Source organism: Pseudooceanicola marinus (genome assembly GCF_020177265.1).
Lineage (GTDB): Bacteria > Pseudomonadota > Alphaproteobacteria > Rhodobacterales > Rhodobacteraceae > Pseudooceanicola > Pseudooceanicola marinus_A.
The window spans coordinates 55,123-109,969 of the sequence record NZ_JAIVMC010000011.1; the positions used below are offsets into that span (position 1 = coordinate 55,123).

The following is a 54,847-nucleotide window of genomic DNA, read 5'->3' on the forward strand; positions in this document are numbered from 1 at the left end:
GGGCGGCAGGCCGCGGGCGCCGGCATATTCGGAATTGCCGCTGCCCTCGAACATGTCGGCGGCATCATTGGCGCCGCCGGTGAACCCTGCGGTCACGTCCCCCTGCCCCTGCACCTGGGCGATGATCTGTTCGATCGGCCCGCCGGGCACGAACTGGGTCAGGGCGAAGTTGATGATCATGATGCCCAGCAGGGTCGGGATGACCAGCGCCAGGCGTCTTAGGATATAGGCCCCCATGTCGCGCTTACCTCAGCGCGCCTGCGGCTCTCAGCTCTTCCGCCCGGTCGGCGTTGTACCACCAGAAGTCGAGGTAGCCGAGGTCGTAGGGCGGAATATCGGGGTGTTCGTACATATCGTAATAGGCGACCCAGTGGCCGGACTTGTACCAGGTGGGCACCATCAGGAATTCATGCCGCAGCGCCCGGTCCAGGGCCATCAGCGAGGCGTCCTGCTCCTCCTGCGTCTCTGTGTCCAACGAGGCATAGATGATGTCGTCGATCAGCGGGCTAGCGATGCCCGCCGGGTTGAAGACCGAGAACTCGGCCTCGGCGGAACCATACATCTGCAGCAGGCCGGTGCCGGTGCCCAGACCGGCACGGTAGCCGCCGTAGAGCATGTCGTATTCGCGGTCGCGGCGACGATTGGTGTACTGGCTGGGATCGACCACCTCGAACTCGGGTTCGATCCCCAGGACCATCAGGTTCTGGGCATAGTTGTCGAGGATCGGCTGGATCGAGGGTGCCGAGGAGGAGGCGATCGGGAAGTCGAGGGTCAGCAGCTCGCCATCCGCATTGCGGCGCTTGCCGTCGTCGCCCACGGTCCAGCCGGCCTCATCCAGCAGCTCCATCGCGCGGCCGAGGTTGCCTCGGTCGTTCAGGCGGCTGGCGCGGCTTTCGTGCACGCCGCGCGCGGGTTCGGTGAACAGCTCCGGCGGGACCACGTCGCCGAGGCTTTCAAGGAAGGCCAGCTCGGCCCCCTCCGGCACACCTTCGGCCTGCAGGGGGGTATCCTGGAAATAGCTCTCACGATGCTTGAACAGGCCGTACTGCAGGCTCTCGTTCGTCCATTCAAAGTTGAAGGCCAGCGCGATCGCCTCGCGCACGCGGACATCGGCGAACTTCTCCTTGCCGAGGTTGAAGACGAAACCGGTGTTGTTCGGCGGCATGCCGTCGGGCAGCTCGTCCTTGACGACATGACCTGCCTGCACGGCCGGGAAATCGTACTGATTGGCCCACTGGCGCGAGGAGGTTTCCTCTCGGAAGGTGTATTCGCCCGCCTTGAAGGCCTCGAAGCCGGCGGAATCGTCGGCGAAATACTCCACCCGGATGGTGTCGAAGTTCCAGCGCCCCTGGTTGATCGGCAGGTCGGCGCCCCAGTAGTCGGGATTGCGCTTGTAGACGATGCGGCGATCCACGTCGTAGCTGTCCAGCATGTAGGGACCAGAGCCCGGCGAGGTCTCGAACCGCGGCTCATCCAGGCGGGCGCCGGTTTCCTCGAACCATTTCTGCGAGAACACGGTCACACCGCCCACCTGTTCGACCAGCGACCGGCGGGACACGTCGTCGGCGAAGGTGAATTTCACCGTGTGATCGTCCAGCGCCTCGGCCCCGGTGATGACCTTCTTCACCGCCGCCGCGTAGGAGGGCAGCCCCTGTTCCAGGAACAGGTTGTGGGAGAAGACAACGTCGTGGGCCGTGACCGGCGTGCCGTCCGAGAACTTCGCCTCGGGGCGCATGTGGAAGATCACCCAGGTCTTGTCGGCCGGGTATTCCAGGGTTTCGCACAGCAGGCAGTAGGCGCCGTTGTAGTCGTCGGCGGCATCGCCCAGAAGGCTTTCGTACATCATCGACGACAGCGCGCCGGCGCGGCCCTTCACGGTGTAGGGGTTCAGGCTGTCGAAGGTGCCCGAGGCCTCGATCGCGATCTCGCCACCCTTGGGCGCATCGGGATTTACGAAATCGAAATGCTCGAAATCGGCGGGGTATTTCAGGTCGCCGAAGAAGGAATAGCCGTGACTGGTGATGATCTCCGGTCCCTCGGCCTGGGTCTCGGCCGTGTCGTCCTGCGCGGCTGCCGGCCCGGCAAGGGCCACCAGGGCCGCCAGTCCCAGCCCCGACAGCAACAGCGTCGCCCGCCGGCTCGGCGACTGGGTCGCGGCAAGGGCCATGGCACGGGGTTCGGGACGATTCATGGGACGCTCCTCGACGATGTTTGCAGGATGGGCGGCAGGGCCGCGGACCGCACCGGCGGCCTCCTTTGAGGACCTAGGCTAATCGCCACGATTAACCATGTTCAAGACGAGAATGCGTGAGCAGAGGTTACCAGAACCTTACAGGCTCTTCTGTCCCCAAGAAAAAAGCCGCCCGCGCAATGCGCAGGCGGCCTTGATCCATGTCGCGGACCTTTGCCGAGGCGTGGGGCGTTACTCGCTCACGCTCTGCAGGTAGGCGATGACGTTAGCGCGGTCCTCGATGTCGTCGAGACCGGCGAAGGACATCTTGGTGCCCGAGGCGGTGTTCCGCGGATCTTCCAGGAAGGCCTGCAGGTTTTCCGGGGTCCAGACGTCGAAGTTTTCCTTCAACGCGCCGGAGTAGCTGAAGTCGGCAACAGCGCCGACCTCGCGGCCCACGACACCATCCAGGTGCGGGCCGGTGCCGTTGGAACCGTCGACCTTGTGGCAGGCGCGGCACTTGTTGAAGACACGCTCGCCGCGACCGGCATCGGCGGAAGCGAAGACCTCCTCGAAGGACATCTCGGGTTCGGGCTCTGCAGCCGCCCCTTCGTCCGCACCGGTGTCGATGACATAGCCGCGCGCGTGCTCCTCGCCACCGTGGCCTCCGGCGCTGGTGTCGTAAAGAACGTCCGCCGCCCAGTTGCCCAGCAGGAAGACCAGCAGCGTGCCGCAAAGGCCGCCAATGATCTTCGTTCCCGTCATCGTGTCAAACATGTGCGCTGCGCCCCTGATGAATCCGTAGCTAGTTGTTCGGCGCGTATCTATCCGCTTCCCCTCGCGCAAAGCAAGGTGTAGTTACCGCGACCAATCGCCCGATGCGGGCGTTTTGACGCAAACAACACGGAATTCCCCAGATGACTCGCCGAATTGCCTTCCAGGGAGAGCTGGGTGCCTATTCGCACCAGGCCTGCGTCCAAGCCTGCCCCGATCTGGAACCCCTCCCCTGCCGCACTTTCGAAGATGCGATTGCAGCGGTCAAGGAGGGCGCGGCGGAAAAGGCCATGCTGCCGGTGGACAATTCCACATTCGGCCGAGTTGCGGATATCCATTACCTTCTGCCGGGATCGGGATTGCATATCATCGGCGAGGCCTTCGTCCGGGTGCACATCAACCTGATGGGCCTGCCGGGCACGAAACTCGAAGACATCACCTCGGCCACCTCGCATTCGATGCTTCTGGGGCAGTGCCGCGCCTTCCTGGCCGACCACGGCATCCAGCGGATCACCGGCGCCGATACCGCCGGGTCGGCGCATCTGATCTCGCAGCAAAGCGACCGCTCGCGCGGGGCGCTGGCCAGTGAACTGGCCGCCGAGGTCTACGGCCTGGACGTGCTGGCCCACCACATCGAGGACCAGTCGAACAACACGACCCGGTTCCTGGAAATGTCGATGGAGCCGGACCATTCCCGGCGCGGCGGCGGCAAGATGATCACCACGCTGCTGTTCGAGGTGCGCAACATACCCGCCGCGCTGTACAAGGCCATGGGCGGCTTCGCCACCAACGGCGTGAACATGACCAAGCTGGAAAGCTACATGGTTGGCGGCAGCTTCACCGCGACGCAGTTCTATGCCGATATCGAAGGTCACCCCAACGATCCGCACGTCAAGCTGGCCCTGGACGAGTTGAACTACTTCTCCTCGCGCCTCGAAGTGCTGGGCGTCTACCCCGCCGATCCGCAGCGCGACTGAGCGGCGGCAGGTACGGCCCCGCGCCCTCAGCCGGGGCTGCGCGGCTTGCCCTCGATGGAAGCGGCGAACTCGGCCATCCGTTCGGCCACCCGCTTCTCGATCGTGCCACGCGCCAGCCGCAGCGACTGGATCAGCAGGCGGGCCGACAGGGTCTTGGGCTTGATCTCCGTCTCGATCCGGATCCGCGTGCGCGTGCGCGACAGGGCCACCAGATCGACCAGCACGCCGCCCTTCATCCCCTCCGAGCGCAGCTTCATCACCATGCGCTCCGGCGCGTCGAACTCGGTCACTTCCAGGCCGATGTCGCGCCGCTTGCCGCGCAGATCGAACCGCACGTCCCAGGCCGCGCCGGCGCCGGTGACAGCCGGGCGATCCTTGCGAGTCACCTCTGCCCCGCGTCGAATCGCCGAGCGTTCAAAGCTGCGGAAATCCGTCACGCGGTCGAACACATCCGCGATCGGCGCCTCGATGTCTTCTTTCGCAACGATCTTCATGGATTAGCCACCATAGAGGGGAAGAGAGCAAAGCCTGTCCTTCACAAAATTGAACATCACGTCAAGCCAGCCTGTCCGCAAGCCAATTGCGTAGGAGGAATTCCGCAATCGCGCCGCGTCGCGGCCGTCTGATCATCGGGTGGTCGCCGGCAAAGACCGTTGCCAGTTCTTCACGCGACAGCCACATGGCATCCTCCAACTCCACCGGATCGACGGTGATCGCCTCGCTCAGCGCCGTACCGCGACAGCCGAACATCAGCGAGTTGGGGAAGGGCCAGGGCTGGCAGCAGACGTAGCGGACCTCGCCCACCTCCACCGCGGTTTCCTCCAGCACCTCGCGGCGCACCGCGGCCTCGATCGTCTCGCCCGGCTCGACGAAGCCCGCGGGCACCGACCACATCCCCTCGGGCCAGCCATGGGACCGGCCCAGCAGAACGTTCTCGCCCCGGGCGATCAGCATGATGACCACCGGATCGGTGCGCGGGAAATGCTGCGCCTGGCAGGTCGGGCAGCGACGCTGCCAGCCAGCCTCGACGATCTGCGACGGCTGGCCGCAACGGGCGCAGAAGCGATGCGACTGATGCCAGGAGAAGAGCCCCCGGGCAGTGGCAGCCAGTTCCGCCTCCTCCTGGGTCAGGTCTGCCATGATGGCACGCAGGTCGCTGAACCCCTGTCCTTCGGCCAAGGCGGGGTGCTGCGGCAGCCCGCCCACGGTCCAGCCCAGCGGCGCGTCGCGGTGTTCCAGCTCCGGCGGCTGCCAGGCGGAGATGTCCTGGGCAAAGATCACCGCCCCGTCGGCGGACCGGCCCAGCAGGATCGGCGCGGCGTCCAGCGCCTCGGCCAGCACCGGATGATCCAGCGGCAGCCGTGCCAGCGCGCGGTCCGCCTCACCGCCCTCGATCAGGACATTGCCGCGCCAGTAGAGCAGGGTCCGCGCGCCCGGCTCCGTCATCAGTGCGTCCAGCTCCGCCGCATCCCCGCGCTGCTGCGCCAATCGGTCCAGCCCGGTGCCGCCGAAGGTCACCTCCTGATCCTGCCACATCATCCTGCCCGCCGTTCCTGTCTTGTCGTTCCTGTTTCTTGCCGCGGCAGACTGCCCCGCCCCCGGAGGAAGCTCAATGCCCCCCGCCGCGGGCGCGCACCGGCCTTCGCCCATTTGCCGCGCGCAAGGATCGGCGCGACTTCGCGTCACCCTGACAAAAGCCGCCCGCAGCGTTGTCCGTTATGCTAACGTCATGTGACGACGGCATTACCACGGTCACGTGCATTTCCGGAGCTTTCCATGACACTGAAACAATCCACCTCCCTGTCCCGCCGCAATTTCCTGGGCGGTACGCTCGCCGGGGCGACCCTGCTCAGCCTGCACCCCTTCTCCGCCCGCGCCGCCAGCGGCCAGGCGCACCTGCGGATCATGGAAACGACGGACCTGCACGTCCATGTCTTCCCCTACAACTACTACGCCGACCGCCCCGACGACACCGTGGGCCTGGCCCGCACCGCCGCCCATATGCAGGCGGTCCGGGACGAGGCGGTCAACACGCTTCTGGTCGACAACGGCGACATCATCCAGGGCAACCCGATGGGCGACTACATGGCCTATGAAAAGGGCCTGGCCGAGGGCGACGTGCACCCGATCATCGCCGCGATGAACACCCTGGGCTACGACGCCGCGACCCTGGGCAACCATGAATTCAACTACGGCCTGTCCTTCCTCGAAAAGGCCATCGCGGGCGCCGACTTCCCCTTCGTCTCGGCCAACGTGGTGAAGGAAATGGCCGCCAACCCCACGGGCGACACCACCTTCATCCCGCCCTACGTCATCCTCGATCGCCAGATCGAACTGGGCGACGGCACGGCCAAGCCGATCCGGATCGGTTTGATCGGGTTCGTGCCCCCACAGATCATGACCTGGGACCGCGCCCACCTGGAGGGCAATGTGCAGGCCCGCGACATCGTCGACACCGCCCGCGCCTACGTGCCCCAGATGAAGGAGGAGGGCGCCGACATCATCATCGCCCTGTCGCATTCCGGTATCGGCGCCGCCGATCATGAAGAGGGCATGGAAAACGCCTCCGTGCCGCTGGCCGGGATCGAGGGCATCGACGCGGTGATGACCGGGCACAGCCACCTCGTCTTCCCCTCGCCCACCTACGAGGGCTATGCGCTGGTGGACGTCGAGAAGGGCACCATCAACGACACCCCCGCCGTCATGGGCGGCTACTGGGGCAGCCACATGGGCCTGATCGATCTGCTGCTGGAGGCCGACGGCAACGGCTGGCGCGTCGTCGCGCATGAGGCCACCACCCGCCCGATCTACGAGCGCGGCGAGGATCGTTCGATCACCCCCACCGTCGAAAGCGTGCCGGCCGTGCTGGAAGCGGCGCAGACCGAACATGACGCCACCCTGGCCTATGTCCGCGCCGAAGTGGGCCAGACCTCGGCGCCGCTGCAATCCTACTTCGCCCTGGTGGCCGATGATCCCTCGATCCAGATCGTGACCAACGCCCAGACCTGGTACCTGGAACAGATGCTGGCCGGCACCGAATACGCCGCCCTGCCGCTCCTGTCGGCGGGCGCGCCCTTCAAGGCCGGCGGCCGTGGTGGACCGGAGTATTTCACCGAGGTCGAAACCGGCCCGATCGCGATCAAGAACGTGGCCGACCTCTATCTCTACCCGAACACCATCCGCGCGGTGAAGGTCACGGGCGCCCAGCTGCGCGGCTGGCTGGACCGCTCGGCAGGCATGTTCAACCAGGTGGAGCCGGGCGCGACCGACGCGGTGCTGCTGAACCCCGACTTCCCCAGCTACAACTTCGACGTGATCGACGGCGTGACCTACAAGATCGACCTGTCGAAGCCGATGATGTTCGACCGCGACGGTGAGAAGATCTCAGACGAAAGCCGCATCGTCGATCTGATGTACGACGGCCAGCCCGTCACCGACGATATGGAATTCGTGGTCGCCACCAACAACTACCGCGCCTCGGGCGGCGGGCATTTCCCGGGCAACGATGGCTCCACCATCATCTTCGAGGGGCCGGACACCAACCGCGACATCATCGTGCGCTACATCGTCGAACAGGGCACCGTGAACCCCTCTGCCGATGCCAACTGGACCTTCGCCCCGATGGAGGACACCACGGTGCTGTTCGAAACCGGCCCGGCGGCAGCGAAATATGCCGACAGCGTAGAGGGCGTGACCATCGAACCCGCCGGCGAGGGCGAGGGCGGCTTCGCGCTCTTCCGCATCACGCTCTGATCCGCGCGCCAGCCGGATCGAAGGGCCGCCCCCGGGCGGCCCTTTTCACGTGCCGGGGCAGGCTCAGATCGCGACCTGACCGGTCACCGTTGTGACAGCCCGGCCGCCGATGAAGATGCGGCCGCCCTCGAAATGCACCGCGATCTCGCCATCGCGCCCGACGCAGCGCCCCTGGGTCGCCAGGTAGCGGTCCCCCTCGCCCAACTCGCCCCTCCGCAGGCGCAGCGCGGCCACCGCGCCGTTGCCGCTACCGCAAACCGGATCCTCGCCGATGCCGTCGGCGGGCACGAAGGACCGCACCTCGATCCCGCCCTCCGGCTTGCGCCCGTAGACGGTGACACCGCCCGCGCCCGCCGCAACCTCGAACGTCGCCATGCGCGGCAGGTCCGGGGTCAGCGCCGTCACCGCCGCGGCCGTGCCAAGGTCGGCCACGATCCACAGCGGGCCGACATCGACCACAGCCGGCGCACTGCCCGGCGCGAGCGGCGCGCCTAGAAGATCGGCCAACTCGGCCGCCTCGGGCGTGGACAGGTCACGGAACTGCGGCTCCGGCAGGCGCAGGGTCAGCAGCTCGCCCGCCTGCTGTACCGGAATCAGCCCGGCGGCGCATTCCTGCACCACCAGCCCGTCCCGCGGGCTGATCACCCCCGCCTCGATCAGCGCATGGGCACTGCCGATGGTGGGATGGCCGGCGAAGGGCAGTTCGTTGCGCGGGGTGAAGATGCGCAACCGGTAGTCGGCGCCGGGGTCGGTGGGGGACAGGTGGAACGTCGTCTCCGACAGGTTGGTCCAGGCGGCAATGGCCTGCATCTCTGCCTCGCTCAACCCGTCAGCCTGCAGGACGACGGCAACGGGGTTGCCGCGAAAAGGCACGGCGGAAAAGGCATCGACGACACGATAGGGGCGCATGGGGCCTCCGTTTCTGGGTTTGGCATGGGGGCCGGGACAGGATCGCCCCGCGGATCTGGCGCGACCTTAGCAGCCTGACCGGACCGCGCCAGCCATTGGCTCCGCCGCGCCCTCCCCCACTTGCATTGCCCGCCGTCCTTTCCTATATGCGGGCTTGAGAGGTTGGCGCGGGCAGGCGCCTCGCCAACCCGGTCAGGTCCGGAAGGAAGCAGCCGTAACGAGTCCCGCTTGGGTCGTTGTCCAATCTCTCACCTGGTCACCTTTGCGCAGCAGAGGTGACAGTCACCCCTCCTCCCCAAGACCACCACGACGCCCCCGTGCGCTCGCAGATCGTCCGAAATTCCCCACGGGACGGCGGGCGGGGCGAAGCTCCCAGCGGGAGCGAGCGGCGCCAGACGTTCCGCATCACGCACGGGGCCGCGAGCCGGAGCTGCGCCATTCCGACCACAGCCGCCGAACAGCGCGCCTTGCGGTGGACGCCCCCGGCGGCCCCGTTTACTCTTGGGCGCAACCACCCGAATCCAAGGCTCCCGCCGATGCAAGACAGCGCCCCCGCCCCCAAGGGCCCCTACCAGGTCCTGGCGCGGAAATACCGCCCCGAGACCTTCGCCGACCTGGTCGGCCAGGACGCCATGGTGCGCACGCTGAAGAACGCCTTCGCGGCCGATCGCATCGCCCAGGCCTTCATCATGACCGGCATCCGCGGCACGGGGAAGACGACCACGGCGCGGATCATCGCCAAGGGCATGAACTGCATCGGGCCGGACGGACAGGGCGGGCCGACGACGGATCCCTGCGGCCAATGCGAACACTGCAAGGCCATCATGGAAGGCCGCCACGTCGACGTGATGGAGATGGACGCGGCCTCCAACACCTCGGTCAACGACATCCGCGAGATCATCGACAGCGTGAACTACCGGGCGGCCTCTGCCCGCTACAAGATCTACATCATCGATGAGGTCCACATGCTGTCGACCAGCGCCTTCAACGCGCTGCTGAAGACGCTGGAAGAGCCACCGGCGCATGTGAAATTCATCTTCGCCACCACCGAGATCCGCAAGGTGCCGGTGACGGTGCTGTCGCGCTGCCAGCGCTTCGATCTGCGCCGGATCGAGCCGGAGGTGATGATCGACCTGCTGCGCCGCATCGCCAGCCGCGAAGAGGCGGAGATCACTGATGAGGCCCTGGCCCTGATCACCCGCGCCGCCGAAGGCTCGGCCCGGGATGCGACCTCGCTGCTGGACCAGGCAATTTCCCACGGCGCGGGCGAGACCGGCGCCGATCAGGTGCGCGCCATGCTGGGCCTCGCGGACCGGGGCCGGGTGCTGGACCTTTACGAGATGATCATGCGTGGCGATGCCGCCGCCGCCCTGACCGAACTGTCGGCGCAATATGCCGACGGGGCCGATCCGCTGGCGGTGCTGCGTGACCTGGCGGAGATCACCCACTGGATTTCGGTGGTGAAGATCACCCCCGATGCGGCCGAGGATCCCACCATCGGCCCCGACGAACGCGCCCGCGGCCTGTCGCTGGCAGAGCGCCTGCCGATGCGGTCGATGACCCGCATGTGGCAGATGCTGCTGAAGGCCCTGGAAGAGGTGGCCGCGGCGCCGAACGCGATGATGGCCGCCGAGATGGCCGTGATCCGGCTGACCCATGTGTCCGAGCTGCCCTCGCCCGAGGAACTGGTGAAACGGCTGAAGGACGCCCCGCGCCCGCCCGAACCGCCCCAGGGCGGCCCCGGCGGCGGTGGTGGCGGCGGTGCCTATGCTCCGGCGGGTCCGGCCGGTGGCGGTGCCCCGGCCTATGGCGCGCCCGGCCCCTCCGGTGGCGGCGGCGGTGGCGCCCAGGGTCACACCATGCTTGCGCAGGAGGTCGAACAGGCGCTGGCGCGCTACCCGACCTTCGATCACGTGATCGAACTGATCCGCCAGAACCGTGACGTGCGCCTGCTGGTGGAGGTCGAGGGCGGCGTGCGCCTGATCTCCTACCGCCCCGGCCGGATCGAGTTCGCCCCCGCCCCCGGCGCCGCGGCCGACCTGGCATCGAAACTGGGCACGGCGCTGCAACGCTGGACCGGCAACCGCTGGGTCGTGACCATCGGCAATGAACCGGGCGACGACACGATCATCGAGAAGCGCGACGCCAAGCTGCGCGCGCTGAAGGAGGAGGCCACGGCCCATCCGCTGATGCAGGCCGTGCTGGCCGCCTTCCCCAAGGCCGAGGTCACCAAGATCATCAGCCGCGAGGAGATGGCCGCCAAGGCGGAGGCCGAAGCCCTGCCCGAAGTCGAGGACGAATGGGATCCTTTCGAGGACGAGTAGTGATCCCACCCGCAAGACGCACTAGATAGCATTGAAACGACGCGCCCACGCGGCGCCACATGAAGGAGAACGAGCATGTTCAAGGGCCTTGGCCAGATGGGCGACATGGCGAAGATGATGAAGACCGCCAAGGAGATGCAGACGAAGATGCAGCAGCTCCAGGACGACCTGGAGACGATGACCGTCACCGGCGAAAGCGGTGCGGGCCTGGTGAAGGCCACGGCCACCGCCAAGGGCGAGCTGAAGGCGCTGGACATCGACCCGTCGATCTTCGACCCGAACGAGAAGGAAGTGGTCGAGGACCTGATCCTGGCTGCGATCAAGGATGCCCAGGCGCGCGCCGCCGAAAAGCACCAGGAAGAGATGGGCAAGATCACCGAAGGTTTGGGCCTGCCGGCCGACTTCAAGATGCCCTTCTGATCGCCGATGTCCGCCGGCCGCGACATAGACGCGCTGATCGAGATGTTGGCGAAGCTGCCGGGGCTCGGCCCCCGGTCGGCCCGCCGCGCAGTGCTGCACCTTGTGCGCAAGCGCGAGCTGCTGCTGATGCCGCTGGCGGACCTGATGCACGAGGTGGCGGTGAACGTGCGCGAATGCACCCGCTGCGGCAATATCTCCGAGGGGCCGGTCTGCCCGATCTGCCTCGACCAGAAACGCGCCAATGGCGAGCTTTGCGTGGTCGAGGACGTGGCCGATCTCTGGGCGATGGAACGATCGGGCAATTTCAAGGGCCGCTACCACGTGCTCGGCGGCACCCTCTCGGCGCTGGATGCCGTGGGCCCGGAGGAGCTGCGCATCCCCGACCTGGTGCAGCGGGTCGAGGATGAAGGCGTCAGCGAGGTGATCCTGGCGCTCAACGCCACCATCGACGGCCAGACCACGGCGCATTACATCGCCGACCAGCTGGAGGGCACGGTGCGCCTGACCTCCCTGGCCCAGGGCGTGCCTATCGGCGGCGAGCTGGATTATCTCGACGACGGCACGATCACCGCCGCCCTGCGCGCCCGCAAGGAGCTGTGAGCGCGGCGGCGGGTTCGGCCTGGCGGCCGATGCCTTCGGCGAGAGTATTTTCGACAAGGTGAAGAGAGGGGGGCGCGCCCCAGGGGCGGCGGCACCGCGGCGTCAAAGTCCGTCAAACCTGTTGCGCCCGCCGGTGCCTCCTCGCGCCTCGGGCATCGTTCAGTGGATTCCTTCAGAGGTGAGGAGGCGGCAGGTGCCCCGACGCCGCCTCACGCCACGGCGGGTTCAGATGCCCAGTCGGGCAAGGCCTCTCCCGCCACCTGCAGCGCCCCGAGACGCCCCAGCTCGTCCGAGTTCTTCGCCCCGCGCCCGCCGCCGGCAAAGGCCGTGTGGATGCATGCCGAGAGGGCGGTGAAATGGGGGATGTTGCGCGGCGTGTAGGTCGTCACGCAGGCCGCTGAGGAAGTCGAGAGGATCTCCAGCGAGGGCATCCGCGCGCGCATCACCCCGTCGAGGTAGGCCACCTCTTCCGGGTCGCCGGGGGAGCGGAACCAGGCGCTCAGCTCTTCGGGCGAGGTCAGCGGCCGGTCGACCCGGTCGCCGCCCATCTTCAGGTAGAGCTTCCCGTCGGGATAGCGCACGGGCGGAAGCAGGTAGGGATCTTCGCCATTGGGCAACAGCGCGATCAGCGTGGGCATCCCCGCCAATCGCGCCGCCTCGGCCTCCGACACCTCGAAGAATACTACGGTGCGGGCGTAGACGCTGAAGGGCAGCGCCTCTCCCACCAGCGCGCGGGAAAAGCCGCCGGTGGCCAGCAGCGCCCGATCTGCCGTCAATTGTTCGCCCCCGGCCAGCGCCAGCGTGACGCCCTCCGCGCTTTCGTCCAGCGCCGTGACGTGATCGCGGACCAGCCGCGCCCCGCCCGCCTGTGCCAGGGTGATCTGGGCGCGCACCAGGGCGCGGGGGTCGATGACCCCGGCATTGACCCGCTCGTGCAGGCCCAGGGTGCCCGGGGCGAAATCGAACCAGGGGAAGCGATCTGCCAGTTCGGCATCGCGCAGGCTTTCACAGGGCACCGCATCGCGGTCGCGGGTCGCTTCCAGCCGGTTCATCTGCACCGAGCCTGCCGGGCCTGCCATCAGAGAACCGACCTCGGAGAAGAAGGGCACGCCCGAGGCCGTCTCGATCTCGCGGTAGCGGGCAATGGAGGCGCGTGACACCCGTGACCAGAAGAGCCAGGGATCGAGTTGCCGGGTGATGCGCCCGGCATCGTAGTGCGAGCCGAAGGGCCCCTGCCAGCTGGCCGGGTCTTCGGGTTCGGCGGGGCCGACCAGGGTCACCTGGTGGCCCATCCCGACCAGGTGGCGGGCGGCGGCGGCCCCGATCATTCCGGCCCCGATCACGGCGATATGCATGTCTGTCCTTCCCTGTCCTGTCCGGCCCGCGGCGCAGGATTGGCGGCGACGGAGCGACTTGCAAGACCCCGGACGAACCGGCCATCAAAAGCGCAGCAAAAAGCCCGCCGGAGCGGCGCTCCGGCGGGCTGAATGCAGGGGATAAAGGGGAGGATTACTTGTCGTCGTCCTCGTCGTCGTCATCGCTGCCGCCCGGCAGGTTGAAGAAGCTGTCGGCGTCGCGCAGATCGTCGTCCTTGCTGGTGTCCTCGTCGTCCTGATCGTCAGAGGTCAGCGAGAAGGTTTCCAGCCCCTCGATGGCGGTCGGGATACGCGGCTCGGCCTCCATCTCCAGGCTCTGCTCGGTCGACAACAGCTTGCGACGCTCATCATCGGTGATCGCCTCGCCGCGCTTGGCGCGTTCGGCGGCGGCCTTCTGCACCGCGGCGTCCAGTTCGGTCTGCTTGCAAAGCCCGAGCGCGACAGGGTCGATCGGCTGCATGTTGGCGATGTTCCAGTGGGTGCGTTCGCGGATCGACTGGATCGTCGGCTTGGTGGTGCCCACCAGTTTCGAAATCTGGCCGTCCGACAGTTCCGGGTGGAACTTCACCAGCCACAGGATCGAGTTCGGACGGTCCTGACGCTTCGACAGCGGAGTGTAGCGCGGGCCACGGCGCTTTTCCTCGCCCACGGCGGCGGCGTTAAACTTCAGCTTCAGCTTGTGCAGCGGATCGGCCTCGGCCTTGTCGATCTCTTCCTGGGTCAGCTGGTTGTTGGCGACCGGGTCGAAGCCCTTCACGCCCTGGGCCACTTCGCCGTCGGCGATGCCCTGGATCTCCAGCTCGTGCATGCCGGTGAAATCGGCGATCTGCTTGAAGCTCATCGTGGTGTTGTCCACCAGCCAGACGGCGGTGGCCTTGGCCATGATCGGTTTGCCCTGCATGTCTCAACTCCTGAACATCTGGCGTGGTGGAAACCTGCGGTCAGATATGTCTGTCCCGGGCCCTGGCCTTCGGGGCCGGGGCGCACCGCCGGGGCGATGCAGGTTTCCGTTGTCGGGGAACTCGGGCGCTATATAGTCGGGTCGGGCCGCAAATGGAAGAGTGATATGCGTCGCACCCTTGTCCTGTTGATGATCCTGCTCATGCCGTTGCGCGCTGTCGCCAGCGACCGACCCGGCGACTTCGACTACTACGTCATGGCGCTGAGCTGGTCGCCCGCCTTCTGCGAGGTGCAGGGCGATCCGGAGCAATGCGCGCCCGGCAAGCGCTTCGGCTGGATCCTGCACGGGCTGTGGCCGCAGCACGAACAGGGGTACCCCCGCGATTGCCGCAGCCCCATGCGCAACCCCAGCCGTGCCGACACCGCCGCGATGGCCGACATCATGGCGACCGCGGGCCTCGCCTGGCACGAATGGCAGGCCCATGGCCGCTGTTCCGGGTTGTCGTCGGACGCCTATTTCGCCCTGTCACGGCAGGCCTACGACAGCGTCACCCGCCCGCAGGTCCTGCGCCAGCTGGACGAGGACGTGCGCCTGCCCGCCCGGGTGATCGAGGAGGCCTTCCTGGAGGCCAATCCCCATCTTTCCGCCGATGGCGTCACCGTCACCTGCCCCGACAACCGCATCCGCGAGGTGCGGATCTGCCTGACGAAGGACCTGCAGCCGCGCGACTGCGCGAGCGACGTGCGGCGCGATTGCCGCGCGTCCTCGGCCCTGTTCGACGCCATCGGAGGCTAGGGGCGCGACTCAGGGCGTGTCGATGATGCCGCCCTCGACCCGCAGCGAGGCCCCGGTGGTGGCCGAGGACAGCGGCGAGCAGGCATAAAGCGCCATGTTCGCCACCTCTTCGACATCCGCCGCGCGCCCGATGATCGAGCTGGGGCGGGCGGATTTCACGAAATCGCGGGCCACTTCGGCCTCGCTGCGCCCGTCGGAGGTGTCAAGGCCCGCCTTCATGCCGTCCGACAGGGTCGGGCCGGGCAGCAGCGAGTTCACCGTCACCCCGGTTTCCGCCAGCCGCTTCGCCAGGCCGCGGGCCAGGGCCACATCTGCGGCCTTGGTCACGCCGTAATGGATCATGCCGTCGGGGATGTTGAAGGAGCTTTCAGAGCCGAGGAACAGGATCCGCCCCCAGCCCTTCTTCACCATGCCTGGCGCCAGCGCGCGGGCCAGGCGCATGCCGGACATGACGTTCACGTCCCAGTACTGTTGCCAGAGGTCGTCGTCGGCCTCGAAGAAATCGACGGCGCCGAAGATGCCCGCGTTGTTCACCAGGATGTCGCAGCCCCCGAGGTCGGAGATCAGCCGGTCGGCCTCGGCCGCATCGGCCAAATCAGCGGCCAGCCCACCGATCTCGGCGCCCGGCACCTCATGCTGCATCCGGTCGATGGCCTGCTTCACCCCCGCCGTATCACGGCCGTTGAGGGTGACGCGGGCGCCGGCCTCGGCCAGGCGTTTCGCGATGGCATAGCCGATGCCCTTGGTGGATCCGGTGACGAGGGCGTGTTTTCCGGCAAGGTCGATGGCGAGAGGCATGGGAAGGCTCCGTGGTTGAATTGTCCTTTCAGATCCAACGCATGCCCCCCGGGCGGCCGTTCCGCCCTCACACCCAGTTGAGGGCGGGCAGTTGAGGGCGGACGACCGGCTGCGGCCTCAGCCGCCCGCCACCTCCAGGACGATCTTGCCGATATGGCCGGAGCTTTCCATGCGAGCATGGGCCGCCGCCGCCTGTTCGAGCGGGAAGGTGCTGTCCATCACCGGCGCCACGCGGCCCGCGGCCAGCAGGGGCCAGACATGCTCTCGCAGGCCCTCGGCGATCTCGGCCTTCACCTGGTCGGACTGGGCGCGCAGGGTGGACCCGGTCACGGTCAGCCGTTTCATCATCACCTGGGCGAAGTTCACCTCGGCCTTGGGCCCGCCGAGGAAGGCGATCATCACCAGCCGCCCCTCGTGGTTCAGCGCCCGGATGTCGCGCGGGATGTAGTCCCCGCCCACCATGTCCAGGATCACGTCGGCGCCGCCGGCCTCCTTCAGCACCTCGACGTAATCCTCCTCGCGGTAGTTGATGGCCCGTTCTGCGCCCAGCGTCTCGCAGGCGGCGCATTTCTCGGCCGAGCCGGCGGTGGCGAAGACCCGCGCGCCAAAAGCCTTGGCCAGCTGGATCGCAGTGGTGCCGATGCCGGAGCTGCCGCCGTGCACCAGGAAGACCTCGCCCCCGATCAGGCGGCCCCGGCGGAAGACGTTTTCCCAGACGGTGAAGAAGGTCTCGGGCAGGCAGGCGGCCTCGCGCAGGCCCATGCCCTCGGGCACCGGCAGGCAATGGGCGTAAGGCGTCACAACCTCCTCGGCATAACCGCCGCCGGGCAACAGGGCGCAGACCTGGCTACCCAGGGCCGCCTCTGGCACGCCCTCGCCCAGGGCCACGATCTCACCCGAGGCCTCCAGCCCCGGCAAGTCCGAGGCGCCGGGCGGCGGCGCGTAGTTGCCGGCCCGTTGCAGGGCGTCAGGCCGGTTCACCCCGGCCCAGGCCACGCGGATGCGTACCTCGCCCGGCCCCGGCTCGGGCAGCGCCCGTTCGCCCGGCACCAGCACCTCGGGCCCACCCGGTTCGGAAATCTCGATCACGCGCATGTCTCGCGCCCCCTCATCGTCTTCTCTGTACCGAAAATATGCCCGCCAGAGGCGTCGGCCCGTCAGCCGCCCGCCGCCCGGCCAGGGCTTGCGTTGCCGCTCAGTGGCCCGAGGGACCCGCCTGTCCCGGCAGGTCAGAGCCCCCCTGCGGTGCCTTCACCCGCGACACCACGCCCAGCGGACCCTTCTCGATCAGCCGCCCCAGGGGGGAGGACATCACCCGGCCCTTCACCTTCTCGAATCGCATCACGTCGCCGATGCGCCGGTCGAGGAAATCCCAGGTCGCCTGATGATCCAGGCTGTCGTCGCCCAGCCAGTAGAGCACGACGGAGGAATAGACGCCCGACAGCGTGGCGCGCTTGGAATACCAGTTCAGATCGTCGGAGGTGTCGCCAAGCGCGGTCCAGATCGCATCCGCCGATCCCCAGATGGCCCGGGCGCCGTCGGCCGTGTGCTGCGGCAGGGCAAACAGCGCCGCACCGCGCCGCACCAGCTCCTTGTCCGCGATCTCCAGCCGCAGGCGGATGGCACGGGCGACCTTCTCGCTGTAGCGCAACTCATCATGCGCCCCCTCGGCGGCTTCGGCGGCGAAAAGTCGAGCCATTTCAGCGTCTCCGGCCCGGTGGTAGGCCAGCGCCAGGTCGACCGCGCCGCGCGGGAACAGCGCCTTGGCCAGCTCGGGCGAGATGTCGGCATCCTGGGCGGCGGCCTGCAAGGTGGCCGTGCTCCACCCGTCGAAGGGGACGTGGATCAGCGCCGCCTCCAGCAGCCGGTCGGCGGCAGTGGGGGCCGTGCCCCGGGCGTCGGTTTCCTCGGTCATGATGCTCTCCGTCTTGCTGTGCCGTCTGCGCGGCCCGCCTGGCCTGCTGGCCGGATTACCCCGGTCGGACATATCACGGGCCCTGCTGGACAAATAGGGCGACCCTTGCTATAGGACCACCTCCTGCAACTATTGAAACTTTAACTTAGGAAGGTGGTGACAACCACATGCAGGTTAGTGTTCGCGACAACAATGTCGATCAGGCGCTCCGTGCCCTGAAGAAAAAGCTGCAGCGCGAAGGCGTTTTCCGCGAAATGAAGCTCAAGCAACATTTCGAGAAGCCGTCCGAGAAGAAAGCGCGCGAGAAGGCCGAAGCGATCCGCCGCGCCCGCAAGCTGGCGCGCAAGAAGGCGCAACGCGAAGGCCTCCTCTAAGGAGCCTTTTCTTCCTCATGGAAGACCCGACACAAAGACGACCCCCGCGGCCTGGCCCCGGGGGTTTGTCGTTTTCAGGGGGTGGGTTTGCGGGCCAGACGGCGGCGGCGTCCGCCCTCAGCACCAGCGGGCCAGCGCCCCGGCCAGCCGTTCGCCGAAGAGCCGCGCCGAGGCGGCGTCGCCCGGGTCCAGTTGCCCGTCCGTGGCAGAGCCGACCGCCAGCCCCAGGAAGGTGCCCGAGGCATTCAGACCGGCATTCTCCGGCATCACCGGCGCGCCAATCACCTCCTGCCCGATCCAGATCATGCCGTGCTGCGCGGCGAAAACGGCCATGGATTTCAGCGTCGCCAGCTTGTCGCCCGCCTGCTGGATGCCACAGGTGAACCCGCCGGCCAGCTTGTCCTTCCACAGGCGCTCGGTCCAGATCGCGTGGCCCGTTTCGTCCATGAAGGCCTTCATCCCCGCCGCGACCCCGCCCATGTAGGTCGGCGCACCCAGAACGATGCCGTCGGCCCGCGCCAGCAAGGGCCAGTCGATGTCCTTCGGGTGCAGCACGTCCACCATGTGGACCTCGACCCCGGCCGCCGCGGCGCCACCGGCCACGGCCCGCGCGGCAAGGGTGATCGAGGTCGACCCCGACCAGTAGACGACAGCAAGAACGGCCATGTACATTTCCCGACAATGTTGCGTGGCGGCACAATGCCCCGCACGCCCCGGGGCTGCAAGCGAACTGCCATTTGTGCGCCTGCGCACGCGGAATAAGTTTGCGACGAAGGAAAGCAACAGATATGTGACGCCAATTCGAACTTCTCAGTTCAGAAAATCCATAGCTTCGCACGCGGCGTGGCGGGACGATCCCGCAGCCTGCCAGCGGATCAGACCCGGACCAGCAAATGCAAAACCAGACTCTCGACCAGTTCCCGGTGATGGCACCGCGCAAAGTGACCCTGCCGCTCTACCTCTTCTTTTACCTGTCCCAGGCCTTTGCGATCCCCTTCGCCTGGTTCAACCCCGACCTTTTCGAATTCGTGCTGATGCGCGAGGACGGCCCCTACGAATACCTGACCGCGCTCTTCCTGGTGGTGGCCGGCGTCCTGCTGGTCTGGCGCGCGTCGCAGCTGCGCGGCCAGGGCCTGCGCGCGCTTGCGGTGCTGACGGTCTTCTACGCGCTGCTCTTCTTCTTTGTCGCTGGCGAGGAAATCTCCTGGGGCCAGAGGATCTTCGGCTGGGTCTCCGGGGACTTCTTCGTCGAAAACAACTTCCAGGAAGAAACCAACCTGCACAACATGATGGTCGGCGACACGCAGCTGGCGACCTCGCTCTTCGGGTCCTGGCTGACGGTGGTGCTGCTGCTCTATCTCGTGGTGCTGCCGCTGCTCTATCCCTTTGCCAACTGGGTGCGCCGCTTCTGCGAGATCCTGGCCGTCCCGGTGCCCCGCCCGCGCCACGCGGTGCTGGCGATTGCCGCCTCGATCGCGCTGCTGATGTGCGGCGAGGCCAACCGCCGCTTCGAGCTGTACGAGTTCGCCTTCGGGGTCATGGCAACGCTGATCTTCCTGGAACCGCGCAACCTGCGGCTCTACGGCGGTCGCGACGAAGAGTGATCGCGCTCAGGCGGCAAGGAAAGGGGCGGCACGGGAGACCCTGCCGCCCCTGTCAGATTCCTGCGACGGGCAGGATCAGACCGGCAGCGCGGTCGTCTTGAAGACGGTCCGCAGCGCGAAGGAGCTTTGCATGCGCTGCACGCCGGGCAGCCGCGCCAGGCTCTGCCGGTGGATGCGGGCGAAATCCTCGGAGCTTTCGGCGACCACCTTCAGCAGGTAATCCGCCGTCCCGGCCATCAGATGCACCTCCAGCACCTCCGGCACACGTGCCACGGCGGTCTCGAAGGCCTCCAGCAGCTCGTCCGCCTGGCCCGACAGGCCGATCTCGACGAAGACGGTGGTGGCCAGCTGCATCTTGCGGGCGTTCAGCAGGGCCACGTAATCCCGGATATAGCCCTCGGCCTCCAGCCGCTGCACACGGCGGTGGCAGGCCGATTGCGACAGGCCCACCTTTTCCGACAGCTCCGCATTGGAAATGCGGCCGCTTTTCTGCAGTACCCGCAGGATGGAACGGTCCAGCTGATCAGGCATCGAAGATCCTCGCGTCAGTTGCGGGTTTTCTCGCAGAAACCTGCCACCGCTTCCAGTGCAATCACCGATCTCTCCCGACAGGGCCCGCAATGCCGCGAGGCCCGATCAAGGCGCTGCCCTGCTCCCCGGTCCCGAACGATGGCCCGTGGCAGGCCCGGCACGCCGTCCGGCACCATCCGCACGCTGGCAATTGACGCCGCAGGCCCCGACCGTGACCCGCCCCAATGGCGCTCACCCCGTCTTCTTCAGCGTGTCGCGGATCTCCAGCAGCACGTCCAGCTCGGTCGGGCCGGCGGGTTTTTCCTCCGCCGGGGTGTTGGGCACCTCTTCACGGGCCAGGCGATCCTTCAGGCGGGTGACATAGCGCACCAGCAGGAAGACAACGAAGGCGATGATGAGAAAGTTGATCACGGCGGAGACAAAGGCGCCGTAGGCGAAAACGGTGGCCCCGGCCTCGCGCGCGGCGACAAGGCTGTCGTAGGGGCCATCGCCCGACAGCACGGCGAACTTGTCGGTGAAATCGAGCCCGCCGGTGATCAGCCCCAGCACCGGGTTCAGCAGGTCCTTGACCATGGATTGCACGATTGCGGTGAAGGCCGCGCCGATGATGATGCCCACTGCCATGTCCATGACATTGCCCTTGGCGATGAAGGCCTGAAAGTCTTTCAGCATGGTGAAGATCACCCCCCTGTTGTGGATCCCTGCGCGCCCCTTCTGCGCGCATGCACCGACTTTGCCCCGAAATCCCGGCCGGCCCACATTCTTTTTCCGCCCACGCGGGCTATATCGGGGGAAATGCCCCAAAAGGAGAGACCGATGTTCCCCGAAGGCTTCCCCATCGACGCCAAGTGGCCGGCCCAGAACCCCGAGCTGATCCAGCTCTATTCCTTCCCCACCCCCAACGGGGTGAAGATTTCCATCGCGCTGGAGGAGCTGGGCCTGCCCTACGAGGCGCACCTGGTGACACTGAAGGACGAGGACGTGAAATCGCCCGAGTTCCTGTCGCTGAACCCCAACAACAAGATCCCCGCGCTGATCGATCCCGACGGCCCGGGCGGCGAACCGATCGGCCTGTTCGAGAGCGGGGCGATCCTGATCTACCTGGCCGAGAAGACCGGCCAGCTGATGGGGGAAGGCGCCGCCAAGTACGAGGTCCAGAAGTGGCTGATGTGGCAGATGGGCGGCCTAGGGCCCATGCTGGGCCAGCTGGGCTTCTTCTATGCCTTCGCCGGCAAGGAGATCGAGGACCCGCGCCCGCGCGAGCGCTATATCAACGAGGGCAAGCGCCTGCTGGGCGTGCTGGATCGCCAGCTGGAGGGCCGCGATTGGGTCGCCGGTGACTTCTCCATCGCCGACATCGCCATCGTGCCCTGGCTGGACGGCGCCCTGCGCTACTACGACGCCGACGAAGTGCTGGAGTGGAAGAGCTACGCCAACCTGCAGGCCTACGTGGATCGCTTCATGGCGCGTCCGGCCGCCGAGAGGGGCATGAACATTCCGCCGCGGGACTGAGCGCGGCGCAGGCAGACAGCAAGAGGGCGGCCACCGGGGCCGCCCTTTGCATGTCGATATCAGGCTGCGGAACGCGGTAGGAGGCGCTGCCTGCCCAGCGTACGCCGCGCGACACGTAGTTGGGGAAGGGGGCTCTGCCCCCGTCTCCGTCCCGGAGACTCCCCCGGAGTATTTTCAGCCTTCAGGATGGGAAAAGGGCGGTCACGTGACCTCAGAGCGCGGCGCTCCACTTCTCTTTGCCGGAATCCCCGCCGGAGAGGCCTTGGCCCCGGCACGGGGCCAAAGCACCCGTTCAGCCCGGCAGCGCGCCGGTCAGCACGTAGCGCAGCACCTGCACCACCTGCTCGGGCGTCTCGGCCACGGCCAGCGCCGCCCCGTCCACCTCTTTCAACGCATGGCGCAGCTCGGGCGCGTGCAGCACGATCAGCGACTTGCCAAGCCCGGCGGCATAGCCCGCGTCGAAGGCCGCGTTCCACTGCTTGTACTTGTCGCCGAAGCGCACGACGACCACATCGGCCTGTTCGATGCCCATGCGGGTGCGGATCGCGTTGACCTTGGCGCCCTTGTGGTCGTGCCAGAAGGGGTTCTCCTCGGCGCCCAGGATCGCCACGCCGCAGTCGTCGGAGGCGCCGTGGTCGGTGACCGGGGCGTTGAAGGAGATGCCGAGGTCGGCAGCGCCGTCGGTGATGCGCTCGCGCCAGTCGGTGTGGATCTCGCCGGACAGGTAGACGTTCAGGGTCATCTCTTACCTCTTCTTCACAAATTCGGTGCGCAGGACCAGGCCACGGATCTCCGGGTGGCGGCAGTCGATTTCCTCGGGGTTGTCGGTCAGGCGGATGGTCTTGATGACGGTGCCCTGCTTCAGGGTGCTGCCCGCGCCCTTCACCTTCAGATCCTTGACCAGCACGACGGAGTCGCCGTCGGCCAGCGGCGTGCCCTGGGCATCGACGACCGTTACCGCATTGCGGGCGGCCAGTTCCGAGGCCGGCATCCATTCGCCCGAAACCTCGTCGTAGACGTATTCATCATCATCGCTCATCGCGCATCCCTCCATGGATTGTCCCGGGCCTAGACCAGCCCCCGGAGAAAGGCAAATGACCGAAAGCCGCACGGCGCGCCCCGGAGAGGGACGCGCCGTGTGAGGGAACAGACGGAATGGGACGGCGGGCGGGGCGAGGCTCCGCAACGCGGAGCCAGCGCCGTCAGCCGCGCAGGGTGCCGCCGGTGGCCTTCTGCACCTTCTCGACGATCTTGGCGGAGATCGCCTCGATCTCCTTTTCCTTCAGCGTCGCCTCGGTGGGTTGCAGGCGCACGGTCACCGCGAGGCTCTTCTTGCCCTCGCCCAGCGACCCGCCGATGAACTCATCAAATACCCGCACGTCGGAAATCAGCGCCTTGTCGGCGCCCGCAGCCGCGTTGACCAGGGTCAGCGCCTCGACCGCCTCGTCGACGACGAAGGCGAAGTCCCGCTCCACCGCCTGCAGGTCGTTCAGCACCAGCGCCCCGCGCGAGGCGTCTTTGTTGCGCGGCAGCGGCACCTCTTCGGGCCAGATGGTGAAGCCCACGGCCGGGCCCTTCACATCCATCGCGTAGAGGACCTTGGGGTGGATCTCGCCAAAGACCGCCAGCATCTTCTTCGGACCAAGACAGATGCGGCCATGGCGGCCCGGGTGCCACCACTCCGCCGCCTCGCGCAGGATCTGCACCTTGGCCGGCGCCCCGATGGCCGACAGGATGGCCTCGCAATCGGCCTTGGCGTCAAAGACATCGACGGCACGCGCTGCACCATGCACGTCCTTGGGCCCGGTGTGGCCCACCAGGATGCCCGAGACCTGCAGGTGCTGTTCCCCCGGCTCGCCGCCGTGCCAGGCGGGGCCCGCCTCGAACAGCGCCATGTCGGCCATGCCGCGCGCCTGGTTGCGGGCGGCGGCCTGCAAGAGGCCCGGCAGCAGCGCGGGGCGCATGTGCGACATCTCGGACGAGATCGGGTTGGCCAGCATCGTGGCATCGTCACCGCCGCGGAACAGTTCCGCGCTGGCCTTGTCGATGAAGCTGTAGGTGACGCATTCGTTGTAGCCCAGGGCCGCGGCCGTGCGGCGCGCCACCTGCTCGCGTTTCTGCATCGGCGTCAGCACGGGCTTGGGCACGCCGGGCTGCACCCGCGCCATGGGCTTGGGTTCCAGGTTGGTCAGCGAGGCGATCCGCGCCACCTCTTCCACCAGATCCGCCTCGCCCATCACGTCGGGGCGCCAGCTGGGCACCTGGGCCATGTCGCCGTCCATGACGAAGCCAAGCGCCTCCAGCGTCGCGCGCTGCGTCTCGGCGGGAATGTCCATGCCCACGAGCGAGGAACAGCGCGCCGTGTCGAGCTTGTAGGCGCGGCTGACGTCCGGCACCTCACCCGCCACCACGGCCTCGGTCACCTCACCGCCGCACAGTTCGACGATCATGGCACAGGCGCGATCCAGCGCCTCCATGTTGAAGCCCGGGTCGATGCCGCGTTCATTGCGATAACGCGCGTCCGAGTTGATCTTCAGCGCCCGCCCGCCATGGGCGATTGAGATGAAGTCCCAGAAGGCCGCCTCGACGAAGACATCCACGGTCTCGTCGGTACAGCCCGAGGCCTCGCCGCCCATGATGCCGCCGATGCTCTCGACGCCATTGTCGTCCGAGATCACCATGACACCTTCGGGGATCTGGTAGGTCTTCTCGTCTAGCGCCAGCAGTTCCTCGCCGCCCTTGGCGCGGCTGATCACCAGATCGCCCTTGATGCTGCCGGCATCGAAGACGTGCAGCGGACGGTTCATGTCGTAGGTGAAATAGTTGGTCACATCGACCAGGGCCGAGATCGGGCGCAGCCCGATGGCGCGCAGCTTGTCCTGCATCCAGGCGGGCGAGGGGCCGTTCTTCACGCCCTTGATGATGCGACCGGCGAAGACATGGCAGCCGTCGGCGGCGCTCTCGTCGATGGTCACGTTCACCGGGCAGGGGCCTGCGGTGGCCTCCAGCGTGTAGTCGGGCAGCGGCTTCAGCGTGCCCAGGCCCCGGGCGGCCAGGTCGCGGGCCACGCCGTGCACGCCAAGCGCATCGGGGCGGTTCGGGGTGATGGCGATCTCGATCACCGGATCGACCTTCACCGGATCGTTCTGCGCCAGCCAGTCCGCGAACTCCTGGCCCACTTCGCCGTTTTCCAGCTCGATGATGCCGTTATGCTCGTCGCTCAGCTCCAGCTCGCGTTCCGAGGCCATCATGCCATGGCTTTCAACGCCGCGGATCTTGCCCACGGAAATGGTGATGTCGAGGCCGGGGATATACATGCCGGGCTTGGCCAGCACGGCGGTGATCCCCGCCCGCGCGTTCGGCGCGCCACAGACGATCTGGGTCTCGCCCTCGTCGGTCTGCACCTTGCAGACGCGCAGCTTGTCGGCGTCGGGATGCTGTTCGGCCTCCAGCACCTTCACCAGCTTGAAGCCCTTGAGTTTCGCCGCCGGGTCCGTGACTTCCTCGACCTCGAGGCCGAGATCGGTCAGCGCCTCCAGGATCTCGTCCAGGGTCGCCTGGGTGTCGAGATGCTCCTTGAGCCAGGAGAGGGTGAATTTCATCGCGGATCCCCTTTGTTCCTTGCGCGGCCATGGGCCGGAAACCGTCGCATGGCTTGTTGCGCATCAGGGCGGCTTTGTCGAGGGGGTGGGGCCCTGCGGGCCCGCGCCGCGCTCACTCCTCGAACCGCTCCTCCAGGTTCTCCTCCTTGCCCATGGCGTAAAGCTTCAGCTCCCGCGCGAGGCGCAGCGAGGGTTTCACGGCAAAGAGGATCGAGCCCACGAGGAACAGCCAGGTGCCCGCCTCTTGCAGCGACTTGTAGAAGAACAGGACCGACCCGACGATGAAGGCCAGAGCCGCCATGAAGTCGACCGTGGTATGGGCGATCTCAAAGAGCGCATAGACCCGGCGCGTGTCATCGTTGCGTTCGCGGTTGGCGTGGTGAAACAGCGGCATGGCATCTCCTTGTCCTACGCGGGCGCGACGGATCACGCGCCGTCCCCGATTCCCCGTTCTGGGTCCGGCGCGGCGGCCAGATCACGCACCAGGCGGAAGCGTTCACAGACCAGCATCATGTCGGGCGACCAGCCCCCGCTGCGGTCGAAATAGCCCCGATGCCCCTCCTGCCAAGCGGCAAGGCTGTCATCCTCGCCCTCCGCCAGGGCGAAGGCCTCCGTCACCTTGCCGAAGCGGCAGAGCGTGACCTCCGTGGTTTCGATCTCCAGCGCCTGCGTTCCGTCCCAGTTCAGCGCAATGTCGCGCCGCCCGACCTTCGGCATGGCCTCGGGTTCCGCCTCGAAGACCCGCAGCGCCTCGCAGGTCGCGGTCTTGCGGCCCGAGCGGACGAGGGCCAGCAGCTCGGCACAGAGGCGTGGGCTGTCACCGAAGGTGAAGGTCTGGGGCGTGTTGGTCATGGGAAGGCCCGGGGGTGTCTGATGCGGTCAGCCTGAAAGATCTGCGCCCGAGGTCAAGCGCACCGCAGCGCAGACAGGCGCCTGCCTGCGGTCCGGACCTTAGGGGTCGCCGCCCGTTCGGCCCTGAAACTGTCCCCCGGATAGTTTCCGAGACGGGCTTCACCCCCCATGGGCAAAGCCAAGCAGGCATCAGGGCTTAAGGCAAAGGAAGAGTGCAACGTCGGGCTTCTGCCCCAGCCGGGGCGCGTAGCGGCCCGGCCAGCCCCCGACCGCCCCCATGGGCGGGGGCTACGCCCCCACCCGCGGTAGGGGGATGGCCTATCGGTCCTCAGGCATTCGCCCCCCGGACAGAACGATCTCCTTCAACATTTCCGATACCGCCACCCTCGCGTCGTTGAACGCCGCCACCGCGTTATTTCCAACATGTGGGGCGCTAAACAGCAGAGCGAGAGAAGGAAGCTCGGAAGAAACGTCGAGCGCGCGGTCTTGATAGACCGCACCATCCAGTTCCGGTTCCGACTTCGCAGCGACCAATGCCCTAAGCCTGGAAAAGTCTCCAAGGATGCTCTCTATCGCTGCTTCAACGTCGCCTAACCGCTCAATTTGCACTGAGCTGCCGGCATAGATCAGAAACAAAACCTTGCGCTCACGGAACTCATTCAGGGAAGCGCGAAGCTCTTTAATGGCCTCCAGTCGGTCCTCAACGATAGTAGCACCGCTGATATCAAAAAGCTCTGCTAGGCCACGAGGCCGAAACACATCTGCTTTCGCGGTATCAAGCCGCTGCAAAGCCAGAAAAAGGTCTTCTGTAATATCTGCGCGCCTGTCAGCCGCCTTCTGTCCTCTGGCTAAACGCAATTGTTTCCAAGCAAGAAAGAGCGCAATACAGGCGACGATCGCTGTTACCAACGGCGCAATGCCAGAAAGCCAAGAAACTACGCTCGGAAGCCACGAGAAGTCACGGAGGATGCTCTCCCATGCCGTGATCTTCTCGCTCATGAATCACACCCCGCCGCGGATCGTCGGCACCTGCAACGCGCTGAACCCGTAGTGCCTCAACCACCGCAGGTCGCTGTCGAAGAAGGCCCGCAGGTCCGGGATGCCGTATTTCAGCATCGCGATCCGGTCGATCCCCATGCCGAAGGCAAAGCCCTGCCACTCGCTCGGGTCGATCCCGCCCGCCTGCAGTACCTTGGGGTGCACCATGCCGGAGCCCAGCACTTCCAACCAGCCGTCGCCCTCGCCCACCTTCACGGTGCCGTTCTCCCAGGAACACTGGATGTCGACCTCGGCCGAAGGCTCGGTGAAGGGGAAGTGGGAGGCGCGGAAGCGGGTCTTCACCTTGGTGCCGAAATAGGCGGAGAAGAACTCCTCCAGCACCCATTTCAGGTTCGCCATCGACAGGTCGCGGTCGATCGCCAGGCCCTCGACCTGGTGGAACATCGGCGTATGGGTCTGGTCATAGTCGGCGCGGTAGACGCGGCCCGGGCAGATGATGCGCGTGGGCGCGCCGCCCAGCTCCATGGACCGGATCTGAACCGGCGAGGTATGGGTGCGCAGCACATGGGGCGGACGGTCGTCGCCCTCGGCGCGGTGCATGTAGAAGGTGTCCATCTCGGCCCGCGCGGGGTGGTGGCCGGGGATGTTCAGCGCGTCGAAGTTGTACCAGTCGGTTTCCACCTGCGGCCCTTCGGCCACGGAGAAGCCCATGTCGGCGAAGATGGCGGTGCATTCCTCCCAGACCTGGCTAACCGGGTGGATGGTCCCCTGGCGCTGCGGGCGCACGGGCAGGGTCACGTCCAGCCATTCGGCGCGCAGGCGTTCGTCCAGCGCCGCATCGGCCAGGGCGGCCTTCTTGGCGGCCAGGGCGGAATTGATCTCATCCTTCAGGGCGTTGAGCTTCGGCCCCATCACCTGGCGCTCTTCCGGGGTCATCTTGCCCAGCTCGCGCATCTTCAGGGAGATCTCGCCCTTCTTGCCCACGGCCTGCACGCGGAGCTCTTCCAGCGCGGATTCATCCTCCGCCCCGGCAATCAGGTCCAGATATTTCGCCTTCAGATCGTCCATTGCCGCCTCCGTTCGCAGACGGCGACGGGGTTACCACAAGGGGGCGGGATTGCAAGCTATAGCGGCCCGCCGCAGGTGCGGCACCCGCGCCCGGCGCCTGCCCCGGAACAGCAAAAACCCCGCTCCGGGCGGAGCGGGGTTTCGCTTGTCTTTCGAAGGGTCCGGTCGCTTACGCGGCCAGGGCGCCCTTGGCCTGGTCGACGATGGCAGCAAATGCTTCCGGCTCGTTGACGGCCAGGTCGGCCAGAACCTTGCGGTCCACTTCGATGCCGGCCAGGGTCAGGCCGTTGATGAAGCGGGAGTAGGTCATCTGCTCGTCGTGAGCGCGCACACCTGCGTTGATCCGCTGGATCCACAGGGCGCGGAAATTGCGCTTGCGGTTCTTGCGGTCGCGGGTTGCGTACTGGTTGGCCTTGTCGACGGCCTGACGGGCAACCTTGAAGGTATTCTTGCGGCGGCCGTAGTAACCTTTGGCTGCCTTGATGACCTTCTTGTGACGGGCGTGGGTCGTGGTACCACCTTTAACACGGGACATATCGCGACCTCCTTATTTCTTACGGGCGTAGGGCATCATCGGCTTGATGATCTGCTCATCAGCCTTCGACAGGGTGGTCGTGCCGCGTGCGGTACGGATGAACTTGGTGGTGCGTTTGATCATGCCGTGGCGCTTGCCGGCCTGACCAGCCAGGATCTTGCCGGTCCCGGTCACCTTGAAGCGCTTCTTGGCGCTCGACTTGGTCTTCATCTTGGGCATTTTCGTCTCCTCTTATGAGAATTACACGCGACTCGGCATGCCTCGTCGGCCGGCCGCGCAGGTAGAGATCGGGCGTATAGGAGGGGAATCGCCTTTTGACAAGGGCGAAGTGCCCTCACCGATGTCCCCCCGCCGATGTCCCGGGCCCCACAGCGCCCGCGCGGGGATCAGATCGCGCGCAGCAGCTCGGCGAAGACCCGGATGAAGGCATCGGGCATCTTCGAGGGCGCCAGGCGCACGGGGTCGCTGTACCAGGCATAGACGGCCAGCCCCGTGCCGGACAGCAGCGCGAAGACCGACACGGAGGGGATCCGGTTGTCGGCCCAGGCAGACACCAGGGCGGGAATGGCCAGAAGGCACAACAGGGCGCCGCACACGAAGATCACATCAAGGCTCATGCACGATGCCTCTACCCGAGTTTGCCGCCCGCGCCAAAGGCTAATCGCGCGGCGCCGGGACGCCGCGCGCTGTCAGCCCCGTGACCGGTCGCTCACTCGGGGTCGGCGGCGAAGATCAGCCGCTCCTCGCAGGGGGCGACGCGCAGGATGTTGGTGGTGCCGGAGGTGTTGAAGGGCACGCCGGCGATGACGACGATACTGTCCTCCTCGGTGGCCAGCCCGGTGACCCGCGCCCCGCGTGCGGCGTTGACCACCGCCTGCTTGAACCGCGACAGCTCTCCGGTGACCAGACACATGACGCCCCACGACAGGGTCAGGCGCCGCGCCGTGCCACGCTGTGATGACATGGCCAGGATCGGCACCCGCGGCTTTTCACGGCTGACCAGAAGCGCCGTGGTGCCCGATTGGGTGAAGCAGCAGACGGCGCAGATGTTGGTGGTCTCGGCGATCTCACGGGCGGCGGCGACGATGCCCTCGGCGACTGAACCGATCCCGACGAGCGTCCGGCGCTGCTGCTCCAGGATTTCGCGGTAAAGCGCATCGCCCTCGACCTCCTGGGCGACATTGTCCATCGTGGTGACAGCCTCGACCGGGTACTGGCCGGCGGCGGATTCGGCCGACAGCATCACGGCGTCGGTGCCCTCGTAGATGGCCGCGGCCACGTCCGAAACCTCGGCCCGGGTGGGCATCGGGCTCTCGATCATGGATTCCAGCATCTGGGTGGCAACGATCACCGGCTTGGCCGCGGTCCGGCACTTGCGGATCAGGCGTTTCTGGATCGGCGGCACCGCATGTACGGGCAGCTCGACCCCCAGGTCCCCACGCGCCACCATGATCCCGTCGGAGACCTCCAGGATCTCGTCAAAGCTCTTCACCGCGGCGGGTTTCTCGATCTTGGCCAGCACGGCGGCACGACCGTCGACCAGGGCGCGGGCCTCGTGCATGTCCTCGGGGCGCTGCACGAAGGAGAGCGCGATCCAGTCGACGCCCAGCTGGCAGACGAATTCCAGGTCCTTGCGGTCCTTCTCCGACAGAGCCGCCAGCGGCAGCACCACGTCGGGCACGTTCACGCCCTTGCGGTTGGAAATGGTGCCGCCCACGGTCACTTCGCAGTTGGCGAAATCGGCGCCGCAGTCCTTCACCTTCAGGCGGATCTTGCCGTCGTTGACCAGCAGCGAGGCGCCCGGTTCCAGCGCCGCGAAGATCTCCGGGTGGGGCAGGTTCACGCGGTTGATGTCGCCCGGCGTCTCGTCCAGGTCCAGGCGGAAGTCCTGTCCCTCGACCAGGTCCTCACCGCCATCCGCCGCGAAGGTCCCCACGCGCAGCTTCGGCCCCTGAAGGTCGGCCAGGATGCCGATGACGCTGTCCATGTCCCGCTCGATCCGGCGGATGATGCGGTGACGTTCGCGGATCTCGTCATGGCTGCCGTGGGACATGTTCAGACGGAACACGTCTGCCCCGGCTTCGTGAAGCGCGCGGATCGTCTCGTAATCGGAGGAGCTGGGCCCCAGCGTGGCGACGATTTTCGTATTGCGCTGACGTTTCATTAAGGTCATCCCCGTTGTCGCAGCCCGGCTTCTGCCGGAATGTTAGCGTTCACATTTACCCTAAGGCGCCTGATCCTGAATGCCAATGGCGCCTGAATATCGAAGTCTGAATGTCGAAGTGAGGTGACAGCGGGATGACATATGCACCTTACCGGATCCTTGGTCCGGATCGCCCCTCCCGCTGGCTTGTCACCTGCGACCATGCTGCCAACACCGTACCGAATTTCGTCGCCGACGGTACCCTCGGCCTGCCGGAAAGCGAGATGGCCCGCCATATCGCCTATGATCCGGGCGCGGCCGGGGTGACCCGCTTCCTGGCCGAAGCGCTGGAGGCGCCGGCGGTCCTGTCCAACTTTTCGCGCCTCGTCATCGACCCCAACCGGGGCGAGGATGACCCGACACTGTTGATGAAGCTTTACGACGGCACGATCATTCCCGGCAACCGCCACGCCGGCCCGGCGGAGCTGCAGGCGCGGCTGGAGGGCTGCTATCGCCCCTATCACGACGCGGTGGCCGGGCTGGTCGCGGCGCGCGGCGACCGGGTCTACCTGTCGATCCATTCCTTCACCCCACAGCTGAAGGGGCGTCCACCCCGGCCCTGGCAGGTCGGCGTCCTCTACGCCGCCGATGAACGCCTCTCGGGCCCGCTGCTGGACCGGCTGCGGGCGGAACCGGACCTCTGCGTGGGCGCCAATGAACCCTACGGCGGGCACCTGCCCGGTGACGCGGTGGATCGCCACGCCATCGCCAACGGCCTGCCCAACGTGCTGATCGAGTTGCGCAACGACCTGATCGCGACCGAGGCGGATCAACGCGCCTGGGCCCGGCGCCTGGCGCCGATCCTGCAAGAGGTTCTGGCGGAGACGGGTCTGTGACGCGTCGCCAGTTGGGGCGCGCGGCATGAGCGGCGCGCGGCTGATCATCGACTTTCACGGCCTTGCCGTGCCACACTCGCTACTGGTGCAGGCGCTGTCGGCGCTGGCACCCTGGATGGAGGAGATCGACGACTTCGGCTTCCTGCCGGAGGCCCGCCCCCTGCCCGCCGACGGCCGCCCCCTGGTAGAGATCCGGCTGGAGGGCCTGGCCGGGCCGGAAGAGCGGGCCATCGCCGAAGTGATGACCGGCCTGCTGATCCAGTCCCTGCCGGCGGGCACGCGCATCTCTGCCCCCGACATCTGACCCCGCGCTTGACGCGAGGATCTGCCCCGCCCGCGCTGGACAGTCCCGCGCCCCGCGCCACCGTCACGGACAGCGGCCCCACGCAGCAAGACCACGGGCCGCAAGAAGAAAGGACCCTGCCCCATGCCCCATATCGTTGTGGAATACGCCGGCCTCGACCTGCCCGAGGGGCTGATCGAGGCCCTGACCGAAGCGATGGCCGCCCACCCCGAAGTGCCCGAAACGGCGGTGAAGCTGCGCGCCTACCGCGCCGACACCTTCCGCCTGCTGTCGGGCGAGACAGCCTTCATCAACGTCACCCTGCGCCTGATGGACACCCGCCCCGAGGTCCAGCACATGGAACTGGCCGACGCGGCCCTCGACGTGCTGGAGGCCCATCTGCCCGGCAGCTGCGCCCTCGGCGTGGAAACCGCCAGCATCCCCCGCTCTTCCTTCCGCAAGCGGGGCGGCCTATCTGAAGCCTGACACAGGAGGACCCCATGAGCACCAACATCGACGACCAGACCCGTATCGAGCTGGAGGCCGCGGCCTTCCGCACCCTGCGCGATCACCTGATGAGCAAACGCACCGACGTGCAGAACATCGACATGATGAACCTCGCCGGGTTCTGCCGGAACTGCCTCAGCCGCTGGTATCAGGAAGCCGCGGCCGAGCGGGGCATCGAGATGTCCAAGGAGGAGGCGCGCGAAACCTTCTACGGCATGCCCTACGACCAGTGGAAATCACAGCACCAGACCGAGGCCAGCGATGTCCAGCAGGAGGCCTTCGAGACGGCCTTTCGCGAGAACGTGACCGAAAAGTAAATGTGACGCCGATATTTTGCCGTTCCGCCTCTTGAGCCGGGACGGCGAGGCCCCATCTGGGATATCAATGCCTTGAGGTCCGCCCCCGAGGCCAAAAGCATGTTTGACACCCGGATTTACAGAGGAGACAGGGATGGGGCTACGGCGTGAATTGGACAGGTTCTTTTCGAGCGATGCATCGGGAGGGATCTTCCTGATCCTGGCGACCGTATTGGCGCTGATCATTGCAAATTCCAGCCTGGGCCCAGCCTATGACCACTGGCTGCATACCTATCTGACGATCTCCTTCGGCGAGAGCGAGTTGCGCAACTCGCTGCTGCACTGGATCAACGACGGCCTGATGGCGATCTTCTTCTTCCTCGTCGGGCTGGAGCTGAAATACGAGCTTCTGGAAGGCAAGCTGAAGAACCCCGCCGACGTGCTGATGCCCGGCGTGGCCGCGATCGCCGGCATGGCCTGCCCGGCGATCGTCTATGTCTCGCTGAACATGGGCAACCCGGAGACCCTGGGGGGCTGGGCCATCCCGGCGGCGACCGACATCGCCTTTGCCCTGGGCGTGCTGGCACTGGCCGGCCCCAAGGTGCCGACCTCGCTGAAGATCTTCCTGCTGACCCTGGCGATCCTGGACGACATGGGCGCCATCGTGGTCATCGCGCTGTTCTACACGGCCGATCTGCAGATCGACTACCTGTTCCTGGCGCTGATCCCGCTGGCCGCCATGTTCGTCCTGCTGAAGCGCAAGACCCACCGGGTCGCGCCGATCCTGCTTCTGGGCGTGCTGCTGTGGTACTTCGTGCTGATGTCCGGTGTTCACGCGACCCTGGCGGGCGTTCTGACCGCCTTCTTCATCCCGCTGAAGGACCGCTACGGCAAGTCGCCGCTGCATTCGATCGAGCACGGCTTGTCGCCCTACGTGCTGTTCTTCATCGTGCCGCTCTTTGCCTTCGGCAACGCGGGCGTGAACCTGACCGGGCTGACCTTCGCGGACCTGCTGGATCCGCTGGCCCTGGGGATCGCGGGCGGCCTGGTGATCGGCAAGCAGGTCGGCGTCTTCGGCGTCGTCTGGATCATGGTCAAATCCGGCATCGCGCGCATGCCCACGGGCGCCAACTGGGCGCATATCTACGGCATCGCCTGCCTGGCCGGCATCGGCTTCACCATGTCGCTCTTCATCGGCACGCTGAGCTTCGACGACGCCTCGTTGATGAACTCGGTCCGCCTAGGCGTGCTGACCGGCTCCGCGATCTCTGCCGTGGTCGGCTTCACCGTGCTGAAGCTGGCCTCGAAGGACCGCGACCCCGAGGCCGACGCGGAAGAAGAAGAAGAGCTGGCAACCCCCGCGGTCCACTGACCGCGCGGCGGCTGACAGCCCCGAGACAGCAAAGGCCCGGAGCGGATCGCTCCGGGCCTTTTGCATTTCAGGGGGACTGCGGGTCCGGTCATGCGAGGCGCCTCACTTCGCGGGCGGCAGATCCTCTTCGCCCTTGGCCTTCGCGCCGCCCTTGCTGGGCTTCTGCGGCAGATCCGACACGGTGACCTCGGGCAGCGGCGCGGGGCCGGCGGGGCGTTCCAGCACGTGATCCTCGTCCGGGCGCAGCAGGGTCTCGGCGGGGATGCGGTAGGTCACGCGCCCCAGCACCTTGTTTGCGCCGAAGGAGATATGGCGCAGCTCCCCCTCCACGATTTCCAGCCGGCGCACGGGATACTCGGCGCCGCCGCCCTGTCCGTCGCCCAGGCGCAGCACGGCCTTCTCGGGGCCTTCGTCCGCGTCGATCAGGGCGAAATAGGCCGGGTCGGCCTCCTCCGCCATGTCGCTGAGCACGGCAAAGACCGCGTCGCTGTCGGTGCGGCGGCGTTCATGCAGGGTGCAGACCCCTTCAAAGGCGGTGATCCCGATCACGCCGGCCGCGACGGAGACCGGGGCGGAGAAGGCCGCGGCCACGACGCCGGTCACCCCCTTCAGGCGATCCTTGTCGCGTTCGGGGTTCAGCAGGTTGGCCCCCGACACCACGTCGGACAGGTCGAACCCCACGCCGCCCTTGATCGCATCACCCAGGGCGCTGTCGGCTACATCGTCGACCACCTTCTCGGGGCGGAAATTGCACAGGTCGGCACGCGCCGGCAGGGCCGTGGTCAGCAGGGCCAGGGCGGTGCAGGTGGTGGTCAGGGAAAGGGAGAGGCGCATGGGCGGGACTCGCATGAGGGCAGCCCCTCATATGGCGCGAACCGCCTGTTTTTCAAAGCCCCGCGTACGCAGGGGTGAGGCGCATGGCAAAAAGGCGCGGATCACCGGGATCCGCGCCTTCGGGCCTCAGGACAGGCGGCCGGGGCCGCCGGGCACCATCAGCTCAGACGGCGGCCTTCTTCATCTCGTCGAGGTAGATCTCGCGCAGGCGCAGCGACACGCTGCCCGGGGTGCCGTCGCCCAGGGTCACGCCGTCGATCTCGACCACGGGCATGACGAAGGCGGACGCGGAGGTCGTGAAGGCCTCATCGGCCTGGGTCGCCTCCTCGGGGGTGAAGTTGCGCTCCTCGACCTCGTATTGCGCCTCGGCGGCGAACCGCAGAACGGCGGCGCGGGTGATGCCGTGCAGGATGTCGTTGGACAGCTCACGGGTGATGATCTTGTTGCCCTTCACGATGTAGGCGTTGTTGGAGGAGCCTTCGGTGATGAAGCCGTCCTCGACCAGCCAGGCGTCGTCGCAGCCCGCCTTCTTCGCCATCATCTTGGCCATCGACGGGTACAGCAGCTGCACCGTCTTGATGTCGCGGCGGTGCCAGCGGATGTCCGGCACGGTGATGATCTTGGTGCCCTTCAGGGCCTTGGGATCCTTGTCGAGACCCGGCTTGTTCTGAGTGAACAGGACCAGCGTCGGTTTCACCACCTCCGGATCGGGGAAGACGAAATCGCGATCCCCGGCGGAACCGCGCGACACCTGAAGGTAGACCAGGCCGTCGGTGATCTCGTTCTTCGCGACCAGTTCGCGGTGGATCTCCAGCAGCTCGTCCATGGTGCAGGGCTCGGCCATGTCCAGCTCGGACAGCGAGCGCGACAGGCGCTTGGCGTGGCCGTCGAAGTCGATGAGCTTGCCGCCCAGGACCGAGGTCACCTCGTAGACGCCGTCGCCCATCAGGAAGGCGCGGTCGAAGATGGAAACCGTGGCTTCTTCCTCGGGGAGGTATTCACCATTCACGTAGACGATGCGGCTCATGGGCCATTCTCCTGTCTGTCGCGGGATAGGCGCCTGTGCGGCCCCGCAGATACGTCAGGCGCTTCCTAGACCCGCAGCGGGGCGGAAGGCCAGAAATTTGCGTCCCCGGCAGGCGGGGCGATTGGCTGGCAGGTCGCCGGAAGGGAAATCAGCGACCTGCCGGGGATGCCGGGCCCTGGCGAAAAGGGTCCGGCATGTCTTGGCGGGGCTTGCCAACCGGGATGCGCCTACGGCGCGGGCCGGGCGGGACCGGGGCTCCGCGTGACGCCCTCAAACGCCCCACCGGAGCCTTTGCCGCGCCTTGCGGCGCGAACCGGGCGTTACCCCCAAAGCGCCGCACTGGGCGGGTGCACGCCGGCCTCGTCATATTGCAGGGCCGCGGTGCGGTCCTCGGCCAGCAGCAGCGGACCGTCCAGGTCGGTCACCATCGCGCCCTGGGCCACCAGGACCGCCGGCGCCATGGCCAGCGAGCTGCCGACCATGCAGCCCACCATCACCTCGTAGCCCTCGGCCAGCGCGGCCTCGCGCAGCAGCAGGGCCTCGGTCAGGCCGCCGGTCTTGTCCAGCTTGATGTTCACCACGTCGTACTTGCCCTTCAGCTTGGGCAGGCTGGTGCGGTCGTGACAGCTTTCATCGGCGCAGACGGGCACGGGGCGGTCCATGCCGATCAGCGCGTCATCCAGCCCCGCCGGCAGCGGCTGTTCCACCAGCGCCACGCCGAGACGCACCAGGTGCGGCGCCAGGTCTGCATAGACCTCGGCCGACCAGCCCTCGTTGGCGTCGACGATGATCTTGGCGTCCGGCGCGCCACGGCGCACGGCCTCCAGCCGGGGCATGTCGTCCGGCGTGCCCAGCTTGATCTTCAGCAGCGGGCGATGCGCGTTCTTGGCGGCCTGGGCCTCCATCGCCGCCGGTTCGTCCAGCGACAGGGTATAGGCGGTGATCTCGGGGCCAGGGGCGGGCAGGCCAGCCAGTTCCCAGACCCGTTTGCCGGCCTTCTTGGCCTCCAGATCCCACAGGGCACAGTCCAGCGCGTTGCGCGCCGCGCCCGCTTCCAGCAGGTCCTGCAGACCCTTGCGGGTGATGTCGGGCGGCAGCGCCGCCAACTGCGCCTCGACCGAAGCCAGGGTTTCGTCGTAGCGGGCGTAGGGCACGCATTCGCCTTGGCCTGTGTACGCGCCGTCGGTGACGGTCACGGTCAGCACCTCCGCCTCGGTGCGGGCACCGCGGCTGATGCGGAACACCTGGGCCAGCGGGAAGGTCTCTCGGGTCACGTCGATTTTCACGTCGGTCCCTTTCATCGTCGGAAAAGAACGCCCGCCGGGGATCCCCGGCGGGCCTTGATCGGATCAGGCGATCAGCGCGTCGACCAGGTTTTCCGCGCCATAGCGGTAGGGGTCGGTGGCGGGCAGGCCCAGCTCTTCCTCGACCTTGGCCAGGTAGGCGCGGGCGTCTTCCTCGCTCATGTGCTGGGTGTTCACCGAAACGCCGATGACCTTCACGTCCGGGTTCACCCAGGAGGCCAGTTTCATCGCCACGTCGCGCAGGTCCGACAGCTCGGGCAGCTTGTAGTCGGGCAGGCCGCGCATGTGGTCGCGGGTGGGTTCGTGGCACAGCACCAGCGCGTCGGGCTGGCCGCCGTGGATCAGCGCCATGGTCACACCGGAGTAGGAGGCGTGGAACAGGCTGCCCTGGCCCTCGATCATGTCCCAGTGGTCATCATCGTTGTCGGGCGTCAGATACTCGATGGAGCCAGCCATGAAATCGGCGATGACGGCGTCCAGCGGCACACCGTCGCCGGTGATCAGGATGCCGGTCTGGCCGGTGGCGCGGAAGCTGGATTTGAGCCCGCGGTTCTTCATTTCCTTGTCCATGCACAGCGCGGTGTACATCTTGCCGACGGAACAGTCGGTGCCGACGGCCAGGCAACGCTTGCCCTTGCGCTTCACGCCCGAGGCGATCGGGTACTGGACGGAGGGGATGCGCACGTCATGCAGGGTGCGCCCGGTCGCTTCGGCCACGGCCTTCAGGTCGGGTTCGTTGCGCAGCAGGTTGTGCAGGCCCGACGCGATGTCGAAGCCTTCTTCCAGCGCCTCGATCAGGACCTTCTTCCAGGCCTGGGAAATCACGCCGCCGCGGTTGGCCACGCCGATCACCAGGGTCTTGGCGCCGGCGGCCTTGGCTTCGGCCAGGGTCATGTCGGTGAGCTTCATGTCGGCCTTGCAGCCGTCCATGCGGTACTGGCCCACGCAGTTCTCCGGGCGCCAGTCCTTGATGCCTTGCGCCACTTTCGCGGCCAGGGCGTCGGGGGCGTCACCGAGGAAGAGAAGATACGGGGTCTCGATCATGTCATGGTCTCCTGAAGAGGGTTTCCTTCACCATGGGGCCAATCCGTATCAAGGTGTTTGCGAATTACGCGCGCGGAACGGGAAAAGCGCGTGCACCTCCCGATTTCTGACCATAAGTTCGAAGATTCTTGCGCGACCCCGCGAAATCATGCTGCGCTGCAAAATCCGGGTTGTAAACAAAAAGGTAATTTCCTAACCATCAGGAAGCCTTGCACGTAATTTCCTTACCCGGAGACCGATCATGTCCTTCCGCGTCCAGCCTCAGCCCCCGGCCCGCCCGAACCGTTGCCAGCTGTTTGGCCCCGGCTCGAACACCAAGCTCTTTGCCAAGATGGCCGCCTCGGCCGCCGATGTGATCAACCTGGACCTGGAAGACGCGGTGGCCCCCGACGACAAGGAACAGGCGCGCCGCAACGTGACTCAGGCGATTGGGGAGGTTGATTGGGGCAAGAAGACCCTGTCGGTGCGAATCAATGGCCTCGATACGCCGTATTGGTATCGCGACGTGGTGGACCTGCTGGAAAACTGCGGCGACCGGCTGGACCAGATCATGATCCCCAAGGTCGGCTGCGCCGGCGACATCTATGCCGTCGACGCGCTGGTCAGCGCCATCGAGACGGCAAAGGGCCGCACCAAACGCATCGGCTTCGAGGTGATCATCGAAAGCGCCGCGGGCCTCGCCCATGTCGAGGAAATCGCCGCCGCCTCGCCACGGATGCAGGCGATGAGCCTCGGCGCCGCGGATTTCGCCGCCTCCATGGGGATGCAGACCACCGGCATCGGCGGGACCCAGGAAGACTATTACATGCTGCGCGAAGGCCAGAAATACTGGTCAGATCCATGGCATTGGGCGCAGACGGCCATCGTCGCGGCCTGCCGCACCCATGGCCTGCTGCCGGTCGACGGGCCCTTCGGCGACTTCTCCGATGACGACGGCTACCGCGCGCAGGCGCTGCGGTCCGCGACCCTCGGGATGGTGGGCAAATGGGCCATCCACCCCAAGCAGATTGCCCTGGCCAACGAGGTCTTCACCCCGTCGGAAGCGAAGGTCGGCGAGGCCCGTGAAATCCTCGCCGCGATGGAGGAGGCCAAGCGGACCGGCGCCGGTGCAACGGTTTACAAGGGAAGACTAGTTGACATCGCATCTATTAAACAGGCAGAAGTAATCGTGAAACAAGCCGAGCTGATCGCCGCCGGGGACTGACCTGCGGCTCGCCCGGCGAAGCGCCCGCGTGAGGAGGACTCGCGGGCGCTTTCATGTTTGAAGGGGTCAGTCTGCGGGTTGGTCTGCGACAGCCCGCCGCACCCCTTGTTTTCTTGCGCTCTCAACGGTCCTGGCCCCGTGTGTCCGCCCGATTGCGACCGGCGGAACCGCGCCGCCCGACCCAAAGGCGTCTCCTCGTGCTGCGCCCCTGCCCTTGGCTTTCCGCGAATCCGCTATAGGTTCCGCCGCAACGACGTCGAAAGCCGAAAGAGAGACGAGATGCGCACCTTCCGCACCGCCCGCCTTCTGAAAGACCGCCTGCCGGCCGCCCCCGTGCTGGCCGTGCCCGCCCTGGCCCTGGCCGCCGCGGCCGCCGCCCTGCTGGCCTCCCCCGCGCCCGTGGCCGCCCAGCCGGTGATCGAGACCGACACCGCGAAGATCTTCGAACAGCACTGGATGCAGAGCAAGGAAGCCGACAAGAACGGCCTGCTGATGTACCTCGACGAAGAACGCGCGCTGACCGGCGACTACCTGTCGATCCGCTGCGAGGACGGGGTGCGGTCGGTCCGGCTGGGCTTCGGCACGCCACTGCCGCAGGTGGCCGAGGGCCAGGCCGAGGCGGATTTCGCCATTGACGGCCAGGCCACGACCTATCGCCTGGGCTATACCGGCACCACGCCCGACCCGGCGATTTCCAAGGGCGACATCCACGGCTACCGGATGCTGTTTGCGTCCGCTGCCGCGCGCGACGGCTTCCTGGCTTCGCTGCAGCGCGGATCGGAACTGCGGATCGAGGGGCAGGCCCTGCCGATCTCGCTGGCCGGCTCCGGCCAGGCGATCCGCGAACAGGCCGGCTACTGTCGCTGATCCATCTCGGCGGCCCAGCCCGACCGTCCTAGGCCCGGTCATCCTTGGGGGAGCCCATGACCACATAGGTGGTCAGGGCCGAGACATGGGGCAGCGTACCCAGCACCTCGGTGTGGAACCGCTTGTAGGCGGCCAGGCTTTCCGCCTCGATCCTCAACAGGAACTCGCGTGAGCCGGTGATGTTGTGGCATTCGCGGCATTCGGGCGCCTGGCGCATGGCGGCCTCGAAGGCCTCCTGCGCGGACTTGGTGTGTTCCGACAGCCCCACCGTGGCATAGGCGACGAACCCCGCCCCCACGGCCTCCGGGTCGATCACCGCGCGGTAGCCGCGGATCACGCCCGACCGCTCCAGCTCCTGCACCCGGCGCAGGCAGGCCGAGGGCGACAGGCCCACGCGATCGGCCAGGTCGAGATTCGACATGCGACCATCGCGGGACAGCTCCCGCAATATCTTTCGGTTTATCTCATCCAACTTCGCCATTGATTGCAATCAATGGCGATATGGCGCAGCACTTTGCAACCCTACGGCGCCAGATCCGGCATAGGATTGCAATCCTGACAGCCGATGAGCAACGCCATGCCCCCTTTCCTGCCCGCCGTCCCCCTTGAGGTGCTGACCGCGATCTTTCTCTTCTGTTTCGTCTCCTCGGTGACGCCGGGGCCGAACAACCTGATGGTCATGGCCTCGGGCGCGAACTTCGGCTACCGGCGGACGGTGCCGCACATGCTGGGCATCGGAGCCGGGTTCTCGGTCATGGTCGCCCTCGTTGGCCTGGGGCTGATGCAGGTTTTTGACCTCTACCCCGTCGTGCGCCAGGGGCTGATGGTGGCCTGCGCGGCCTACCTCCTCTACCTCGCCTGGAAGATCGCCCATGCCGCCCCGCCCGAGGGCGGTGATGCCACGGGGCGGCCGATGACCTTCCTTCAGGCGGCAGCCTTCCAGTGGGTGAACCCCAAGGCCTGGGTCATGGGGATGAGCGCGATCACCCTCTACGCGCCCGACCGCAACCTGGGCGCGGTGCTGCTGATCGCGGCGATGTTCGGGCTGGTCTGCATTCCCGCCAACTCCGTCTGGATCCTGCTGGGGCAGGAGGTGCGGCGACTGCTGCACCGCCCCGGCCTTCTGCGCGCCTTCAACTGGACCATGGCCGCGCTGCTGGTGGCCTCGCTGATCCCGGTGATCTACCACTGAGGGCATGATGCCCCATTCCGCCCTGCTGCTGCACACCGCCGAGGTCCACGTGGCCACCTTCGACGCCCTGCGCGACGAGATCGCGCCGGGGCTGGGGCTGCGCCATGCGGTGCGGCCCGATTGGCTGGCCCGGGTGCGGGCCGGCGAAGACCTGAGCGAGGACATGGCCGCGCTGGCCGCCGAGGCCGAGGGCGGGTTTCTCTGCACCTGCACGACGCTTGGGCCCCTGGCCGAACGGCTGGGCGGGATGCGCGTGGACCGGCCAATGATGCGCGACGCGGCACGGATCGGCGGGCAGATCCTGATGGCCTACGTGCTGGACAGCACCCGCGCGCCCAGCCTCGACCTGCTGCAATCTATGACCGATGGGCGCAGCACGATCCGCACGCTGCCCCTTCCGGAGGCCTGGCCGCTGTTCGAGGCCGGTGAAACGGCCCGCTTTCATGCCCTTGTCGCCGGCGCCCTGCGCGCCACCCTGGCAGAGCGGGGGGCCGACGTGGTGGTGTTGGCCCAGGCGAGCATGGCCGGGGCCGCCCCCTTGCTGGAGGACCTGGGCCTGCCGATCCTGACCTCGCCCCGCCAGGCGATGCTGGCCCTGGCGGAAGGCCTCGGCCCGACCTAGGACTGCAGCTTCACGCAAATCTCTGTCACCAGATCCTCCGGCGCGGTGTCCATCGGCGTGTTCAGGTAATGCTCGTAGGGCGGCTGATCGGCGGGCACATGGCCCGAGCCGGGCAACCAGCTGCCGAAGAGATACTGGTAGGCCTCGTGCAACCCGGCATAGGGGCCGGTGAAGGTCAACACAGCGGTGCGCCCGCCCGCCACATCGACGGCCTGCAGCCCCTCGGGCAGGGGCATGTCGCCGGGCAGTTCTACGCCCGCGAAGCTCTGCAACTCCGCCTCGGGTTTCGAGGTGACGTCGTCGTAATAGAGCGCCACCATCGCGCCGGTCCGGGCCATCAGTCCGCGCGCCTGCAGGATGGAGGTGAGGCGCGCATAGGCCTGCGATATGCCGAAGTAGCTGCCGTGATGCGGCAGGCCGGCCAGATGGCGGTCGGGGACCTGCCGGATCTCGACAGGGTAGAGGGCGGTTTCGGTGGTCATCGGTCTCTCCTTTCCGGGAGCCTGGGGTGTCGGTCGGAAAGGCGCGGCGGCGCGGAAGCGCACGGGGGTCAGCCCGTAGTGCGCGGCGAAGGTCCGGGCGAAACTGTCCGGATCGGGATAGCCCACGGCGCGGGCGATCTCCTCCACCGGGCGGTCCCCACGCACCAGGTCACAGGCCGCCAGGTGCATGCGGATCCGCCGCACCGCCTGGGCGCAGGTCTCGCCGGTCATGGCGCGGAACACCCGGTGCCAGTGAAACCGGCTCATCGCCGCAACCTCGGCCAGGGCATCCAGCGACAGGTCGCCGGCCGGGTCGGCATGGATGTGATCCATCACGCGCAGCAGGCGCGCCTCGTAGTCTCCGCTCATCCGCTTTCCTTTCCGGCTTCACCCTGCCAGAGGCGTATCCGGCAAATCTTGCCTTATTGCACTTCGCCGCCCGGACCTTCATATAACGGACGACCGAAACGGGAGCGCCAGATGACGAATTACCTCGACTTCGAACGTCCCCTTGCCGAGATCGAAGGCAAGGCCGAAGAGCTGCGCGCCATGGCGCGGCAAAGCGAAGAGATGGACATCGAGTCCGAGGCCGCCGCCCTGGACAAGAAGGCCAGCGACATGCTGGTCGATCTCTATTCCAAGCTGACGCCCTGGCGGAAATGCCAGGTGGCGCGCCACCCCGACCGGCCGCATTGCAAAGATTACATCGCCGAGCTGTTCACCGAGTTCACGCCGCTGGCCGGCGACCGGAACTTTGCCGAGGACCTGGCGATCATGGGCGGCCTGGCGCGCCTGGGCGACCGTCCCGTGATGGTGATCGGCCATGAGAAGGGTCACGACACCAAGTCCCGGATCGAGCGCAACTTCGGCATGGCCCGTCCCGAGGGCTATCGCAAGGCGATCCGGCTGATGGAGCTTGCCGACAAGTTCAACTTGCCGGTCATCAGCCTGGTCGACACCGCCGGCGCCTACCCCGGCAAGGGGGCCGAGGAACGCGGCCAGTCCGAGGCCATCGCGCGCTCGACCGAGAAATGCCTGCAGATCGGCGTGCCGATGATATCCATCGTGATCGGCGAAGGCGGATCGGGCGGCGCCGTGGCCATTGCGGCGGCCAACAAGGTGGCGATGCTGGAGCACTCGATCTACTCGGTGATCTCGCCCGAAGGCTGCGCCTCGATCCTGTGGAAGAACGCCGAGAAGATGCGCGAGGCCGCCGAGGCCATGCGCCTGACCGCACAGGACCTGCATTACCTGGGCGTGATCGAACGGGTGATTTCCGAACCCACTGGCGGCGCGCATCGTGACCGCACGGCCACCATGTCCTCCGTCGGCCGCGCCCTGGAGGCGATGCTGGGCGAGATGGACGGCATGGACCGCAAGGCGCTGATCGACGCGCGGCGGAAGAAGTTCCTGGACATGGGCGCGCGCGGCCTGGCGGCCTGATCGCGCAGGCCCGGGCGGCGGAGGGGGCGCTGCCCCCGTCGCGGCCAGCCGCGACTCCCCCGGAGTATTTTCAGCCAACGTATGAGGCATGGGCGTGGCACGCGGGCGGCGCGCCAGCCGCCCTTGTTTGCCTCTGGGTGGCGTGACGCGGGCCAGCGAAAAGGCGCCCGGGCCAGACCCCCTGTGGCGGGACGCCGCGTTTCGCAAAACTGTCTTGGGAAAGAGCTTGCCCGCAGGCGTCGCGGCCGGTTCTCTACGGGTGAGTCCGGTTGCATGGCCGCCCCCTGCGGCCCGCCGGACACTGGCGGATCCGGGAGGACGGCATGGCAGATTCCAAGGTCATCAAGCTGACGCAGCAACCAACGGCGGATCCGAGCGCCGCAGGGGCGCAGGACGGCACTCCGGGCGCGGCGCCTGCGCCGGGCAAGGCCCCCGGCCCCGGCCCGCATCCCTATGCCGATCTGGACCGCATGGCCCGGGCGGGGATCGCCGGGATGACCGGTGGCCTGTCGCCCTTCTCCACCCTGCAGGCCTGAGGCGACTGGGCGATGAACCTGGCCGCCGCGCCGGGCCGCCAGATCGAACTGGCCGAAACCGCCACCCGCAACGCCCTGAGCCTAAGCGAATATGCCCTGCGTCGTGGCGCGGGGGACGACGAGGCGCCGCCGCCCTTCACCCCCAAGCCCTACGATCACCGGTTCACCTACGACGGCTGGTCGCGCCTGCCCTTTGCCATGATGGAGCAGGGCTTTCTGGCCTGCCAGGACTGGTGGGACCATGCCACGGACCATCTGCACGGCGTCAGTTCCGCCGACAGCGACCGCGTCGGGTTCATGATGCGGCAGGTGCTGGACATGGCTTCGCCGTCGAACTTTCCGGCCACCAACCCCGAGATCCTGGACGAGACCGTCGCGCGCAAGGGGGCCAACCTGGCGGAAGGGGCAGAGTTCTTCGCCCGCGACATGATGCGCGCCCTGACCGGCGCCGAGGGCGAGGCGAGCACGTTGGAGGTGGGCCGCGACCTGGCCTGCACCCCCGGCGAGGTGGTGCACCGCAACGAGCTGTTCGAGCTGATCCAGTACAGCCCCACCACCGACAAGGTGCAGGCCGAGCCGGTGCTGATCGTGCCCGCCTGGATCATGAAATACTACATCCTCGACCTGACGCCGGAGCATTCGCTGATCCGTTACCTGGTCGGCCAGGGCTTCACCGTCTTCGCCATTTCCTGGGCCAATCCCCGCGCCGATCAGGCCGAGCTGTCGCTGGAGGATTACCGCAAGGACGGCGTGATGGAGGCGCTGGACGCGGTGACCCGCATCGTCCCGGGCCAGAAGGTCCACGCCACCGGCTATTGCCTGGGCGGCACCATCCTGTCGATCGCCGCCGCCACCATGGCCCGCAACGGCGATGACCGGCTGGCCTCGATGACGCTCTTCGCCGCGCAGGTGGATTTCTCCGAGGCGGGCGAGCTGCTGCTGTTTGTCGATGAAAGCCAGGTCGCCTTCCTGGAGGACATGATGTGGGCGCGCGGCTACCTCGACAGCACCCAGATGGCCGGCACCTTCCGCGCCATGCGCGCCGAGGACCTGATCCATGCCCGGGCCGTGCAGCGCTATTTCCTGGGGCGCGAGGACATGACCTCGGATATGACGACCTGGAATGCGGATGCGACGCGGATGCCCGCCCGGATGCATTCGGAGTACCTGCGCGGCCTGTTCCTGGAAAACCGCCTGAGCGCGGGGCGGTTCGCGGTGGAGGGAGAGGTGATCGCCCTGCGCGACATCGCCGTGCCGATCTTCCTGGTGGGCACCGAAAAGGACCATATCGCGCCCTGGAAATCGGTCTACAAGATGCGGCTGTTCAACGGCTCCGACCTGACCTTCGCCCTGGCCAGCGGTGGCCATAACGGCGGCATCGTCAGCCCGCCGGGCCGGCCCCGGGCCCATTTCCGCATCGGCCACCGCCCCGCCGGCGCGCAATATGAGGCGCCCGATGCCTGGTTCGCCGCCCATGCGCCGCAGGACGGGTCCTGGTGGCCCGCCTGGACCGACTGGCTGACCGATCACTCCTCCGGTGCGGTGCCACCGCCCGACATGGCCAGTTCACTGGCCGCAGCTCCAGGGCGCTACGTGCTGCAGCACTGATCGGCGGCCCCGTCGCGTCGGGGCCCAGGTGTCCACGGGGCCGCACCGCCCTGGCGGGGACAATTGATCACGGCGGTCCGTCGCCACGTGGGCGCGGGGCAGGTGTTTCGCTGGCCAGCGTGGCGGGCATGACGCACATCGCATCCCCCTGCCCCTCCCGCGCCACGTCACCCGGGCGATGCGGCAGCAGAACCGTGGTCCGTGAAATCCCCAGATCCGCGAGCTGTGCGGGGGTGCCGCCCCCGAACTCCAGATGTCCGCGACCGATGATGCCCACCACGAGCGGCGCGTCGGGGCGCCGGTGGCGGTCTGCCAGGCGACAGGCGAAGGCCCGGTCCCAGGTCTGCTGCGCCCGGACGAACCTGTCGAAGGCCGGATCCTCGGCGGACCGCGCCGCGCGCCCCGGGCGGGCGCCGCCGGTGATGTCGAAAAGATACTGCCGATGCGCCGGGGAGGCCGGGGCGGCGGAGGTCAGCCCCTCGCGATCCGCCTCCGGGATGCCCTCCCACCCCAGTTGGCCGACCTCGCGCACCAACCCGCGTCGGCAGTTCAGCCCGATCATCTCGATCCCGTTGTCGCGCGCGAAGCGGAACAGCGGCATGTAGAGGGCGATGTCGAAGCCCCAGACGGTCCCCCATTCGGCGCGTTCGGCAAAGGTCTCCTCTTCCAGCCCGCCGGCGACCCAGTCCGCCAGCACCGGATCCAGGCGGGCCGGGAACATCTCGAACCCGATGACGATATCCGCACGATGCGCCAGAAGCCCGGCGCAGACATGCATCTGCCAACGGTGATTGCAGGCGCTGTCATGGGTTTCACCCAGCAAGACGGCCTGCCCGCCCGCAGCCTGTGCCAACACCTCGGCGGTGCTCAAGGACCCGCCTCCGTTCGGGTCAAACCACGTACCGGCGCGGGAATTTACGGGGGCCGAGCCCTCGGGCAACACATCCAGGCTCATAGCAGTGTCACCTCAAGCCCGAGGGGCCGTCCCGCGGCATCGAGCGCGCGAAAGTGGTCGCCTTCGCCAGCCCAGCGGTCGACCACCCCGGGATCGAGGTGCAGGTGAAAGGGCTTCGCGATGACATTGACGCAGCCGCCCATCAGCAGCGGTTCACGCTCCATCGCGCCTTCCCAGGTCTGGCGGGCAGCCTCGGCTGCCGCGCCAAGGCTGACCGTCACGCGCATGCGGCGGGCTTCGTCGTAGACCCTGCGCATCAGCACGGCAGAGGGATCGGCCGGATCCACCTCCGCGATCTCGCCGCCAGTATCGCGCGGCGTCACCGGCAGGGCCTCGCGCCGCATCTCCGGCCAGGGCGCGCAGAAGGCTGCCGCCCCCTCCAGCCCGGTGACCGAGAAGACATAGGTGCCCGCGGCGTCCCGGAACTCCAGTCGCGGCAACAGCTTGTCCCGCATCTCGATGGTCTGGTCCAGAACGACGGAGGCGAGCATGCCCGCCGGCAGGTGGACAAACTCGGCCCCGTCGGCATCGCGCAGCGAGAGAGCCCCGTCCCCGGCGGCCTCCACTGCGCTTACATGGCCCAGACGTTCATGCAGGATGCCATCGGTGCGCCGCAGGGCGGTCATCACCCGGTCCATCTGCGGCAACAGCGACAGGAGCGCCAGCGGATCGGCATCGGCAAGGCGCCAGCGGCCCTTTTCGTCCACGGCCCAAGTCACGGAGGCATGTGTCATGCGGTTTTCCTTTCATGAGAGGTTTCGGCCCCCAGTTGCAGGACCCGGTGCCGCCCCAGGCCCGTGGGCACGTCATGAGCGACGCAGAGGATTGTCGCCTCCGGCAGTTCGCGCCGGATCAAGGCCAGGATGTGCTGTTCGCTGTCATGGTCGAGGGCGCTCGTCGCCTCATCCAGGACGATCCATTCGGGCCGGTTGAGCAGCACCCGGGCCAGGGCCAGCCTCTGGCGTTCGCCCATCGACAGCCCTTCCATCGCTGCAGGTCCGGCGATGTCCAGCAGCGGCAGGCGGTGCGCCAGCCCGACCTCCGTCAGCACCTCCCGGATGCGGTCGGTCCCGAAGGCAGCGGGCTCTTTCGGGTAGCTGGCCGCCTCTGCCAGGCCATCGGACACCAGGTAGGGCTTCTGCGGCAGGAACAGCATCGGCGCCTCGGGCCGCCAGATCTCTCCCCGGCCATAGCGCCACAGGCCCGACAGCGCCGCGAGAAGGGTGCTCTTGCCGATGCCGGACGGGCCGCAGAGCCAGACCACCTCGCCCGGCGAGACGGTCATGTCGGGCACGGGATCCAGCGCCCGGCCCTGCGGCGTGAACAGCACCAGGTCGCGCAGGCGCACGGTGCCGTTCTCGCAGGTCCGGTGAACAATCTCCCTGGGGGCCTCCGGCATGGGATCGGGATCGCCGGCACTGGCAAAGAGGTCGTCCAGCCGTTCGGAGACGGCGGCGATATCCGCCAGCGCCTTGTAGTTGAAGATGAACCAGCTCAGCGTCTGGGTGACGCGGCCAAAGGCGCCGGACAGCTGCATCAGCCCGCCGAACGTCACGAAGCCGGCGAAATAGGCGGGCAACGAGAAGAACAACGGCACCCGCAGGATGGTCTGGAAATAGGGGCGATAGAAGATGTTCAGGATCGCCTCCCGCCGGATCAGCCCGAGCCAGTTGGCCCGGATGGCACCGAAGCGTCCCCGCAGGCGGCGCAGCTCCGCCGCCTCACCGCCCGACTGGGAAATCTCGGTCGCATTGTCGCGCAGCTGCACGAGGGTATGCCGGAAATCCGCCTCACGCTTTTCCTGCCCGAAGTAGAGCGGCTTCAGCTCCCGCCCCATCAGGTGGGTGATCAGGCTGGAGACCGCGACATAGAGGAAGGCCAGCCAGACCAGGTAGCGCGACACGGAAATCTCGACGCCGCCCAGGGAGAAGGACAGGACAAAGGCGGTCAGACCCCAGAGGACGACCAGGTAGCTGACGATCGAGACGCAGTTCTCGATCAGGTCGATCGATAGCATCAGCAGCTTCTCGATGAACAGCCGGCAATCCTCGGCCACCCGCTGATCGGGGTTGTCCACCGGACGTGGGGTCTGGCCGGGACGCAGGTGCCAGTAGGCCCTGTTTCCCGTCCAGGCATCCAGCGCCCGGTCGGTCAGCCGTGCCCGCCAGCGCAACAGCAAGCGCTTTCGCAGGTAGTCGGCGACAATGAAGGCCGTCGCCTGCGCCCCCACCAGCGCGAAGAAAACCCCCAGCTCCCGCAGGGTGGCCGGAAGGTCGAGCTGTTCCACCGCGTCGTAGAACCGCCCGGTCCATGCGATCATCAGAACGCTGGTCCAGATCGACACGAAGCCGAGGCCGAGCACCACCGCATATACGACAAGGCCCTTCCAGGCCTGCGGCCCTGAGGCCGCAAGCCAGGTCAGGCGCCAGATCCGCCCGAGTATCCGTTTCATCAGAATTCGATGTCCAGGCTGACCTGAAGGGTACGCCCCGCGCCGGTGGTCAGCTCAAGCGGGCTTTGCGCCGCGACCGCCGTCGACGGCGTGGTGGTGCGCCCGATGGCATCCGCCGTGAAATACCGCGTGTCGAAGACGTTCTGCACCCCGACATTCAGCACCGCGTTGTCGCGCACCCGCCACTTGCCGTAGAGATCCAGGATCGCGTAGCCATCCGGCTTGAACCCGGTCTCGGTGGCGGTCTTCTTGACCTCCGATGCCATGGTCGTGACGGCCTCGATGGACAGGTTGTGTTGCGGCAGGTCGTGACCGAAGGTGACGCTGGCGGTCAGCGGCGCCAGGTTGAAGGGCGTCTTTTCCCCCCCTGCCATCGCACGTTGCTTGCCCTCCTGGTAGGCCAGCGTATAGCCCAGCCAGCTGCGCGGGCTCAGATCCCGGGCGCCCGAGAGTTCGATCCCCCAGATCTCCACCTCGTTCAGGTTGCGGTAGGTGTAGGTGCTGGTGCCGGGAATGTTGTAGAAGTTCTCGATGAAGTCGCTGTATTCCGAACGGAAGACATTGACGGCGGTATAGCCACTGTCCCCTTCGTGGCGCAGGCCAAGCTCGTAGCTCTTCACGTATTCGGGTTTCAGGCCGGGCGCGGGGACCAGCCCGAAGCTCGGGTTGGATTGGAACAGCTGCTGCGCGGTCGGCATCTTGAAGCCTTCGCCATACTTCGCCCAGATCGAAATGCTGTCGGTCACGTGGTACATCGCACCGAGGCTGAGCAGCCATTCCTCATCCTCGCGCACCCGTGGTTCCGATCCGGGGTCTACAACGTAGTCGGCATCGGGCTTCGGATCGATCCTGTAGGTTGCCAGCCGCACGCCCGGCGTCAGCTCGAAGGCGCCGCCGCCGAAGATCATGTGATCCTGCGCATAGAGATCCGCGCGCCGGGTTTCCGCATTGGTGAAATTGAATCCCCCCGCCCGGCTTTCGCTGCTGGTGCCAGCGGTCAGGTTTCTTTCCCGGCTGATGCGCTGGTAGTCCGTATGCGCGATGTCGCCATCGAAGCCGAAGACCAGCTCGTGATCGACGATGCCTGTGACGAAGCGCTTGGTCGCCTGGATGTCCAGCTCATAGAAATCCTCGGAATAATTGAGGATGTTCGTCTCGCGGATGGCATCGCCCGAGGGCGAGGTGTTGTTCTGGAAGCTGAGGCTTTCGTAGCTGTGGGGCACATAGGCGAAGGTCGTCTTCAGCTCGTCCAGCCAGCCGGAGGACGGGGTCCAGCTGTGCTCCACTGCGTAGCGGTCGCGGGTCAGGTCGAGGTGTCGGTCGTAGGCATGGATGATCTCGCCCGTCGGCAGGCCGGTGAAGGAGGAATAGACCGGGCCCAGGCTTTGCTTCTGATCGACATCCGTCTCCCGCCGCAGCAGGTCCGCGGTGAATTCCAGGCGATGGTCGCTGTTGGGGGTCCAGACCAGCTTTGCCAGCAGACGCTCCGAGCTCTGATCGGTCGGATCCAGCTTGTCACAGGCAATCGCGCCATAGTCGATGTTGCGCGGGCAGCCGTAGAAGCCACCGTCCGCCCGCGCGCGGGACCGCTCCACCTCGTGGCTTTCCTCGCGCTTGTAGCCCAGCATGACCTCCAGCCCCTCGGCCAGTCGCTGGGCAAAGATCGCCTCTGCGGTGGTCCGATCGTTGAGGCTGTCGAAGCTCATCCCGGCGCGGGCACCGCGATCGCGCCCCTCAAGGATGTCCTCGGGATCAACGGTTTCCACGGCCAGAAGGCCCCCAAGGGAATCCGCGCCCCAGAGGACGGAGGCCGGTCCGCGCACGATCTCGGCCTGCTTGGTAAAGGACAGGTCAACGTAATCGCGGGTGCCGTCGGTGATCCGTTCCGCCACGCGCGAGCCGTCCACCTGCATCCCGACACGGTTGCCGCCCACGCCCCGGATGGTGATGCCGCCGATCGTGTTGAACGGGTCGGTCGAATTGGTCTGCCGGCTGATCGTCACGCCCGGCTCGTAGCGCAGCAGATCGTCGAGATCGTTTATGTCGCGGCTCTCTATGTCCTCGTCCGTGACGACGCTGATGTTCGCGGTCTCGTCCAGCACCGTCCCCCCGGAACGGTCAGAGCTGACGACGATCGCCTCCAGCTCGGTCGGGGCCTGCTGCGCCAGCGCGGGGCTGGACAGGAAGGTTCCCAGAAGAAGCAGCGCGGAAAAACTGCGCGCGGTCGTGTTGGGGGATGAGTCGTTGCAAGCCATTGAATGTCCCTCTTGCTCGTGTCCGATGGCAAGCGGGAGGTGTCTGGCTAGCTGTGACGCGCCAATAAATCACTGCTTCCGAAAGAGGAACCCCAGGCCGGTCCTTCGTCGGCGCACTGGCTGGATACGTGGCCGAATAGTCACAAACATGAGGCCATTCGGTTTCGGCAGAGCGCCGCGACGATGGCCGGAAACGCCACTGCCCGCCACACGACTCGAGACGATGCATGTAACGTCTCATGGCGAGGGCAGAGGGCGCCGCTCGCAGAAATCGTCCAGTCTCTCGGGCACTTCATCCCGAAGATCAGCAGGCCAACCTAGAGCCGGTTTCCTCCTGACCACCTGCGTCGCACGAACGGGACCCATGGTTTCAAAGGCCCATCCCGGGCTCAATTACCCAAAGAGAAACCTTATAAACCGGTGTAAGCCTTTGACTACATGGTGACCCCGGCAGGATTCGAACCTGCAACCTGCCCCTTAGGAGGGGGTACCTCCCCGCGCAGAATAAAGGAAAGTGCTCAAAAGCCCTGCCCCCAGCAGGCATATGTTCTTGGTCTGTACAGCTTCTGCCGCTCTCTGCAGGTTCAGCGAACCTAAGAGCAAACCCCTATCTGACGCGCCTCGCGCCTTATTCGAACACGGCGATGGCAAGAAATGGCGCACCGGGGAGAACAACGCGGTTTCCTTAACCTGCAACTACTTATCGATCAGATTTTCAAGAATGCGCGCCTATAGTATTCAAGGCTTTACGACCCACCTTCCAATACGTTCAGGCCTCGGAAAGCGACCTCACTCACATATGCGTTCGAAGACGCGACCGACACGCTGAGCACCGCATCAGTGTATTCCCCGATGGGCACACGGCACTAACCGCAGGGGATTCAAAATGCCCGCCACCTGGCGGCCATCGCCTTCATCTCGCGCTGGTCGGCCGAAGCGGTCGCCGCGCAATCCCAAAGCTTCCTTTCGGTGCTGCGCCGAGGCGCGGCCTTCCTGGCCTTACTTAGCTACGGTTTCCTGACCGAACGGCTGGGAACGGGGATCTATTTCATCGGCGGCGCGATCGGCATCGGCGGCGCGGCGCTATGACTGCAGTCGCTCCGCCTCCTGCCGACACGACGCTTCGACGCGGCAGGTCCCATAGGGCCGACCCAGATAGGCGCACCAGCCAACCTGCAACATCTTGCCCGAGGCCCTCAGCGGTCCCCTTCGCCGCCCCGTCAGGGTCCCCTACACCTCCGCAGTCGGCCACCCCCGTCAGCCGTCGCCGCTGTCCTGTGCCATGAGGAAATCGAGGAAACGGTCGTCGTCGCGCACGTGCCGACGCATCTCGTCGGCGGCGCGGGCCTCGTCTCCGTCCTTGAGGGCTGCAAGGATCCGCCCGTGCTCCTCGTGTGACTGGCGCATCCGGTTCATCTTCTGCAGCAGCCAGCGCCGGTAGGGCGACAGGTGCTGGCGCAGCAGGTCCACCTGTTCGCTGAGATACCCGTTGCCGGCGCCGTCATAGATGATCCGGTGGAACTGGTAGTTCAGCGCGTCGTAGTCCTCCGGCCGCCCCTCCGCAATGCAGCGCCCGATGTCGTCATGGATCTCCGCCAGCGCCGCCAGAAGGGCCGCGGACATGCGCCGCGCCGCGCATTCCGCCGCCAGGCTTTCCAGGCTCGCCAGAACCTCGAACATCTGCACCATGCGCTGCTTGTCCAGGCGTCGCACTACGGCCTTGCGGCGGGGGCGCATCTCCACCAGTCCGGCCGATGCCAGCTGACGCAGCGCCTCGCGGACCGGCGTACGCGACACGCCGAAGCGTTCGGCGATCTGCCGCTCGTCCAACTGCTGCCCCGGCGACAGCTGCCCGGCCACGATCTCCTCCTCGAGGCTGCCCGCCAAGCGTGCCGCGATTGTAAGCTCCCTGCCGCTGTTCACGTCCATATGGCCCCCCGCAAATGATCTCTTTTCTAGTGCCCGGAACCTCCCGGGTTGACAAGACGGCATTCCGTCGGCCCTATCCTGGTATACCAAATATAGAGATTGGCGCACCAATCCTTTCCCCAACAGCAAAGAGGTCCCCATGACGACGTTCAAGATGCTCTCCACCTGCGCCGCGCTGGCGTTGACCCTGGCCGCGCCCGCCGCCGCCGAAACGACGCTGCGACTCAGCCATTCCTACACCGACGGGGATACCCGCGATCTCTGGGCCGACTACATCGCCGAACGCGTGGCCGAGGAAACTGACGGCGAGGTGATGATCGAGGTCTTCCCCAACCAGCAGCTGTTCAAGGCGCGCGCCCAGGCTGATGCCGTGGCGCGCGGGCGCCTGGACCTGGCGATCTACCCGCTGCCCTGGCTGTCGGGCCGCGCCCCCCTGGCAGAGATCGGCGCCCTTCCCGGCCTCGTCACCTCGCCGCTGGACGGGGTCGACTGGCGCGACCGGCCGATCTGGCCGATGCTGCAGGAGGCCGTCAGCGGCGCCGGCGTCGAACTGCTGGGCAGTGGCTGGGCCATGGCGACCATCGGCACCTCCGGCGAGCCGGTCATCATGCCCGAGGACCTGGACGGCCATCGCGTGCGCGGCCTGGGCCAGGCGACCGAGATCATGATGTCGGAACTGGGCGCCACCATCACCTCGGTGCCCGGCTCGGAAATCTACCAGGCCATGCAAACCGGCGTCCTGTCGGGCGTGCTGACCATCTATGCCAGCTTCGAGGGCTACAGCCTGGACGAGGTGACCGACCACCT

The 54,847-nt window shown here is 66.8% G+C and carries 58 protein-coding genes and 1 other RNA gene (2 of these 59 running past the window's edge); 23 read left to right on the forward strand and 36 right to left on the reverse strand.

Annotation, left to right across the window (positions count from 1 at the left end; all coding sequences use genetic code 11):
* The 3 genes from LC066_RS18285 to LC066_RS18295 all read right to left on the reverse strand — a co-directional run.
* On the reverse strand, positions 1–237 hold the 5' portion of the coding sequence (locus LC066_RS18285; protein ID WP_222474935.1) for a microcin C ABC transporter permease YejB. 852 nt of this gene lie to the left of the window's left edge; the window shows 237 of its 1,089 coding nt (coding positions 1–237); its start codon is at positions 235–237; the stop codon falls past the left edge of the window.
* A gap of 7 nt (positions 238–244) precedes the next feature.
* Positions 245–2,191: an extracellular solute-binding protein gene (locus LC066_RS18290; RefSeq protein ID WP_224902073.1), complete on the reverse strand. Its 1,947-nt coding sequence runs from the start codon at positions 2,189–2,191 to the stop codon at positions 245–247.
* 231 nt (positions 2,192–2,422) lie between these two features.
* Complete coding sequence (locus LC066_RS18295; RefSeq protein WP_222474937.1) at positions 2,423–2,947, reverse strand: c-type cytochrome; 525 nt, start codon at positions 2,945–2,947, stop codon at positions 2,423–2,425.
* A 140-nt stretch (positions 2,948–3,087) separates the two neighbouring features.
* Between LC066_RS18295 and LC066_RS18300 the strand changes: the two genes are divergently transcribed.
* Entirely contained in the window at positions 3,088–3,921 is an 834-nt protein-coding gene (locus tag LC066_RS18300; protein ID WP_222474938.1) for a prephenate dehydratase, read from the forward strand.
* Between the two features lie 26 nt (positions 3,922–3,947).
* Here LC066_RS18300 and LC066_RS18305 read toward each other — a convergent pair whose 3' ends face one another.
* Positions 3,948–4,415, reverse strand: coding sequence for an SRPBCC family protein (locus LC066_RS18305; protein ID WP_222474939.1), 468 nt, complete (start codon positions 4,413–4,415; stop codon positions 3,948–3,950).
* Between the two features lie 61 nt (positions 4,416–4,476).
* Entirely contained in the window at positions 4,477–5,457 is a 981-nt protein-coding gene (nudC, locus tag LC066_RS18310) for an NAD(+) diphosphatase (RefSeq protein ID WP_224902241.1), read from the reverse strand.
* Positions 5,458–5,697: 240 nt separating this feature from the next.
* Here nudC and LC066_RS18315 point away from each other — a divergent pair, with 240 nt between their 5' ends.
* A complete protein-coding gene (locus tag LC066_RS18315; RefSeq protein WP_224902076.1) occupies positions 5,698–7,674 on the forward strand; it encodes a bifunctional 2',3'-cyclic-nucleotide 2'-phosphodiesterase/3'-nucleotidase in 1,977 nt (658 codons plus the stop codon).
* Positions 7,675–7,737: 63 nt separating this feature from the next.
* Here LC066_RS18315 and LC066_RS18320 read toward each other — a convergent pair whose 3' ends face one another.
* Positions 7,738–8,583 (reverse strand): PhzF family phenazine biosynthesis protein, encoded by an 846-nt coding sequence (locus LC066_RS18320; RefSeq protein WP_224902078.1) that lies wholly within the window; start codon positions 8,581–8,583, stop codon positions 7,738–7,740.
* A 155-nt stretch (positions 8,584–8,738) separates the two neighbouring features.
* Here LC066_RS18320 and ffs point away from each other — a divergent pair.
* The 4 genes from ffs (at position 8,739) to recR (ending at position 11,927) form a co-directional block, all read left to right on the forward strand.
* Positions 8,739–8,837: signal recognition particle sRNA small type (ffs, locus tag LC066_RS18325), an RNA gene on the forward strand.
* 282 nt (positions 8,838–9,119) lie between these two features.
* Positions 9,120–10,907 carry a DNA polymerase III subunit gamma/tau gene (locus LC066_RS18330; RefSeq protein WP_224902088.1) on the forward strand — a complete coding sequence of 596 codons (1,788 nt, stop codon included), beginning with the start codon at positions 9,120–9,122 and terminating at the stop codon, positions 10,905–10,907.
* Positions 10,908–10,982: 75 nt separating this feature from the next.
* On the forward strand, positions 10,983–11,327 hold the full coding sequence (locus tag LC066_RS18335) for a YbaB/EbfC family nucleoid-associated protein (protein WP_085888619.1): 345 nt from the start codon (positions 10,983–10,985) through the stop codon (positions 11,325–11,327).
* A 6-nt stretch (positions 11,328–11,333) separates the two neighbouring features.
* On the forward strand, positions 11,334–11,927 hold the full coding sequence (recR, locus tag LC066_RS18340; protein WP_224902090.1) for a recombination mediator RecR: 594 nt from the start codon (positions 11,334–11,336) through the stop codon (positions 11,925–11,927).
* Positions 11,928–12,136: 209 nt separating this feature from the next.
* Here the strand turns inward: recR and LC066_RS18345 are convergent, their stop codons facing one another.
* A complete protein-coding gene (locus LC066_RS18345) occupies positions 12,137–13,282 on the reverse strand; it encodes an FAD-dependent oxidoreductase (RefSeq protein WP_224902092.1) in 1,146 nt (381 codons plus the stop codon).
* A 154-nt stretch (positions 13,283–13,436) separates the two neighbouring features.
* Entirely contained in the window at positions 13,437–14,204 is a 768-nt protein-coding gene (locus tag LC066_RS18350) for a DUF1013 domain-containing protein (protein WP_222474946.1), read from the reverse strand.
* A gap of 165 nt (positions 14,205–14,369) precedes the next feature.
* Here LC066_RS18350 and LC066_RS18355 point away from each other — a divergent pair, with 165 nt between their 5' ends.
* The gene (locus LC066_RS18355) at positions 14,370–14,999 is read left to right on the forward strand and encodes a ribonuclease T2 family protein (RefSeq protein ID WP_224902094.1); all 630 of its coding nucleotides are present in this window, start codon (positions 14,370–14,372) and stop codon (positions 14,997–14,999) included.
* Positions 15,000–15,008: 9 nt separating this feature from the next.
* Here LC066_RS18355 and LC066_RS18360 read toward each other — a convergent pair whose 3' ends face one another.
* The 3 genes from LC066_RS18360 to LC066_RS18370 form a co-directional block, all read right to left on the reverse strand.
* The gene (locus tag LC066_RS18360) at positions 15,009–15,797 is read right to left on the reverse strand and encodes an SDR family NAD(P)-dependent oxidoreductase (RefSeq protein ID WP_222474948.1); all 789 of its coding nucleotides are present in this window, start codon (positions 15,795–15,797) and stop codon (positions 15,009–15,011) included.
* A gap of 117 nt (positions 15,798–15,914) precedes the next feature.
* The gene (locus LC066_RS18365) at positions 15,915–16,892 is read right to left on the reverse strand and encodes an NAD(P)H-quinone oxidoreductase (protein WP_224902095.1); all 978 of its coding nucleotides are present in this window, start codon (positions 16,890–16,892) and stop codon (positions 15,915–15,917) included.
* 100 nt (positions 16,893–16,992) lie between these two features.
* On the reverse strand, positions 16,993–17,712 hold the full coding sequence (locus tag LC066_RS18370) for a COQ9 family protein (protein WP_224902097.1): 720 nt from the start codon (positions 17,710–17,712) through the stop codon (positions 16,993–16,995).
* A gap of 167 nt (positions 17,713–17,879) precedes the next feature.
* Between LC066_RS18370 and rpsU the strand changes: the two genes are divergently transcribed.
* Entirely contained in the window at positions 17,880–18,086 is a 207-nt protein-coding gene (gene rpsU, locus LC066_RS18375) for a 30S ribosomal protein S21 (protein WP_005614280.1), read from the forward strand.
* A 117-nt stretch (positions 18,087–18,203) separates the two neighbouring features.
* Here rpsU and LC066_RS18380 read toward each other — a convergent pair whose 3' ends face one another.
* The gene (locus tag LC066_RS18380) at positions 18,204–18,752 is read right to left on the reverse strand and encodes a flavodoxin family protein (RefSeq protein ID WP_224902099.1); all 549 of its coding nucleotides are present in this window, start codon (positions 18,750–18,752) and stop codon (positions 18,204–18,206) included.
* Between the two features lie 227 nt (positions 18,753–18,979).
* Here LC066_RS18380 and LC066_RS18385 point away from each other — a divergent pair, with 227 nt between their 5' ends.
* Positions 18,980–19,690: a hypothetical protein gene (locus LC066_RS18385; protein WP_224902101.1), complete on the forward strand. Its 711-nt coding sequence runs from the start codon at positions 18,980–18,982 to the stop codon at positions 19,688–19,690.
* Positions 19,691–19,765: 75 nt separating this feature from the next.
* Here the strand turns inward: LC066_RS18385 and LC066_RS18390 are convergent, their stop codons facing one another.
* Positions 19,766–20,221: an Lrp/AsnC family transcriptional regulator gene (locus LC066_RS18390; RefSeq protein ID WP_085888630.1), complete on the reverse strand. Its 456-nt coding sequence runs from the start codon at positions 20,219–20,221 to the stop codon at positions 19,766–19,768.
* Positions 20,222–20,452: 231 nt separating this feature from the next.
* The gene (mscL, locus tag LC066_RS18395) at positions 20,453–20,893 is read right to left on the reverse strand and encodes a large conductance mechanosensitive channel protein MscL (protein WP_224902103.1); all 441 of its coding nucleotides are present in this window, start codon (positions 20,891–20,893) and stop codon (positions 20,453–20,455) included.
* Positions 20,894–21,037: 144 nt separating this feature from the next.
* On the opposite strand from mscL, the gene LC066_RS18400 reads away from it, so the two are divergent.
* Positions 21,038–21,733 carry a glutathione S-transferase N-terminal domain-containing protein gene (locus LC066_RS18400; protein WP_224902105.1) on the forward strand — a complete coding sequence of 232 codons (696 nt, stop codon included), beginning with the start codon at positions 21,038–21,040 and terminating at the stop codon, positions 21,731–21,733.
* Between the two features lie 292 nt (positions 21,734–22,025).
* Here the strand turns inward: LC066_RS18400 and LC066_RS18405 are convergent, their stop codons facing one another.
* From LC066_RS18405 to pyk, 11 genes are all read right to left on the reverse strand, one after another.
* Complete coding sequence (locus LC066_RS18405) at positions 22,026–22,475, reverse strand: YtoQ family protein (RefSeq protein ID WP_224902108.1); 450 nt, start codon at positions 22,473–22,475, stop codon at positions 22,026–22,028.
* A gap of 3 nt (positions 22,476–22,478) precedes the next feature.
* Positions 22,479–22,772, reverse strand: a complete 294-nt coding sequence (locus LC066_RS18410; RefSeq protein WP_222474955.1) for an alkylphosphonate utilization protein — start codon at positions 22,770–22,772, stop codon at positions 22,479–22,481.
* A 163-nt stretch (positions 22,773–22,935) separates the two neighbouring features.
* Positions 22,936–25,335 carry a phenylalanine--tRNA ligase subunit beta gene (pheT, locus tag LC066_RS18415; protein ID WP_224902111.1) on the reverse strand — a complete coding sequence of 800 codons (2,400 nt, stop codon included), beginning with the start codon at positions 25,333–25,335 and terminating at the stop codon, positions 22,936–22,938.
* A gap of 112 nt (positions 25,336–25,447) precedes the next feature.
* Positions 25,448–25,729, reverse strand: coding sequence for a YrhK family protein (locus LC066_RS18420; RefSeq protein WP_085888635.1), 282 nt, complete (start codon positions 25,727–25,729; stop codon positions 25,448–25,450).
* Between the two features lie 32 nt (positions 25,730–25,761).
* Positions 25,762–26,187, reverse strand: coding sequence for an ASCH domain-containing protein (locus LC066_RS18425; protein ID WP_224902115.1), 426 nt, complete (start codon positions 26,185–26,187; stop codon positions 25,762–25,764).
* A 318-nt stretch (positions 26,188–26,505) separates the two neighbouring features.
* On the reverse strand, positions 26,506–27,186 hold the full coding sequence (locus LC066_RS18430) for a hypothetical protein (protein WP_224902118.1): 681 nt from the start codon (positions 27,184–27,186) through the stop codon (positions 26,506–26,508).
* Positions 27,187–27,189: 3 nt separating this feature from the next.
* Positions 27,190–28,254 carry a phenylalanine--tRNA ligase subunit alpha gene (pheS, locus tag LC066_RS18435; protein ID WP_224902121.1) on the reverse strand — a complete coding sequence of 355 codons (1,065 nt, stop codon included), beginning with the start codon at positions 28,252–28,254 and terminating at the stop codon, positions 27,190–27,192.
* A 169-nt stretch (positions 28,255–28,423) separates the two neighbouring features.
* Positions 28,424–28,789, reverse strand: a complete 366-nt coding sequence (gene rplT / locus LC066_RS18440) for a 50S ribosomal protein L20 (protein ID WP_085888639.1) — start codon at positions 28,787–28,789, stop codon at positions 28,424–28,426.
* Positions 28,790–28,801: 12 nt separating this feature from the next.
* Entirely contained in the window at positions 28,802–29,008 is a 207-nt protein-coding gene (gene rpmI, locus LC066_RS18445) for a 50S ribosomal protein L35 (protein WP_085888640.1), read from the reverse strand.
* A 167-nt stretch (positions 29,009–29,175) separates the two neighbouring features.
* Positions 29,176–29,406, reverse strand: a complete 231-nt coding sequence (locus tag LC066_RS18450; RefSeq protein WP_222474960.1) for a hypothetical protein — start codon at positions 29,404–29,406, stop codon at positions 29,176–29,178.
* 92 nt (positions 29,407–29,498) lie between these two features.
* Positions 29,499–30,953 carry a pyruvate kinase gene (pyk, locus tag LC066_RS18455; protein WP_224902124.1) on the reverse strand — a complete coding sequence of 485 codons (1,455 nt, stop codon included), beginning with the start codon at positions 30,951–30,953 and terminating at the stop codon, positions 29,499–29,501.
* Positions 30,954–31,087: 134 nt separating this feature from the next.
* Between pyk and LC066_RS18460 the strand changes: the two genes are divergently transcribed.
* The 5 genes from LC066_RS18460 (at position 31,088) to nhaA (ending at position 34,286) form a co-directional block, all read left to right on the forward strand.
* Positions 31,088–31,828, forward strand: coding sequence for an N-formylglutamate amidohydrolase (locus tag LC066_RS18460; RefSeq protein WP_224902127.1), 741 nt, complete (start codon positions 31,088–31,090; stop codon positions 31,826–31,828).
* Positions 31,829–31,853: 25 nt separating this feature from the next.
* Positions 31,854–32,132 (forward strand): hypothetical protein, encoded by a 279-nt coding sequence (locus tag LC066_RS18465; protein WP_224902129.1) that lies wholly within the window; start codon positions 31,854–31,856, stop codon positions 32,130–32,132.
* A gap of 123 nt (positions 32,133–32,255) precedes the next feature.
* Complete coding sequence (locus LC066_RS18470; protein WP_224902132.1) at positions 32,256–32,597, forward strand: 5-carboxymethyl-2-hydroxymuconate Delta-isomerase; 342 nt, start codon at positions 32,256–32,258, stop codon at positions 32,595–32,597.
* Positions 32,598–32,611: 14 nt separating this feature from the next.
* Complete coding sequence (locus LC066_RS18475) at positions 32,612–32,935, forward strand: DUF1244 domain-containing protein (RefSeq protein ID WP_224902135.1); 324 nt, start codon at positions 32,612–32,614, stop codon at positions 32,933–32,935.
* Between the two features lie 133 nt (positions 32,936–33,068).
* Complete coding sequence (nhaA, locus tag LC066_RS18480; protein WP_224902138.1) at positions 33,069–34,286, forward strand: Na+/H+ antiporter NhaA; 1,218 nt, start codon at positions 33,069–33,071, stop codon at positions 34,284–34,286.
* 102 nt (positions 34,287–34,388) lie between these two features.
* Here the strand turns inward: nhaA and LC066_RS18485 are convergent, their stop codons facing one another.
* The 4 genes from LC066_RS18485 to dgcN form a co-directional block, all read right to left on the reverse strand.
* Positions 34,389–35,120, reverse strand: coding sequence for a hypothetical protein (locus LC066_RS18485; RefSeq protein WP_224902142.1), 732 nt, complete (start codon positions 35,118–35,120; stop codon positions 34,389–34,391).
* 163 nt (positions 35,121–35,283) lie between these two features.
* Positions 35,284–36,147: a D-amino-acid transaminase gene (locus tag LC066_RS18490; protein WP_224902145.1), complete on the reverse strand. Its 864-nt coding sequence runs from the start codon at positions 36,145–36,147 to the stop codon at positions 35,284–35,286.
* Between the two features lie 320 nt (positions 36,148–36,467).
* Positions 36,468–37,433 (reverse strand): N-acetyl-D-Glu racemase DgcA, encoded by a 966-nt coding sequence (gene dgcA / locus LC066_RS18495; protein WP_224902244.1) that lies wholly within the window; start codon positions 37,431–37,433, stop codon positions 36,468–36,470.
* A 63-nt stretch (positions 37,434–37,496) separates the two neighbouring features.
* Positions 37,497–38,495, reverse strand: coding sequence for an N-acetyltransferase DgcN (gene dgcN, locus LC066_RS18500; RefSeq protein WP_224902148.1), 999 nt, complete (start codon positions 38,493–38,495; stop codon positions 37,497–37,499).
* A 241-nt stretch (positions 38,496–38,736) separates the two neighbouring features.
* Here dgcN and LC066_RS18505 point away from each other — a divergent pair, with 241 nt between their 5' ends.
* Both LC066_RS18505 and LC066_RS18510 read left to right on the forward strand, forming a co-directional pair.
* Positions 38,737–39,699 carry an L-malyl-CoA/beta-methylmalyl-CoA lyase gene (locus LC066_RS18505; protein WP_222474972.1) on the forward strand — a complete coding sequence of 321 codons (963 nt, stop codon included), beginning with the start codon at positions 38,737–38,739 and terminating at the stop codon, positions 39,697–39,699.
* Positions 39,700–39,978: 279 nt separating this feature from the next.
* Positions 39,979–40,566 (forward strand): hypothetical protein, encoded by a 588-nt coding sequence (locus LC066_RS18510; RefSeq protein ID WP_224902151.1) that lies wholly within the window; start codon positions 39,979–39,981, stop codon positions 40,564–40,566.
* 28 nt (positions 40,567–40,594) lie between these two features.
* On the opposite strand, the gene LC066_RS18515 is transcribed toward LC066_RS18510, so the two are convergent.
* Positions 40,595–41,047, reverse strand: coding sequence for an Lrp/AsnC family transcriptional regulator (locus LC066_RS18515; protein ID WP_224902154.1), 453 nt, complete (start codon positions 41,045–41,047; stop codon positions 40,595–40,597).
* A gap of 84 nt (positions 41,048–41,131) precedes the next feature.
* On the opposite strand from LC066_RS18515, the gene LC066_RS18520 reads away from it, so the two are divergent.
* Positions 41,132–41,758, forward strand: coding sequence for a LysE family translocator (locus LC066_RS18520; protein ID WP_224902158.1), 627 nt, complete (start codon positions 41,132–41,134; stop codon positions 41,756–41,758).
* 7 nt (positions 41,759–41,765) lie between these two features.
* On the forward strand, positions 41,766–42,380 hold the full coding sequence (locus LC066_RS18525) for a hypothetical protein (RefSeq protein ID WP_224902161.1): 615 nt from the start codon (positions 41,766–41,768) through the stop codon (positions 42,378–42,380).
* On the opposite strand, the gene LC066_RS18530 is transcribed toward LC066_RS18525, so the two are convergent.
* Entirely contained in the window at positions 42,377–43,231 is an 855-nt protein-coding gene (locus LC066_RS18530; RefSeq protein ID WP_224902163.1) for an AraC family transcriptional regulator, read from the reverse strand. The genes LC066_RS18525 and LC066_RS18530 overlap by 4 nt on opposite strands.
* A 111-nt stretch (positions 43,232–43,342) precedes the next feature.
* On the opposite strand from LC066_RS18530, the gene LC066_RS18535 reads away from it, so the two are divergent.
* From LC066_RS18535 to LC066_RS18545, 3 genes are all read left to right on the forward strand, one after another.
* On the forward strand, positions 43,343–44,305 hold the full coding sequence (locus tag LC066_RS18535) for an acetyl-CoA carboxylase carboxyltransferase subunit alpha (protein ID WP_224902166.1): 963 nt from the start codon (positions 43,343–43,345) through the stop codon (positions 44,303–44,305).
* A 323-nt stretch (positions 44,306–44,628) separates the two neighbouring features.
* Positions 44,629–44,841: a poly-beta-hydroxybutyrate polymerase N-terminal domain-containing protein gene (locus LC066_RS18540; RefSeq protein ID WP_224902169.1), complete on the forward strand. Its 213-nt coding sequence runs from the start codon at positions 44,629–44,631 to the stop codon at positions 44,839–44,841.
* 12 nt (positions 44,842–44,853) lie between these two features.
* Positions 44,854–46,449 (forward strand): PHA/PHB synthase family protein, encoded by a 1,596-nt coding sequence (locus tag LC066_RS18545; RefSeq protein ID WP_224902172.1) that lies wholly within the window; start codon positions 44,854–44,856, stop codon positions 46,447–46,449.
* 67 nt (positions 46,450–46,516) lie between these two features.
* On the opposite strand, the gene LC066_RS18550 is transcribed toward LC066_RS18545, so the two are convergent.
* From LC066_RS18550 to LC066_RS18570, 5 genes are all read right to left on the reverse strand, one after another.
* A complete protein-coding gene (locus LC066_RS18550) occupies positions 46,517–47,320 on the reverse strand; it encodes a ChaN family lipoprotein (RefSeq protein WP_224902175.1) in 804 nt (267 codons plus the stop codon).
* 80 nt (positions 47,321–47,400) lie between these two features.
* Positions 47,401–48,138, reverse strand: a complete 738-nt coding sequence (locus LC066_RS18555) for a hypothetical protein (protein ID WP_224902178.1) — start codon at positions 48,136–48,138, stop codon at positions 47,401–47,403.
* Positions 48,135–49,856 (reverse strand): ABC transporter ATP-binding protein/permease, encoded by a 1,722-nt coding sequence (locus LC066_RS18560; RefSeq protein ID WP_224902181.1) that lies wholly within the window; start codon positions 49,854–49,856, stop codon positions 48,135–48,137. The genes LC066_RS18555 and LC066_RS18560 overlap by 4 nt, the downstream gene beginning before the upstream one ends.
* Positions 49,856–52,111, reverse strand: coding sequence for a TonB-dependent hemoglobin/transferrin/lactoferrin family receptor (locus LC066_RS18565; RefSeq protein ID WP_224902185.1), 2,256 nt, complete (start codon positions 52,109–52,111; stop codon positions 49,856–49,858). Before LC066_RS18565 ends, LC066_RS18560 begins: the two co-directional genes overlap by 1 nt.
* A 1,257-nt stretch (positions 52,112–53,368) precedes the next feature.
* Entirely contained in the window at positions 53,369–54,040 is a 672-nt protein-coding gene (locus LC066_RS18570) for a GntR family transcriptional regulator (RefSeq protein WP_224902188.1), read from the reverse strand.
* A gap of 139 nt (positions 54,041–54,179) precedes the next feature.
* On the opposite strand from LC066_RS18570, the gene dctP reads away from it, so the two are divergent.
* Positions 54,180–54,847: the 5' portion of a TRAP transporter substrate-binding protein DctP gene (gene dctP / locus LC066_RS18575; protein ID WP_224902190.1), read on the forward strand. Its footprint extends 319 nt past the window's final position; only the first 668 of its 987 coding nucleotides appear in the window; the start codon lies at positions 54,180–54,182; its stop codon lies off the right edge, out of view.

Coding starts and splice junctions, on each gene's coding strand:
- LC066_RS18290 (WP_224902073.1), bottom strand. CDS start 2,191: ATGAATCGTCCCGAACCCCGTGCCATGGCCCTTGCCGCGACCCAGTCG.
- LC066_RS18295 (WP_222474937.1), bottom strand. CDS start 2,947: ATGTTTGACACGATGACGGGAACGAAGATCATTGGCGGCCTTTGCGGC.
- LC066_RS18300 (WP_222474938.1), top strand. CDS start 3,088: ATGACTCGCCGAATTGCCTTCCAGGGAGAGCTGGGTGCCTATTCGCAC.
- LC066_RS18305 (WP_222474939.1), bottom strand. CDS start 4,415: ATGAAGATCGTTGCGAAAGAAGACATCGAGGCGCCGATCGCGGATGTG.
- nudC (WP_224902241.1), bottom strand. CDS start 5,457: ATGTGGCAGGATCAGGAGGTGACCTTCGGCGGCACCGGGCTGGACCGA.
- LC066_RS18315 (WP_224902076.1), top strand. CDS start 5,698: ATGACACTGAAACAATCCACCTCCCTGTCCCGCCGCAATTTCCTGGGC.
- LC066_RS18320 (WP_224902078.1), bottom strand. CDS start 8,583: ATGCGCCCCTATCGTGTCGTCGATGCCTTTTCCGCCGTGCCTTTTCGC.
- LC066_RS18330 (WP_224902088.1), top strand. CDS start 9,120: ATGCAAGACAGCGCCCCCGCCCCCAAGGGCCCCTACCAGGTCCTGGCG.
- LC066_RS18335 (WP_085888619.1), top strand. CDS start 10,983: ATGTTCAAGGGCCTTGGCCAGATGGGCGACATGGCGAAGATGATGAAG.
- recR (WP_224902090.1), top strand. CDS start 11,334: ATGTCCGCCGGCCGCGACATAGACGCGCTGATCGAGATGTTGGCGAAG.
- LC066_RS18345 (WP_224902092.1), bottom strand. CDS start 13,282: ATGCATATCGCCGTGATCGGGGCCGGAATGATCGGGGCCGCCGCCGCC.
- LC066_RS18350 (WP_222474946.1), bottom strand. CDS start 14,204: ATGCAGGGCAAACCGATCATGGCCAAGGCCACCGCCGTCTGGCTGGTG.
- LC066_RS18355 (WP_224902094.1), top strand. CDS start 14,370: ATGCGTCGCACCCTTGTCCTGTTGATGATCCTGCTCATGCCGTTGCGC.
- LC066_RS18360 (WP_222474948.1), bottom strand. CDS start 15,797: ATGCCTCTCGCCATCGACCTTGCCGGAAAACACGCCCTCGTCACCGGA.
- LC066_RS18365 (WP_224902095.1), bottom strand. CDS start 16,892: ATGCGCGTGATCGAGATTTCCGAACCGGGTGGGCCCGAGGTGCTGGTG.
- LC066_RS18370 (WP_224902097.1), bottom strand. CDS start 17,712: ATGACCGAGGAAACCGACGCCCGGGGCACGGCCCCCACTGCCGCCGAC.
- rpsU (WP_005614280.1), top strand. CDS start 17,880: ATGCAGGTTAGTGTTCGCGACAACAATGTCGATCAGGCGCTCCGTGCC.
- LC066_RS18380 (WP_224902099.1), bottom strand. CDS start 18,752: ATGGCCGTTCTTGCTGTCGTCTACTGGTCGGGGTCGACCTCGATCACC.
- LC066_RS18385 (WP_224902101.1), top strand. CDS start 18,980: ATGCAAAACCAGACTCTCGACCAGTTCCCGGTGATGGCACCGCGCAAA.
- LC066_RS18390 (WP_085888630.1), bottom strand. CDS start 20,221: ATGCCTGATCAGCTGGACCGTTCCATCCTGCGGGTACTGCAGAAAAGC.
- mscL (WP_224902103.1), bottom strand. CDS start 20,893: ATGCTGAAAGACTTTCAGGCCTTCATCGCCAAGGGCAATGTCATGGAC.
- LC066_RS18400 (WP_224902105.1), top strand. CDS start 21,038: ATGTTCCCCGAAGGCTTCCCCATCGACGCCAAGTGGCCGGCCCAGAAC.
- LC066_RS18405 (WP_224902108.1), bottom strand. CDS start 22,475: ATGACCCTGAACGTCTACCTGTCCGGCGAGATCCACACCGACTGGCGC.
- LC066_RS18410 (WP_222474955.1), bottom strand. CDS start 22,772: ATGAGCGATGATGATGAATACGTCTACGACGAGGTTTCGGGCGAATGG.
- pheT (WP_224902111.1), bottom strand. CDS start 25,335: ATGAAATTCACCCTCTCCTGGCTCAAGGAGCATCTCGACACCCAGGCG.
- LC066_RS18420 (WP_085888635.1), bottom strand. CDS start 25,729: ATGCCGCTGTTTCACCACGCCAACCGCGAACGCAACGATGACACGCGC.
- LC066_RS18425 (WP_224902115.1), bottom strand. CDS start 26,187: ATGACCAACACGCCCCAGACCTTCACCTTCGGTGACAGCCCACGCCTC.
- LC066_RS18430 (WP_224902118.1), bottom strand. CDS start 27,186: ATGAGCGAGAAGATCACGGCATGGGAGAGCATCCTCCGTGACTTCTCG.
- pheS (WP_224902121.1), bottom strand. CDS start 28,254: ATGGACGATCTGAAGGCGAAATATCTGGACCTGATTGCCGGGGCGGAG.
- rplT (WP_085888639.1), bottom strand. CDS start 28,789: ATGTCCCGTGTTAAAGGTGGTACCACGACCCACGCCCGTCACAAGAAG.
- rpmI (WP_085888640.1), bottom strand. CDS start 29,008: ATGCCCAAGATGAAGACCAAGTCGAGCGCCAAGAAGCGCTTCAAGGTG.
- LC066_RS18450 (WP_222474960.1), bottom strand. CDS start 29,406: ATGAGCCTTGATGTGATCTTCGTGTGCGGCGCCCTGTTGTGCCTTCTG.
- pyk (WP_224902124.1), bottom strand. CDS start 30,953: ATGAAACGTCAGCGCAATACGAAAATCGTCGCCACGCTGGGGCCCAGC.
- LC066_RS18460 (WP_224902127.1), top strand. CDS start 31,088: ATGACATATGCACCTTACCGGATCCTTGGTCCGGATCGCCCCTCCCGC.
- LC066_RS18465 (WP_224902129.1), top strand. CDS start 31,854: ATGAGCGGCGCGCGGCTGATCATCGACTTTCACGGCCTTGCCGTGCCA.
- LC066_RS18470 (WP_224902132.1), top strand. CDS start 32,256: ATGCCCCATATCGTTGTGGAATACGCCGGCCTCGACCTGCCCGAGGGG.
- LC066_RS18475 (WP_224902135.1), top strand. CDS start 32,612: ATGAGCACCAACATCGACGACCAGACCCGTATCGAGCTGGAGGCCGCG.
- nhaA (WP_224902138.1), top strand. CDS start 33,069: ATGGGGCTACGGCGTGAATTGGACAGGTTCTTTTCGAGCGATGCATCG.
- LC066_RS18485 (WP_224902142.1), bottom strand. CDS start 35,120: ATGCGCCTCTCCCTTTCCCTGACCACCACCTGCACCGCCCTGGCCCTG.
- LC066_RS18490 (WP_224902145.1), bottom strand. CDS start 36,147: ATGAGCCGCATCGTCTACGTGAATGGTGAATACCTCCCCGAGGAAGAA.
- dgcN (WP_224902148.1), bottom strand. CDS start 38,495: ATGATCGAGACCCCGTATCTTCTCTTCCTCGGTGACGCCCCCGACGCC.
- LC066_RS18505 (WP_222474972.1), top strand. CDS start 38,737: ATGTCCTTCCGCGTCCAGCCTCAGCCCCCGGCCCGCCCGAACCGTTGC.
- LC066_RS18510 (WP_224902151.1), top strand. CDS start 39,979: ATGCGCACCTTCCGCACCGCCCGCCTTCTGAAAGACCGCCTGCCGGCC.
- LC066_RS18515 (WP_224902154.1), bottom strand. CDS start 41,047: ATGGCGAAGTTGGATGAGATAAACCGAAAGATATTGCGGGAGCTGTCC.
- LC066_RS18520 (WP_224902158.1), top strand. CDS start 41,132: ATGAGCAACGCCATGCCCCCTTTCCTGCCCGCCGTCCCCCTTGAGGTG.
- LC066_RS18525 (WP_224902161.1), top strand. CDS start 41,766: ATGCCCCATTCCGCCCTGCTGCTGCACACCGCCGAGGTCCACGTGGCC.
- LC066_RS18530 (WP_224902163.1), bottom strand. CDS start 43,231: ATGAGCGGAGACTACGAGGCGCGCCTGCTGCGCGTGATGGATCACATC.
- LC066_RS18535 (WP_224902166.1), top strand. CDS start 43,343: ATGACGAATTACCTCGACTTCGAACGTCCCCTTGCCGAGATCGAAGGC.
- LC066_RS18540 (WP_224902169.1), top strand. CDS start 44,629: ATGGCAGATTCCAAGGTCATCAAGCTGACGCAGCAACCAACGGCGGAT.
- LC066_RS18545 (WP_224902172.1), top strand. CDS start 44,854: ATGAACCTGGCCGCCGCGCCGGGCCGCCAGATCGAACTGGCCGAAACC.
- LC066_RS18555 (WP_224902178.1), bottom strand. CDS start 48,138: ATGACACATGCCTCCGTGACTTGGGCCGTGGACGAAAAGGGCCGCTGG.
- LC066_RS18560 (WP_224902181.1), bottom strand. CDS start 49,856: ATGAAACGGATACTCGGGCGGATCTGGCGCCTGACCTGGCTTGCGGCC.
- LC066_RS18565 (WP_224902185.1), bottom strand. CDS start 52,111: ATGGCTTGCAACGACTCATCCCCCAACACGACCGCGCGCAGTTTTTCC.
- LC066_RS18570 (WP_224902188.1), bottom strand. CDS start 54,040: ATGGACGTGAACAGCGGCAGGGAGCTTACAATCGCGGCACGCTTGGCG.